The organism is Pseudomonas pudica (genome assembly GCF_015680405.1).
GTDB classification, from domain to species: domain Bacteria; phylum Pseudomonadota; class Gammaproteobacteria; order Pseudomonadales; family Pseudomonadaceae; genus Aquipseudomonas; species Aquipseudomonas pudica.
This window is the reverse complement of sequence record NZ_JADLJS010000002.1, coordinates 227,264-283,193: the sequence shown is the minus strand read 5'-3', so window position 1 is coordinate 283,193 and position 55,930 is coordinate 227,264. Positions and strand designations below refer to the sequence as shown.

The following is a 55,930-nucleotide window of genomic DNA, read 5'->3' as shown; positions in this document are numbered from 1 at the left end:
GGGAGCGGCCTTGTGTCGCGAAAGGGCCGCAAAGCGGCCCCGGCAATTTTCCGTGCGAAGCTGAAATCCTGGGGCCGCGCTGCGGCCCTTTCGCGACGCAAGGCCGCTCCCACAAAAAGCAGCGCGCGAGCCTGCAGAATCAGTGAGTCTGCCAGATGCCGTTGTTACGCTCGCAATCGGTGCGGGCCTGGCCCAGGCTGGGGGTGTCGTAGTAGTAGGTGATCACTCGCGCATCCTTGGGCAACGCCGGTTTGTCACCGCCAGCCGCCTTGGGGTTGGCCAATGCCTCCTGGGTCAACGGTGCGATGCAGCTGCCAACGCTGCCATCCGCACAACGCGCGACCTTGTGCTTTTCACTGTTTAGCATGTCCTTGCTCTCGTTGCTGCATGACCAGTTGATCGCTTCGGCGGGCAGGTTGCTGTAGCTGTAGCAGCTGTGCCGCTCCACCGGCGTGACTGCCTCGCTGGAGGAGCGGGTGAGCACGTTGCAGGCTTCGGCCAGGGCCTGGCCGCTGACCAGGCTGGTCATCATCAGTATCAACATCGGCTTCAAGACAGCACCAGGCATTTGTCACCTCCGGGGCCAGTGGCCCTTGCCAGCTCTAGGCCGGCTTGTCACGCCGGCGCATGGCCTTGGCGCGTTTCTCCAGGATCAGGTAGGTAAGCACCGCCAGCAATAGCGGCACCAGGTAGTACAGCGTGCGGTAGCCCAGCAGGGCCGCCACCAGCGTGCCTTGCGCAAGCTGCCCGTGCAGCAGGGCCAGGAACACCGTTTCCAGCACACCCAGCCCGGCCGGGATATGCGCGACCACACCGGCAACGCAACTGATCAGCAGGATGCCAAGTATCGACGGGTAGAAGGCTTCGCCAGGCAGCAGCCAGAAGATCAGCAGTGCCATCAGCGCCCAGTTGCTGGCACCCAGTACCACCTGGCACAGCGCAAGGCGCAGCGACGGCAGCGTTACCTCATGCTCGCGCCAGCGCCAGGTTCGCTTTTTGGCGAAACCACAGGCCAACAGGTAGCCTGCGGCAATCGCCAGCAATACCAGGCCGATCAGTTGCAGGCCGGTGGCGCCCACCGCCCAGTTGGCGGGCAGCTCGACCAGGCGCAAGGCGAACACCGTGCCAGCCAGCAGCATGTAGCCCATCCAGTTGGTCAGCAGGCCCAGGGTGAGGATGCGCGTGATGGTTGCGGTGTCCAGGCCCAGGCGGCTATACAGCCGGTAGCGCAAGGCGACGCCGCCCACCCAAGTGGTGAAATTGAGGTTGAACGCATAGCACACGAAGGCCACTGGCAGCACCTGGCGAGCCGGTAGTTGGTGGCCGGTGTAGGCCCGGGCCAGCAAGTCGTAACTGGCAAATGTCAGGTAGCTGCACGCTGCCAGCACCAGGCCGATGGCCAGGGTACCGGGCTTGTAGGCCAGCAACGACTGGCGCACTTCGTTCCAGTCCAGGTTGCGCGCCAGCAGGTACAGCAGCGCAGGGATCAGGATCAGGAATGCCAGGGTGAACAGCCGTTTGCCCCAGGTTTGCCAGTGTTTTCGCGCCATCAGGTCTTGCCCTCGTGATAGTCACCCTGTGCCTCGGCCTCCGGCTGCACCGAGCGCAAGTGCTGGCGGTGCGCCGGAAACCAACCGGCAATCCGCGGGAAATGGCGAATAACGTGGAAGCACAGGAAAATCAGCGGCGCCCGCCACCAGTAACCGCGCACCATGCGTTCCAAGGTGACCGGCTTGCATTGTTCGCTGGCCAGCATCTGCAGGTGCTGGTTGAGCTGCTGGTTGAAGTCGCGGTCGCGGATGAACAGGTTGGCCTCCAGGTTGAACGACAGGCTCAACGGGTCCAGGTTGCTGGAGCCGACCGTGGCCCACTCATCGTCCACCAGCGCCACCTTGCCGTGCAGTGGCCGCTGGCAGTACTCGTGAATGGCCACACCGTCGCGCAGCAGGTAGTTGTACAGCAGCCGCGACAACGCCCGTACCCAGCGCATGTCTGGCTGGCCCTGCAGGATCAGCCGTACCTCCACGCCGCGCCGGGACGCATTGCGCAATTCACGCATCAGCCGGTAGCCCGGGAAGAAATAAGCATTGGCCACCACGATGCGCCGTCGGGCACTGCGAAACGCCTGCAGGTAGTGGGCCTCGATATCGGTGCTGCGCACCTTGTTGTCGCGCTCGACCAGCACGGCGGTGCAGGTACCGGCAGGCTCGGTCAATGGCCTTACCGCGCTGGGCGGCTGCAGCACCGGTGACATCAGGCGCTTGCTGGAGGCATGAACCTGTGCCACCACCGGGCCGACGACCTCCACGGCATAGTCCTGCTTGGCCATGGGGCCAAAGTCGCCCAGATGGTCGGCGCTGTAGTTGATGCCGCCAATGAAGGCCCGCTCGCCATCGATCACCACGATCTTGCGGTGCAGGCGCCGGAACAGGTTGGTGCGCATGCCCACCAGCCGCGGCTGCGGGTCGAAGGCATGGAAACTGACGCCGGCATCGGTCATGGCCGCAATGAATGCTTCAGGCAGGTCGGCCGTGCCGTAGCCATCCACGGCCACTTCGACGCGTACGCCGCGGCGGGCGGCATCAATCAGTACCTGCTGCAATTGCTGGCCAACCTTGTCGTCGAAGATGATGAAGGTCTCCAGCAGGATTTCTTCCCGCGCCTGGGCCATGGCCTCGAACACGCGGGGGTAGTATTGCTCGCCATTGATCAGCAACTGCACGCTGTTGCCGTCTACCCAGGGTCGGTTCACAGTTTGATCTCCGAAGCCAGAGGGGCGTGGTCGGAAAGATGCGACCACGGGTATTTCGACAGCACCTGAGCCGTACCGGGCATGGCGTTGCGCAGGTAGATGCGGTCCAGGCGCAACAGCGGCAGACGCGCCGGGAAACTACGCGCCGGGGTGCCGAAATGCTCGCCGAACGCTTCCACCAGGTGTTCGCACAGCACCGCATCGGCCTTCAGCCGCCAATCGTTGAAATCGCCGGCAACGATCACCGGTGCCTTGGGCGGCAGGCTGTCGAGCAGGTCCAGCAGCAGCTTCACCTGGCGTTGCCGGTGAGCCTCGCGCAAACCCAGGTGCACGCACACCGCATGCACCTGGTCATGGCCAGGCACTTCCAGCTGGCAGTGCAACAGGCCGCGCTGCTCGTTGCCCTGCACCGAGACGTCCAGGTTGTCGAAGCGGCTGATGGGGAATTTCGACAGCAGCGCGTTACCGTGGTCACCATGGGGGTATACGGCATTGCGACCGTAGGCGAACTGCGGCCACATGCTGTCGGCCAGGAACTCGTACTGTGGCGTATCCGGCCAGGCCGGATGGCGCAGGGCATGTTGCTGGTGGCTGCCGTGCACTTCCTGCAGGAATACCAGGTCGGCGCCGGTGGCCCGCACGGCTTCGCGCAACTCGGGCAGGATGAAGCGCCGGTTGAAGAAGGTGAAGCCCTTGTGCACGTTCAGCGTCAATACATTCAGCCGACGCACGGCAGTGACCTTGTCGATGATGCAGTGCGGGGCAGGCAGGGTCCTGTTCACAGGGTCACCTCCGGCACCACGCCAGGCTCGGTCATCAGCTCATGGTCCAGCGAGAGCTTCTGCAACAGGCGTCGGGCATCATAAGGCGCGTGGACCTTCTGGTCGTTGTCGAAGTAGCAGTAGACGTCACGGGCGGCGCGCCGCGGTGGCGGCCCTGGCACTACCAGCTGGGCATCGTCGGCCTGGCGGCCCTGGCTCCAGTGCTGGATACGCTGCTTCCAGCGCCGCAGCGCCTGGGCGGTATAGCCACTGCTGTACAGTTCGACATCGCCATGCAGGCGCATGTACACGAAGTCGGCGGTAACGTCCTCGACATAGGGCCATTTCCCGGCGCTGTCGGCCACTACCAGCGCCACACGGTGCTTGCGCAGCAGCTTGATGAAGGCTTCGCACAGAAAGCTTTCATTGCGGATTTCCACGGCGTGACGCAGCCGTGCATTGCCCTTGATGTCAGTACCACCGTTGCCCCTCAGGCGCTGCGCACACCCTAGTGCGCATTCGCGCGCTGCCTTGCGGTTGTGCGGTAGCAATTCGAGAAAACTTGTGAAGCGGGCCTCGTCGAACTTCATGTTCGGTGGAAACTGCCACAGGAATGGCCCCAGCTTCTTGCCGAGCAGCAGCGGCCCGGATGCGAAAAAATTGGCCATGGCTTCTTCGATGTCCTTCAGCCGACGTACATGGGTGATGTAGCGCGGGGCTTTCACCGCGAACACGAACCCGGGCGGCGTTTCGTCATGCCAGCCCTGGTAACGTTCGGGTGTTTGCAGGCTATAGAACGAGCCGTTGATTTCAATGCTGTTGACCGCTCGCGAAGCGAACGCCAGTTCTTCGTCCTGCGGCAGGCCCTTCGGGTAGAAATCCTTGCGCCACGGGCCGTAGCGCCAGCCGGAGATGCCGATGCGGATATCGCTCACGCTGCCTTCCTCATTGCCGGGTCCTTGTTCGGTCACTCTGAAAGTGCGACCGGTCAACAGCGGCCAGGGTTCAGCACGGTTGACCAACGGAAAAGGCTGATGCCGCGCGGAACTTTGCGGCCTGCGACGTTTCCACCGAATACCCGCTACGAGGAAGGGAGCCAGGATGAAATTCGACCGTTTCGCCCAATGGCTGGCCAATTGGGCTGGCCGCCCGCTGACCTTCGGCATCGCCTGCCTGCTTATCCTGATCTGGGCAGTGACCGGGCCGTTGTTCGGCTTCAACGACACTTGGCAACTGGTGATCAACACATCGACCACCATCATCACCTTCCTCATGGTGTTCCTGATCCAGAACACCCAGAACCGCGACAACGACGAACTGCACATCAAGATCGATGAGCTGTTGCGCACCACCCAACAGGCGCACAAGGCGCTGCTGGACCTTGAAGACATGGATCCGGCCGAGCTGCATGCCCTGCGCAAGCAGTACCGGCAGATGGCCGGGCAGGGTGACGATGCGCAGAAAACCAAGGAATGACCTGCCAACCCTGGAGGCAAGCATGGCCAGACATATCGTCCACTTTACCGGGCCCATCAATTCATCCACCTGCGGCAACCTGATCAACACCTGTTCGCGAGCCTTGCAGCAAGGCGCCGATGTACTGCAACTGAACATCGCCACCATGGGCGGCGAGTGCAGCTACGGGTTTACCTTGTACAACTATCTGCGGGCGTTACCGATCGAGGTGCACACCCACAACCTGGGCACGGTGGAATCCATGGGCAACATCCTGTTCCTGGCCGGGGAACGGCGTACGGCATGCAGTTACAGCAAGTTCCTGTTCCACCCGTTCCACTGGACCTTGCATGGCTCGGTCGACCACTCACGCATGGCCGAATATGCGATGAGCCTGGACTATGACCTGCGGCTGTACGCACAGATCGTCGCCGAGCGAACCGAAGGGGCGGACGAGGTGCTGGATGTGCCGCGGTATCTGATGGCCTACCCGCGGATACTGGGGCCACGGGAGGCATTGGCGAACGGGATGATCCATGCCGTAGACGAAATGCCGATCGAGGTGGAGGCATGTCAGTGGAGCGTGCATGCCTAGCGATTCCTGTGCCGGCCTCTTCGCGGGTGAACCCGCTCCCACAGAACCACACATGACTCATCGGTTTAGTGAGGTTCAGTAGGAGCAGCCTTGTGCTGCGAAGAGGCCGGTACTGACAAGCCTGCACGACAGCCCAGACCAAAAGTGCTGGGCAATCTCCTCAGCCACTCAACCGAACCTGTGGGAGCGGGTTCACCCGCGAAAGGGCCGGTACAGGTGGAGAAGGTCTACCTCACTGACGCTGCCGTAGCCCGGTCACAGGCCAGCAACGAACGGATCAGCAGCTTGATCTCGTCCTTGAGCGTGGGCACCTGATCCGGGTGGGCGAACCGGCAATCGGCAATTTCATGCAACGCCTTGGGATGCGGAGCATCGGCGAATTCCGCCTCGAACACATAATGCATGCGCTCTGCCGCTTCATGGCGCATCAACAGGGTCAGCGATTCTGCCTGCAACCCGGTTTCTTCAAGCAATTCACGCTCCGCTGCCTGTACCGGCGTCTCGCCGGGCTCTATCTTGCCGCCGGGCAGGGTCCAGGCGGCATTGGGCTTTCTCACCCACAACCATTTATGGGGTTGTTTGCCATGCCGGCAGATGATGGTTGCGCGATGCTTGACTGGTTTCATTCAGGCTCCTGGGCGAATCCTTGATTCCATGTAGATTCGGCCCCCGGCCGCAATGAACGTTGCGTTCAAAGCGACCAACGGTCAGTAAGGCACCGAGCCGCTCAGGGCCTCGATGGCCTCCACTAGTTCGTCATAACCCACCGGCTTGTTCAGGTGCCGGTCGAAGCCTGACTGGCGCGACTTGTGCTGGTCGGCGCTGGCACCATAGCCGGTCAGGGCGATGGCCGGGGTATGGCGCAGGTGCGGGTAGCCGCGCAGGGCCTTGATCAACGCATGGCCGTCCATTATCGGCATGCCGATATCCGAGAGGATGATGTCGTATTCCGCACCCGCAGCGGCATCCAGGGCCTCACGTGGCTTGCTGAAGGCATTGACGCTGGCACTCTCCATTTCCAGCAGCTCCTGCATTACCGCCAACACCTCTACAGAGTCATCCACCAGCAACACGCGAATTCCATCCAGGCGGCCCACGCTCAGCGGCTCCGAGCCCTGTGCACGCTGCGGGCACTGCGTATCGCAAAGGGGCAGGGTGACCGTAAAGGTGCAGCCCAGGCCAAGCCCCGGTGACGCCGCGCGGACTTTACCACCATGGGCCTCGACCAGTTGCCGTACCAGCGACAGGCCGATGCCCAGGCCTTCTCGGCTGTGGCTGGCCTGCTGCGGCGCAGCCTGCCTGAACAGGTCGAAGATATGCTCGAGGCTGTCGTGGCTCAGGCCCACGCCATGGTCGATCACTTGCAGGCGTGCGCTATCCTCGTCGTGGCTCAGCACCAGGCGTATCTCGTTGCCCGCCGGGCTGAACTTCAGCGCGTTGTTCAGCAGGTTCCAGATGATCTGCTCCAGACGGGTAACATCACCCTCGATCATCATCGGCAGGTTGTCGGCGGGCAGCTCCAGGCGAACCGGGCAGGGGTGTTGCTCGCTTGATACCACGTCATGGATGCCCTGCAGGAGGGCCAGCAGGTCCACCGGTTCGGTCTTGAGTTTGAGCTTGCCAGTGCGAATGCGCGCCACATCCAGCAGGTCGTCGATGATCCGCGCCTGACTGGTTACCGCATCACAGATGGTACCAACGGCCTTGCTCGCTGCACTGATGTTCCTCAGCGACGGCAGGCGGCGCAGGATCTCGGCATTGAGCTGGATCAGGTTGAGCGGGTGCTTGAGTTCATGGGACATGACGGCGAAGAACTCGTCCTTCATGTGGCTGGTGCTCTGCGTCTCGGCCAATTGCTTGCTCAGGCGCTCTTCGCCCAGGCGCACGCGCTCTTCGGCGGCATGGCTGCTGCTGATGTCGATGAAGGTAAGCACCGTGCCGTCGATTTTCTGCTCGCTGGAGCGGTAGGGCAGCAGGCGCGCCAGGTACCAGTGATCACCCTGGCCACCGATTTCACGCTCGATGATGGCCTCGCCCTGGGCCACCGCGCGGGCATCGTCGGCCAGTGCCGGGTAATCCAGGCGGTGGGTGATGTCGAGCAGGGAGCGGCCGGTATCGACTGGCAGGATATTGAACAGGTCGGCGGCGCGCGGCGTGAACCAGCGAATATGCAGGTTGCGGTCGACGAACACCGTGGCGATCTCGGTGCAGGCGATCAGGTTGCTGAGGTAGTCGTTGACCTTGTCGGTTTCCTCGACCTTGTTCTTCAGCTCGTAGTTGACCGTGAGCAGTTCCTCGTTGATCGACTGCAGCTCTTCCTTGCTGGTTTCCAGTTCTTCGCTGGCCGAACGCAACTCTTCGTTGATGGCCTGCATCTCTTCGTTGGAAGCCGTCAGCTCCTCGCTGGAGACCTCGGACTGCTCGATGGTTTCCTGCAGCTGCAGGCGAGTGCGCTGCAGTTCACGTTCGAGGTTGTGCAGGACCATGCTGTCAGTCTGCCGGATGACGCCGGGCAACGGCAGGGACGGGTCGGGCGCGCGCTCCTCGAACACCACCAGCAGGCAATCGCTGGCACCGAGTTCGTCCTTGTACGGCTGCACGGTGATCTCCACCTGCAGTTTGCCCATGGTTTCCGCCAGGTCGACAGGGCGCGAGGTCACCGCCTCGGTCCCCTGACGCGCCTGGAACAAGGTGCTGCGCAGGGCCAGGCGCAGGGGCGGCAGCACCAGGTTCAGCAGGCTGCGGCTCGGTTCGCCACCGGCCAGTTGCAGGAAACGCCCCACGCCTTCGCTCATGTGCAGGATATTGCCGTCGATATCGACGATCAGGCTGGGCGGCATGCGGCGCGCCAGGGCGCGGTAGTGCAGGTCGGCGAAGGATGGCTTGCGCCCCGGCTTGGCCTTGGCCAGCACATCCTGCGGCATGCTGGCGGCCGAAGTACCGGGCAGCTGGCGGCCGGAACGGTGGCCGGTATTGCTGGCATCGAGTGCGCGGAAAATGCGGTTGCGCTTGTCCACCGGGGCGAACAGTTCATTGGCCACGTCGGCCGACTCGGACGAACCGAGGAACAGGTAGCCACCCGGGCGCAGGGCGAAGTGGAACATCTGCAGGATGTCACGCTGCACCTCGCGGTCCAGGTAGATCAGCAGGTTGCGGCAGACAATCAGGTCGATCTGCGAGAACGGTGGGTCCGACAGCAGGTTATGCCGGGCGAACAGCACCTTTTCGCGAACCTCCTTGCGCACCCGGTAATGCTGGTCTTCCTTGATGAAGAACTGGCGCAGCCGGCTGGGCGGCACGTCGGTGACGATCGCTTCGGGGTAGGAGCCGCTGCGGGCGATGCCGATGGCGCGTTCGTCCAGATCGGTGGCGAACACCTGAACCTTGCACGAGCGCTGCTCAAGTGCCAGCTGCTCGCAAACCAAAATGGCCAGGCTGTAAGCCTCTTCGCCGGTGGAGCAGCCGGCCGACCACACGCGGATCTCGTCCGCGCCCTCGGCCGGGTCGCGTTCGCAGGCCAGCTGCGGCAGCACATGGCGCTCCAGGGCTTCGAAGGCTTCGCGATCGCGGAAGAAATTGGTCACGCCAATCAGCATGTCAGCCAGCAGCGCCCTGGATTCTGCAGGGTGCTGTTCCAGGTAATGCAGGTAGGCCGCCAGGTCTGCCTGGCCGGTCACATGCAGGCGGCGCTCGATGCGCCGTAGCACCGTGGCGCGCTTGTAGTGCTGGAAGTCGTGGCCGGTATTGCTGCGCAATTGCAGCAGGATCTCCTCGAGCATCGGCTCGCAGGCCTGGGCATCGCCTGCGCGGGTGCCCAAGGCTGGTGGCAGGGTGTCGTCCTCTATTTCCGGGAGCCGCACCTGGCGGGCATTGCGCCACAGCTCCAGCAGCTTCTGCGGCATTTCTGCCGCCGGCAGCACCAGGTCGACCATGCCGGTCTCGATGGCAGCGCGGGGCATGCTGTCGTATTGAGCGTCGTCCGGGGTTTGCGCCAGGGTCACACCGCCTTGCTCCTTGATCCGCGAAAGGCCCACGGCGCCGTCGGCACCGGTGCCGGACAACACCACGCAGAAGGCGTGGTCCTTGTGCACGTCAGCCAGGTCACGGAAGAACAGGTCGATGGCCACGTGGTCGCCACGGCGGCGGTTGGCGGGGGTCACGCGCAGGTAGCCGTCGTTGGTTGACAAGCGATTGGCTGGTGAAATCACGTAGATGTGGTTGCGCTCGATCGGCACCGGCTCGGTCACCTGGCGCACCGGCATCTGCGTGGTCTCCTGGATGATGCGGTCGGCGACGCTCTGGTGGTCGGGGGACAGGTGCAGGACCACGACAAAGGCCATGCCGCAATCGTTGGGCATTTGCCGGAACAACGTACAGATCGCTTCCAGGCCGCCTGCCGATGCACCGATGCCCACCACCGGAAAATCCAGGTGGCTGGGGCTGAGCGCCGGGTTCTGGGGCGAGGCAGGTTGCTTGAGGGACGACTTCATGGACGGAGCCTTGTACAGACCGGGACGTTCCGCCCTCAGCAGCATCATCGGGCGTGTGTGTGGCGGGATTATAGGCCGTCGCCATGTCATTGAGACCTCTGCTTGCGAAGGAAAGTGCGACCCAGCTGCTTATGTCACGCAAACATTTTGCCGGCCCATGTTTGGTGCCACTGGTCAGTTGCCGGCAAAACCATTGAGCAGACTCCGTGATCGGCGGCTCGGAACCAAAGCATGGCGAACATCCATGCGACCCATCCATCGCAAGGAGAAACCACATGGCGCAGGATCAAGAGCGAACCAGCCAGCGCGGCGGCACCAAGGAAACCAACCCTGGCAATTTTGCCAATGACCGGGAACGGGCCTCCCGTGCGGGGCACAAAGGCGGGCAGGCATCTGGCGGCAACTTCGCCAATGACCGCCAGCGGGCATCGGAGGCCGGGCGCAAGGGCGGCCAGAACAGCCACGGCGGGGGGCGTCAACAGTGAGTCGAGGTTGCAGGCCACCCGGTACCGCAGGTGCCGGGTGGCGGCCAAGTCCTGCGTACCGAGGCATCCAAGGCCGTTGGTCCCTCTTGTTCGACAATTTTTTGAATCTTCCGGCCGAGCCCCGATCAATCAGGGTGTCATCCATGGAGAAGAGGAGGCCCCTGCGATGCCTAGCCCACAGCTGTACATCATCGATTATCAACTGCATGGCCAGCCACGCAGTTTCATAATCCGTCTGGAAACACTGGACAATGCCGAGGCCTGGCACTGGGCGAGTTGCGATGCGGGCATCGGCATCATCCCCAAGTTCGGGCGCGAAAAAATAAGGAAAGTCAGCAGGCCGATGGCCGAGCGCTACGGGATTACCGCAGTGAGCTGGCGGGTATCCGGCGGCAAGCCGAGCCAGTCGGTCAGGGGGCCGGCGACAACAATGTGACCCCCGACTGCACAACCCGTGCGGGAGCAACTGTCTTGCCCAAATTCAGAAAGTCGACGCTATCCCTGTAGCAACGGCACAGCCGCCCCAGCATTTCCTGAGCAGTCCACGTATCATTACCCGGCTGCCTTCGCCTGGGAATCTCGCGTCACATGTTTATCCGATTGAAACTGCTGCGAAAGAAACTGGGGATGACCCTGGAGCTGCTGGCCGACAAGACCGGCATGACCAAGAGTTATCTGTCCAAGGTCGAACGTGGCCTGAATACCCCCTCGATCGCCGCTGCGCTGAAGCTGGCGCGGGCTCTGAATGTCAATGTCGAAGAACTGTTCGCCGAGGAGCAGGCCGGCCAGAGCCGCTACAGCCTGGTGCGCCATGGCGAGCGCCAGGCCTTGGTGGGTGACGGGGCCGGGCCGGGGTACGCTGCCCTCACCAGCCAGGTCGGGCAGCGCAGCCTGCTGCCGTTCCTGATCCAGCCGCCGATCGAGTTCAGCGACCCCACGTTCAAGGAACACCTGGGCGAAGAATTCCTGTTCGTCCACGCCGGCCAAGTGGAAGTGGACTTCATGAGCGAGCGCGTACTGCTGGAGCAAGGCGATGCCTTGCATTTCAATGCCCAGACACCACACCGGCTAAGGTCGGTAGGGCCACTGCCGGCGCAGTTGCTGGTCGTGGTGCACCACGCAGACGAATAAGACGCCGGGGCGCCAGAGCGCCCCGCCTTGCCTTTCTCAGGGATGAAACGTTGGCGCCACCATGGCAGCGCCTTATGCTCAACTTGTACGTCGATATTTTGACGATACCATCCGTTGCCCATTGAATTTTATTATAGTGTCGAATCGTTGACGCAATGTCATTGTGTTCATAAGCTCAATTCAACAGTCATGCAACTCGCGAACACCACGCCAACAAATACTTGATTTTCCTCTTACAGGAGGGGCGTATGCGCACGGCTCTGATTATCAAATCGATGTCTTTGCTGGCGCTGTTGAGTGGCGCGGCGCGTGCGGCGGATATGTATATCAATCAGAACAGTATCATCCCTGTTTCAACCGCAGGTTGGTTCTTTGCATTTGCTGTCGTTGGCTTCGTGGCAGTCGCCAACAGGAACAAGATCTGAGTCCGCCAGCCTGGGGTTAACCCTTGACGCCAGCGGCCCGGGGCCTGGCTTGTGAATTCCCGAGCCGTTGCTATATTGCCAGTAGCCCGTGCAGGTCCACGGTTGCAGGCAGCACAGCCCAGGCTGCACAGCGTCAAGGCAGGCCTCTGGAAGATCGAGGCCATCGCGGTTGGCGTATGCCGCGAAGCGGAGCGAGAGTTGGTGTGTTGTTCTCATTCAGTGCTCTTTTTCGGGCCGTTTCGGCCGGAGGGACCCTCATGGTGCGTTCAATGTTTGCCGCGTTCTGCATGCTGATGGCGTGGTCTGGTGCCGGTAAGGCCGACCCGAACAATGCTACTTACCTGCTCAGCCCCGGCGATGTGGTGATGGTTTCGGTATGGCAGGAAGATAGCCTGCGCCAGGAAGCCACTGTACTTCCCGATGGCAGTATCACGTTCCCCCTGGCCGGGCGCATCGATGTTGCCGGGCTGGATGTGACGACCGTTGAAAAACAAGTGGCTGCCAAACTCGAGAAGTTTCTCCCCGACCCGAACGTCAGCGTTGTCGTCAAGAGCATTGCCGGTAACCTGGTCTATGTACAAGGCAAGGTGATCAAACCCGGGCCGGTACAAATGGCAGGCCCTACGGCAGTGCTGCAGGCCCTGAGCATGTCTGGCGGCCTGGACAAGTTTGCCGATGAAAGCGAAATCAAGGTGGTGCGTGGCACCGGAGCTTCCCAAAAAATCCTGCCCGTGCGATATAGAGACCTGGTGTCTGGCCGGGATATGTCCACCAACATCCAACTGCAGGCTGGCGATACGCTGGTCGTTCCTTGATCTTGCCTTCAATAAGAACACTTAATGCCTCTTCTAAGAACAACTAGCATTGCAACGGCAATCTTGGTGTTGCCATTTACGGACACAGTCCTGGCAGCAAATTGGCAGTCTACGGTGGTAGTACCGACATCCGTCGAACATGACAGCAACCCCTTGCTGCTGTCGTCGGGTGAAAAGGGCATAACGCGCACGATCATCGCGCCCGATTACACCCTGATCGGTACCTTCGACCGTGACGAACTGAGGTTGGGGCTGGGCATGAACGTATTACGCTCATCTGACACGGCGGTGGTCGACGACCGTGAGGACCCCGACGTCAGCCTGGGCTGGCAGCGCCAGACCGAGCGCGGGCGGTTCGGCCTGCTGGCGCGTTACAACGAAAGTTCGACGCTTTCGGGAACGGTGCTGGATACCGGCGTGGTCACCACCGATGGCACGCAAAAGCTGTATACGCTGGCCGGCAACTGGAGCCAGGCGGTTACCGAACGCAGCACCCTGAGCAACGAAACCACGTACAACCGTGCACGTTATGACATCAGTACGCTGACGGGTTACGAAGAACTGGGCAACGTGTTCACCTGGACCTACGCCTGGAGCGAGCGGGCCGATCTGTACAGCCGCTTTGGCGCCCGGCGCTATGAGCCCGAGCAGGACCAGACGGCGACGGCGTCCAACAGCTACAGCCCGGCGGTCGGGGTCAAGTACCAGCTCTCCGAACGCCTCAGCGCCGACGCGCATGTGGGTGTCACCGAGGTTTCCGGTGACGAAGGTGGCCGACGTGGGGAGGGTGGGGTAGCGCTGCTGTATACCGGTGCGCGCGCCGTCGCCAGCTTCACAGCAGAACGCAGCACGGTGGCCAGTGCCGAAGGCGGCTTCGCCGAGCTGGACCAGGTGCGCGGTGTGTGGAGTTATGCCGTCAGCGAATTGACTCGGGTGGGCGCGGACGCTGCCTGGCAAGACAGCAAAGGGCAGACCCCCAACACCCTGCAGACTTACAGCGTGTGGGCCAGCCGCGAGTTTTCGCCGTACTGGGACCTGCGCCTGTCGCTGATGTACAAGGAACGGCAGCAGGATCACGAAGCCGATGCGAACGCTACTATCGTGGGTTTGACGTTGACGTACAGGTACCCCGACATCTGAACTTCAGGCAGGTGGCCCCATGAAGTCCGACTACGAGCTCTCCCTCAGAGATTACATCGCCATAATCAAGGACCGGGCCCTGTTATTGGGGTTGAGCATCGCAGTCATCCTGGCCGCGACCGTCGCAGTCGCGGTGATGGTGCCGCCGATCTACCAATCGACCGGCACCATCCTGGTGGAGTCGCAGCAAATTTCCCCCGAGCTGGTGTCGACCAACAACACCAGCTTTGCCGATGAACGCATCGAAGTGATCCGCCAACGGGTGATGACCCGCGAAAACCTGCTACGCATCATCGACAAGTACAACCTCTTCCCCGACAAGCGCTTCAGCGACGGCGACAAGATCGACCACATGCGCAGTGCCGTCGTGGTCGAGACCCTCACCACCTATGTACGCGGGCGCGGTGAAGCGACCGTGGCCTTCAATGTGTCCTTCGAGCACAAGCAGCCAGAGGTGGCCAAGGAAGTCGCCGACGAGCTGGTGACGCTGTTCCTCAACGAGAACCTCAAGCAGCGTACCGAGCGAGCCAACGAAACCACCGAGTTCCTCACCCAGGAGGCGAACAAGCTGGGTGCCGAGCTGGCCAGCCTGGAAAACCAGCTGGCGGATTTCAAGCAGGCCCACGCCAACGCCTTGCCCGAACACCAGACCTTGCGCATGAACATGCTGTCACGGTCGGAGCTGGAGTTCCGCGAGGTCGACCGTGATTACAAGGCCGCCCAGGAAGAGCTGCGTTACCTTGAACTGGAACTGTCTGCGGCCAGTGCCGGGCTGGCCACCAAAACCGGGGAAGGCCCCAGGGCGGCCAGTGCCGAACAGCCCCAGGACCTGCCCAGCCTGAAGGCCGAGTATGCCCGGCTGCTCAGCCGCTACAAGGAAGCCCACCCCGATGTGGTGGCGGTCAAGCGCAGGATCCAGGCGCTCGAAGCCAGTGGCAATCGCACGCTTGCGGCCTCCACGGTCGGCCTTGATGTCGCCCGCGTGCGCGCCAAGATGAGTGCGGCACAGGAGCGCATTGCTTCGCTGGCCGAGCAGAAGCGCGAATTGACCCGCAAGATGGAAGGCTACGAGGCCGAGATCCTCGAGGCACCGCAGGTCGAGCGTGGCCTGGTGACCTTGATGCGCGACCACGACAATGCGCGCAAGAAGTACGAGGAAATCCGCGCCAAGGAAATGGGTGCGAAGATTACCGAAAGCCTGGAGCAGGAGAACAAGGCCGAGCGCTTCGTGCTGCTGGAACCACCGCTGATGCCCGAGAAACCGATCAAGCCCAACCGCAAGAAAATCGCTGCTCTGGGCCTGGTGCTGGCACCAGCAGGTGGCGGTGCGCTGGTGATGTTGATGGAAATGTTCAATCAGCGTGTTCGCGGCGTCGGTGCCCTGGAAAACCTGCTGGGCAGGCGGGTGCTGGTGGCGTTGCCATACATCGATACCAAGGCCGATGTGGCCAGGCGCAAGCGGTGGCGCAACTGGCTTATCCTGGCGGCACTGGTACTGGCGGCTATCATGGTGGTGCTGGTGCACGTGTTCTACATGCCACTGGATGTGCTGTTGCTCAAAGTCATGTCTCGGTTTGCATAGGAAAGCAGTGATGGACAGGACCAAGCCGGCTGTTGGCAATAATCTTCACCAGGTTACCCCGGGCACTCCGCAGGCCTTGTCACCCGCCCCTGGGACGGCGCTGGCAGAAGTGCCTGGCCAGTTCGATTACGTGAACACCAAGGTGGTGCCGCTGCGCGCGGAGCACCTGGAGCGGCACCGTATCGTCGCCTACAACAAGAACTCCCACATGAACGGGCCGATCGACCTGCTGCGCACGCAAGTGCTCAGGACCATGGACGAGAATGGCTGGCGAACCTTGGCAATCACCTCGCCAACCCCTGAAGCGGGCAAGACGGTGCTGTCGATCAACCTGGCCATGAGCATTGCCCACCACACCACCAAGACCGCTTTGCTGGTGGACTTCGACCTGCGTCGGCCCAAGGTCGGCAGCAGCCTGGGCCTACCCATGGATCAGGCGTTGAACGAGTTTCTGACCGACAAGGCCCTGCTGCAGGACTGCCTGGTCAACCCGACCTTGCCTCGGTTCGTGGTACTACCCACACGGGTACCGGTGCCACTGTCTACCGAAATGCTGTCATCGCCCAAGGTGAACAACCTGATCAGCGAACTGCGCAACCGCTACGAGTCGCGCATCTGCATTTTCGATTTGCCACCGCTGCTCAGCTCTGACGATGCGATCACCGTGATACCCAAGTTCGATTGTGTGCTGCTGGTAGTGGCCAACGGTATGAACAACAGGAAGGAAATCGAAGATTGCCTGCATCACCTGGCCAGGGTGAACCTGGTGGGGACGGTATTGAACAAGGCTGACGAGCAGCCTCGTACCTATTATTGAGGTTCGGGGTTCCGGGGCTGCTTCGCAGCCCATCGCGCCCAGGCAATATGCGGTAGCGTGATTGCCTGAGCAAGAAAGCGGATGCAGGCAGGGCTGTGGATGCGTACAGTAGGTTGATCGCAACCTGGCAGGAGCCTGCTTATGTCCAGCGCATTCACCTTCATGCAGTCGCCTGTCGGCACCCTGACCCTGGTAGCCCGTGGCGAGTGCCTGGCAGCCGTACTCTGGGAAGAGGAGCGGGAAAACCGCGTGCGCCTTGGCGCCCTGCACCGTGATGACCAGTGCCCGGTACTGCTTGAAACCGCCCGCCAACTCGGCGAGTACTTTGCCGGCAAACGCCAGCGCTTCGACCTGGCACTGGACTTTGCCGGCACCGAATTCCAGCGTCAGGTGTGGACCGCGCTGTTGGCGATACCGTTCGGTGAAACCCGCAGCTACAGCGACATCGCCCGGCAGGTCGGCAACCCCACTGCGGTGCGTGCGGTAGGCGCTGCCAATGGCCGCAACCCGATCTCGATCATCGCCCCGTGCCATCGGGTGATCGGTGCTTCGGGCAGCCTCACCGGCTTTGCCGGCGGCCTGGCGGCCAAGCAGTACCTGTTGGCGCTGGAGGGCCGGCAAAGCCTGGCACTGGACCTGTAAGTCGTCAGCAGAACCAGCTGGCGACCAGGCAGACCAGCACGGCCAACGCTGAGCCAGCCACCAGGGTGTACTGCCGATGAGCCCGGCGCGCATGTGGCTTGACTGCACGCAGGTACTCGCCGGGTGTCGGCGCATCGGGCCGGTGGCGCAAGCCCTCGGCCACATCGGCCAGTTGCCCCTGAATCAGCAGCCCCGTCAGGTAGTAGGTACAGGCATAACTCAGCAACGCCAGGAACAAGTAGATCATGCTGGGTGGGGGGCCAAAGGCACCGCCATGGCACTGGCGTTGGCGGTATCCAGCACGATCAACCCTTCGCTGCGGTCGTCCAGGCGGGCCAGCAGGTGCCCCTGGCTGTCCCATGCCGCCGAGCCACCGGCGCCAATGAAGGTATCGGCCGGCCCCACGCAGTTGGCCAGCAACACCGTCATGCCCAGCTCACGAGCCACCTCGGGGTAGTGCAGATAACCCTCTTGGATGCCCTTGGCCGTCTTCGCCACGCTGACCAGATACAGGTCGGCACCGTGTTCCCGTGCGGCCGCCGCATGGGCCATGAACATCGATTCGTAGCAGATCGCAGGCGCTACCCGGTGGGCGCCGACCTGCAGCAGCAAGGCTTGATCGCCTGGGGTGAACCAGGGCAGTTCATCGTCATGCAGGCGCCGCTTGGCATAGGCCTGGCGCGGTACACCGGGGCTGAGAATTGGCATGCCGATACGAATGCCATCAGGTGTCGGTAGTGGCAGGCCCACGGCCACGGTGATACCAAGCCGGTCGCAGGCTGCCTGCAGCGGGTCCAGCCGCGCCGAACTGACAGGGAGGGCGACCTGCCGCGCGAGAGTTGGCTCATAGCCGGTCAGTGACAGTTCGGGAAATACCACCAGTTCCGCGCCAAGGGCTGCAGCCTGTTCGATGCAGGCCAGGTGGCGTTCGAGGTTGGCTTGCACATCGCCCTTGAGCGACGCCAGTTGCACGGCGCACAACTTCATGAAAAACCCTTCCCTGGTACAGGTTGAAAGGCCGAGCATACTACCGGCACCTGCGCCTGTACCAGTGAAGGGCCTTTCAGGATGCCGGGTGGACGGCGAAGCGCTGGCGGAACCAGTCGTCGAGCATGGCCTTTTCGGCATACAGGCGGTCGCTGCTGCTCGTGACCCGGCCCGGGCGGCTGAGGTACATCTTGTCGCTGACCCGCTCCTGCGCCTGCTGGTCGGGTTTGCCCGGTTGGGTGAGGGTGTAGCTGAGGTCGATGGTCGGCCAGGTGATTTCGCGCATGTAACGTACATCGTAGGCCTGGCTGTGCCAGGGCTCGAAACGCCCGGCCAGGTCGATGTCGCGAATATCGATGACCAATTGCTGGCCAGGTTGCAGGTAGCGTTGGCCAAGCTTCTGCAGGTACTGGGTCAGGGTGTTCATCACATAGGCGTCGGCGCCACGCTCGTACCCGTGGCTGTCGAGGCTGGCATCGCGGAATTTTTCCGGATGCTCGAAACGTACCTCGACCTGCGCGGCCGGGGCACCTTGTGCCATGCTGTCCAGTGACAGCGCCATGAGCACGGCACACACGAGGGCGGTACGCATGATGCACCTCCGGGGCAGATTGCGTGTGCCTTCATTTTACCCCTGGCATGGCGCTACCAGCAGAGGAAGATTGTAATGGCACGGTTTCGGCGTCTTATTGCCAACCTGCGGGGGCGTGACCTGGCGGTGGGCGATATCCATGGTCACTTCCAGCGCTTGCAGCAATGCCTGGATGGGGTAGGTTTCGATCCGGCCGTGGACCGCCTGTTCAGCGTGGGAGACCTGGTCGACCGTGGGCCGGACAGCGAGGCGGCGCTGGAATGGCTGGCGCAGCCCTGGTTCCATGCCGTGCAGGGTAACCACGAGGCCTTGGCAATCACACGCGTGCGCGGCGGGCGGCTCGATCTGGATATGTACCGCGCCGCCGGTGGTGGCTGGTTTCTGGACCTGCCGAGGGCCCGGCAATTGCGTTTCGTGGAGCGCTTCGAGCAGCTGCCGATTGCGATAGAGGTTGAAAGTGCGGCGGGCCTGGTTGGCCTGCTGCATGCCGACAGCCCATATGCCGATTGGACGGTGTTGAGGACCTGGCTGGAACTGGATGACGACCCCAAGATACGGGAAGTGTGCCAATGGTCGCGGCGGCGCCTGAAGGTAGGAGATACCCAGCCAGTGCAGGGCCTGCGTGCCTTGTTGGTGGGCCACACGCCGGTACTGGAAGCCAAGCTGCTGGGCAACGTCTGGCACCTGGATACCGGTGGCTGGGCCAGTGGCCATTTCACCTTGATGGACATGCGGACCCTGCAACTGGTCAGCCCCAGGCCAGGTGAAACAACAGTACCGCAGCCAATAGCACCAGCATGACCCCGGAGGCCCGCTCCAGCCACGGCAGGCAGCGGGCAAAGCGCCGCAGTACCAGCGGGTTGCCGATGGTCACGGCAACCAGCAGATCCCACAGCAGCACGATGCTGAACATCCACAGGGCATAGATTGTTTTCCAGGCAATGCTGGCGCTGGCGACCATGCTCACCAGGCTGGCATAGAACAGCGCATTTTTCGGGTTGAGGATGCCGGACAGGAACCCCATGCCCAATCCCCGCCACCAACCGTGCACTGTTTGCTTGCCAGCGACTGCGCCCAGGCTGGTTTGCCCGGCATGGCGCAGGAACAGGGTGCCGACGTACAGCAGGTAGCCGGCGCCGGCCAGTTGCAGGATGGTGAACAGCAGGCTGCCTTCCTGCAGCACCGACAGGCCGGTGAAAGCCATGGCGATGAACACGCCGTTTGCCAGGGCGATACCCAGGCATGCGCCGCTCGCGACGCGCCAGCCGGCGTTGACCGAGGTACGTGCGACCAGGAAGAAGTCCGGGCCGGGAGAAAGCAGGGCGAGAAAGTGGGCGAGGGCGATGATCAGGAACTGTTGCATCGGGGTGAGGCTGCTCTGGCGGAAAAGCCTGACTCTGCCCCTCGGCGCTCATGCCGTATTGAACAATATTGCAGGCCCCTGTAGGAGCGGCCTTGTGTCGCGATGGGGCGCGAAGCGGCCCCAGGTTTTCAGCTCCGCAGCACAGATTGCCGGGGCTGCTGCGCAGCCCTTTCGCGACACAAGGCCGCTCCTACAGAGACCGCACAGGCCTTCAGTCTCCCCGATACTGCCCCGGCGTCACCCCCACATGGGCCTTGAACACTCGCTGGAAATGGCTTTGGTCGGCGAATCCGAGCTGATAGGCCACCTCCGCCAGTGGCTGCCCTTCACTCAACAATTGGCGCCCACGGTTGACCCGGGCATTGAGCAGGTAGGCATGCGGCGTAAAACCGGTAGCGGCGCGAAAGGCGCGAATCAACTGGTAGCGCCCAAGCCCGGCCTGCTGCGCCATTACCGCCAGGCTCAGCTGCGCCGGGTCCTGACCTTCGATGTGCGCGATCAGCCCACTCAACGCGGTCGCCGCCAGTGCCGGTGCCGGCGCCAGCGGCGCGTGTCTGGCAAAGTCCATGTCACCCAGAAAGGCGATCAGCGCCGCATCCTTCTCGCCATTGCTGGCGCTGGAGAACAGCAGGCTGTTCAGTTCGCAGAACTGCCGATACACCTCCGGCACCTGGCAGATACGTGCCGGCTCGCCAGGCCCGGCCCCCTCCAGCCCAGACTCCATGTGTAGCTGCGCCAGCCAGTCGGCATCCACATGCAGCATCTGGTAGCTCCACGCTTGCCCAGGCTCTGGGTTGCAGGCATGCACGCGGCGGGCCGGGACCAGCACCAGCGTGCCGGGTGTCAGGCGTTGCTGGCCGTTGCCGGCACCGGTGAAGTGACTATGGCCGGCGTCCACCACACCGATGGAAAACGTCGGGTGGCTGTGGGCCTTGTAGCAGGCACGGCTATGGCAGGCGCGGCGGCTTTCGACATGGGGCAGGGCCGGATCGCGCCACAGCGCGGCATGGGAACGGGGCATCGCAGGGTCCTCGGTATACGCGGCAGCTTATCAGGCGCCACGCACCCATACAGTTTTTTCCGCTGGCTGTAACTTGACCACAAGGCCCGCTGACCGCCGAAATAGACGCCTGTTGCCAAAGGAAAACAATAATGGACCTTTCAAGCCTGCTGCTTTTCATTCCTGCGTGCTTCGCCCTGAACATGGCGCCAGGGCCGAACAACCTGCTGTCGCTGCACAATGCCAGCCGTTACGGCCTGCGTACGGCATGCGTGGCCGGTGGCGGGCGCATCGTCGCCTTCAGCGGCATGATCGCCCTGGCGGCCATGGGCCTGGCAGTGGTGCTGCACACCAGCGAATACCTGTTCCTGGCCATCAAGGTGGTGGGGGCAGCGTACCTGTTCTATATCGCCTGGCAACTGTGGCGGGCGCCGGTGGGCGAGGCGATGGTGGCAAGCGATCACCCGCGCGGCACCTGGCGCCTGGCGCGACAGGAGTTCTGGGTAGCTGCTGGCAACCCGAAGGCAATCCTGATTTTCACCGCCTTCCTGCCGCAGTTCGTCTCGGTGGGCAGCGCCACCCCGGTGAGCGAGCAGTTCCTCTGGCTGGGTGTGCTGTTCCTGTTGCTGGAATGGGCCGCCATCGCCATCTACGCCGGCCTGGGGGCGTACCTGCAGCGCTGGTTCAGCCAGCCCGGCCCACGCCGGCTGTTCAACCGGGTCAGCGCCTCATTGCTGGGCTGCGCCGGCCTCGGGCTGCTGGCTGCGCGGCGCTAGAACTGCCAGCGCAGGCCCAGGTTCACGCCGCTGGCTTCCTGCTGGCGGGCGTCCAGGTTGGCGGTGTACTGCACACCGCCATGCAGGCTCAGTGCTTCGTTCACCTGCGCTACCACGCCGCTTTCAAGTTGCACCGAGGTATAGCGGTAATCGGTCTTGATCTTGTCGACGCCATCGAAGGTCAAGGTATCGCGGCCACCGTCGCCGTGCCACAGGTTGACTTGCGCATAGGGTTGCAACAGGCGGCCGCTGCTGCCTTTGAAGGCCCCCTCGAGCCGAACCCCCAACCGGCCGGTCAGCTCGACCTGGGCGTCGTGGCTGATATGCGAGGCGCTATCGCTGGCGCTGTCGAGCGAGACTTTTTGCGCGATCAACTGAGCCTGCGGCTCCAGTACCCAGCGGTCGGACAGGGCGATGGGATAGCCGGACTCCAGCGAGGCGGTCCAGGCGTGGCCGTCGATGTTCAATTTGTCACCCCGGTCCGAACGCGCCCGGCCATCCAGGTTGGTGTATTGCAGCACGGCGTCGAGGTAGCCGCCTTGCGGTCCGACCAGCGTCCAGTAGGCGCCGACGCTGTCGCCATCAAGCTCCAGGTCACCGACGCTGCGGTTCTGCACGGCGAGGGCGAAGCCTTTGACGTCGGCGTCCAGGCGGCTATGGCTGACGTAGATACCGACATGCTGGCGATAACCACTGTCGCCAACCTTGGCGTACAGGTCCTGGCCCACCTTGAAGCCGTACAGGTCGCCATCCAGGCTCGGGTTGACCGTGCCGCTCCATTGCTGGCGCAACGCGCCGCCATAGGCCTGGCCCCAACTGGCGGGCAGGGCGCCGTCACCCTGCAGCAGCTGCTGGTCGCCCTGACGCTGGTGGAACGTGCCCAGTGCCTGGCGAGCGATGATCGCGGCACCGCGTGGCGCTGCGGCGTACACCGCAACTTCCGGGCGATACAGCGGCAGGCTTTCGCCTTGCACCGGTGCTGGCAGGTCGACCTGGCCGGGGGCCGGGGCGGCGACAGGCGGAGTAGCGGCGGGTGCGATCACCACTGGCTCGCCCGGTTGGGTTGGCTGTGTGGGCTCGCCCGGTTCCGGCGCTGGGGCCGGAGCGGGTGGCGCAACCAGGGTGGAGCGCAGGTACCAGCTGTTTTCACTGCCAGCAGTCACGCCGCCTTTGAACAACCGGTAGTCGTAGGCGCCGGCTGAAAGAGTCTGGGTCTGGACAAATGCGGTGGCCGTGCTGACCGCGCCGTCACGCGCTTCAACGACTTGAATGCCGTTCTGCGCGGTGGTTGCACCGGCGCCATCGAGGTTGTTGATGAGCAACTGGGTAGAGCCGTCAATCGCACCACGGCTGACCACCAGGCGGTCGGAGGCGGCACCGTCGCCGGCCAGCACGCTGTTAAGGCGCAGGGTGCCGTTAATGCCGGTGTAGTTGCCCTGGATGGTCAGGCGACCCTGAGCGTCGTTGCCACCGCTCAGGTCTATGGTGCCGGCGTTTACCACGGATGCCTTGCTGCCATTCTGGATGCTGACGATGCTGCCGCGGTGACTGATCAGTGTGCTGGTCGCGTCAATTTGCAGGGTACCGGTCCCCGTGGCTGCGGCTATCGGTGGCTGATCGGAGCCCAGGTCACCCAGGACCAAGCTGTCGTTCAGGGTCAGCCGGCTGCCCTGGTTCAGGTTGATGGACTCCCAATTGACATACAAGGCCCCCTGACCGACCTTGGCTTGCTGAAACGTCAGGGTATCCGTGCCCGTACCGCCGTCCAACAGCACTGTTGAACTGCTCAAGTCGAGTGTGCTGACAGTGGCCGTGTCATTGTCGGCGCCCATGTCTGCTTTCTTGCCGATCTTGCCGCTCGTCCAGTTGAGTTTATCGTCGCCCTGGCCGGCACGTATCTCGCCTTTCAGATTGACGCCTTTGACATTGATCACGTCGTCGCCGCTACTGCTACTGAGATCCCCACCGATGGTGCCGCCAAACAGGTCGTACCAGTCTTTGCCAAGGCCACTGACCACGTTGGCGACAACGATGGTTTCCACACCAAGGTTTTGCGACATTTCAAAGAAGTTATCAGCCATCTTGAGGTCAATCCGGCGAATGCTGCCGCCTTTGAACCAGGCATTGTCGCCATCTTCGAAAGCATCGGTGATGGCTCCACGGGTCATCACGAACTCGTCCATGGCACCGCCTTGATTGAGCGTCCCTAGCGTGCCACCAGACATATTGAACTTGTCCTGCCCCTCGCCTTGTTGCAACGACCCAACATTGCCGCCGGTGATGGTGGCCTGATCAGCATCTGGCGTCTGGACGATGGCGCCCAGGTTCTCACCCTCTGCAACAGTCAAGGATTGGGCATGAGACAGCAAAGGCAAGGTGAGCAGAGGGAGTACGGCAGGCACAAGCAGGCGAGGGCAGCGCATAGGCAGGTCTCCATGAGGGGCCACTGCCTGAGTTGTATGTTTTGTACGGTAGGGGGACAACTGGCAAAAATGTCAGGTGGCCCGGGGCTATCAGTCGCGGTAGAACGTCTGCACCAGGTGATAGCCGAACTTGCTCTTGATCGGCCCGTGCACCACGCGCAGGGGCTTCTTGAAGATCACCTGGTCGATGGCACCGACCATCTGCCCGGGGCGGATTTCACCCAGGTCGCCGCCACGCTTGCCCGAAGGGCAGGTGGAGAACTTTTTTGCGAGCACGTCGAAAGCCTCGCCATTGGCGATGCGCTGCTTGAGCTTTTCGGCTTCGTCAGCGGTCTTGACCAGGATGTGACGGGCTTGGGCTTTCATGGGGTACCTGTGCTTCGGGGGCGAAAAAGGTGGGCATTATGCCTTAACGGGTCGGGTTGAGGCCATTGTGGGGGCGGCCTTGCGTCGCGAAAGGGCTGCAAAGTAGCCCCGGAATTTCAGCAGTGAAGCATAGATTTCTGGGGCCGCTTTGCGGCCCTTTCGCGACGCAAGGCCGCTCCCACAATGACGGTGAATACCTTCATTACGGGGTGCGCAACTCCTCGCGATCCCGGAACTGCTCCAGCGCCTCGGGGTTGGCCAGGGCATCGGTGTTCTTCACCGGCAGACCATGCACCACATTGCGAATCGCCAACTCCACCAGCTTGCCGCTGATGGTACGCGGGATGTCATCGACCTGGGCGATCACCGCCGGTACATGGCGGGGCGTGGTGTACTGGCGGATCACCTGGCGGATGTGCTGGCGCAGGGCGTCATCCAGCTGCAGGCCGTCACGCAGGCGAACGAACAGCACCACCCGTACATCGCCTTGCCAGTCCTGGCCGATTGCCACGCTTTCCAGCACCTGCTCGACCTTTTCTACCTGGCGGTAGATCTCCGCCGTGCCAATGCGCACGCCACCGGGGTTGAGCACCGCATCGGAGCGGCCATGAATCACCAGCCCGCCATCGGCACGCTGTTCGGCATAGTCGCCCTGGGCCCACACCCCCGGAAACTGGCTGAAGTAGGCGTCGTGGTAACGACTGCCGTCCGTATCCTGCCAGAACCCCAGCGGCATGGACGGGAAGTTGCGCGTGCACACCAGTTCGCCTTTTTCGCCTTGAACCGGTTGGCCATGCTCGTTCCACACTTCCACCGCCATGCCCAGGCCCTTGCACTGGATCTCGCCACGGCGCACTGGCAGGGTCGGGTTGCCCAACACGAAACAGGAGACGATATCGGTGCCGCCGGACATCGACGCCAGGCACAGGTCGGCCTTGATCTTGCGGTACACGTAGTCGTAGCTGTGTGGCGACAGTGGCGAGCCGGTGGACAACAGCAGGCGCAAGCGCGTCAGGCGGTGGCTTGCCGCGGGCTCCAGGCCCGCCTGCTCCAGCGCCGCAAGGTACTTGGCACTGGTGCCGAAGGCCTGGATGCCCTCGGCATCGATCAGGTCCAGCAGGCGCTCGGGGCCGGGGTGGAAGGGTGAGCCGTCGTACAGTACCAGCGTGGCGCCCACCGCCAGGCCGCTGGCCAGCCAGTTCCACATCATCCAGCCGCAGGTGGTGTAGTAGAACAGTACGTCATCGGCCTTCAGGTCGTTGTGCAGGCCATGTTCCTTAAGGTGCTGCAACAACACACCGCCGGCGCGGTGGACGATGCACTTGGGCACACCGGTGGTGCCGCTGGAATACAGGATGTACAGCGGGTGGTCGAAGGGCAGCGGGGTAAAGCGCGGCTCGCCGCCGGGCTGATAGAACTCGTCCCACAAGCTGACGTTGGCGGCCTTGAATTGGTCGACACGCGTCCCGCTGCGGGTATGGGGTACCACTATCAGCCGTTCCAGCCCGGGCAGTTGCGCGCACACCTGGTTGACCTTGTCCACTTGGTCGACAGCTTTGCCGGCGTACTGGTAACCGGCGCAGGCGATCAGCAGCTTGGGTTCGATCTGGCCGAAGCGGTCGATGATGCCGTGGACGCCAAACTCCGGCGAAGAGCTGGACCACACCGCACCGAGGCTGGTGCAGGCAAGCATGGCGACCAGCGTCTGCCAGGTATTGGGCATGATGGCGGCGACCCGGTCGCCGGGGACGATACCGGCGGCCTTGAAGGCTGTTTGCAGGCCCGCCACCTGGGCCGCCAGCTGGGCATGGGTGAACAGTTGGCGTTGGCCGTCCTCGCGCACGGCGACCAGGGCCGGGCGGTCGTCGCGACGGCGCAGCAGGTGTTCGGCGAAGTTGAGGGTGGCGTTACTGAACCACTGGGCATCGGGCATCTGCGGCCCTTCGCTGAGCACCTGGCTCGGTGGGGTATGCCAGTGAACGTGGAAATAGTCGGCAAGGGTTTGCCAGAAGGCAGGGCGCTGCTCGATGCTCCAGCGGTGCAGCGCCTGGTAGTCGTCGAGTTGCAGGTTGTAGCGCAGGTTGACCCGGCGGCGGAAGGCATCCATCCGGCTGGCCTCGATCTGCGCCGTGGAGGGGCGCCAGAGCACATCGTTCATGCCGAACCTCCAGATGATCATTTGGATTCGAGGGCGCCTTCGCGGGCTCGCCCGCTCCCACAGGTACAGCGTAGATGTCCAGCCTGGTGATAGCCTGTGGGAGCGGGCGTGCCCGCGAAGAAGCCCCTGGCAGCAGGGGCTTGCGCGTTACTCTACTTTAGCCTTTTGCACGTCCTGCGACGCGGTCCAGACGCGGTAGCGCACTTCGACGTCCTTGGGCACATACACCACCACCGGCAGCTTGCTGTTGTAGCGCAGCATGAAGCCTTCACCGACCACGGGCACAAAGGCCTCGGTCTTCTTGCCATCGGGGCAGGCCATCAGCGTGCTGGCCGGGCCGCTGACCTTGTCCAGGCGGTAGTAGCTGTAGCCCCAGCCTTCCAGGGTACGTTCCTCCAGGCTGCCGCCCAGGCGCTGGCGATTGCAGTCCACCTTCAGGGTCTTGCCGGCGAGGATTTCCAGTTGGTAGGCCGACTCATCAGCCTGGGCAGGCAGGTGGATGACCTGCCGGGTGAAGCCTTTTTCCGCCTCGGGGTAGGGCGCGACGTCCTTCAGGCTGGCTGCCATCGCAGGTGCGGCGGCAGCCAGGGTCAGGGCCAGGATCGCGGTCATCGGGGTTGGGCGCATAGGGCCTCCTTGCAGATAAACGAATGCAAGACCGTCGCCAGGCCCAGGCCGCCCGTCACTGGGCCAACCAGCCACCATCGACGTTCCAGGCGGCACCGCGAACCTGGCTACCGGCCTCGCTGCACAGGAATAGTACCAGCTCACCCAGGTGTTCGGGGGTGACGAAGGCCAGCGAGGGCTGTTTTTCTGCCAGCAGTTCGTGCTGCGCTTGCAGCGGATCGCCACCGTTGGCAGCACGATCGTCGATCTGCTTCTGCACCAGCGGGGTCAACACCCAGCCAGGGCAGATGGCATTGCAGGTGACGTTGCTGGTGGCGGTTTCCAGACCTACCACCTTGGTAAGGCCGACCACGCCGTGTTTGGCCGCCACATAGGCCGCCTTGCCGATGGAGCCGACCAGGCCATGCACCGAGGCGATATTGATGATGCGCCCCCAGTTGCGCGCTCGCATGCCAGGCAGGGCCAGGCGCGTACCGTGGAACACGGCCGACAGGTTGAGGGCGATGATCTTGTCCCAGCTTTCCAGCGGGAACTGCTCCACCGGCGCCACGTGCTGGATGCCGGCGTTGTTGACCAGTATGTCCACGCCGCCGAACTCGCGCTCGGCCAGGGCGAACAGCGCTTCGATCTGGGCCACGTCCGACAGGTCGGCCGGGTGATGGACTGCCTTCACCCCGTGCCGGGCGAGCTCGGCCAGCGCCGGGGCAGGGTCGCCGAAGCCGTTGAGCACGAGGTTGGCGCCTGCTCGGGCCAGCACCTGGGCAATGCCCAGGCCGATGCCGCTGGTGGAACCGGTGACGAGTGCGGTCTTGCCTTTGAGGGTCATGCAAAGCTCCTTAGACGATGCCGGTGGCGTAGAACGTGGCGATGACCACGAACACCGCCAGGGTCTTGATCAGGGTAATACCGAAAATGTCCTTGTAGGCCTCACGGTGGGTCAGCCCGGTCACGGCCAGCAGGGTGATGACCGCACCGTTGTGCGGCAGGGTGTCCATGCCACCGCTGGCCATGGCGGCCACCCGGTGCAGCACTTCGAGGGGGATGTTGGCGGCATTGGCGGCGGCGATGAAACTGTCGCCCATGGCCGCCAGCGCGATGCTCATGCCGCCCGAGGCAGAGCCGGTGATGCCGGCCAGCAAGGTTACGGTGATGGCCTCGTTGACCAGTGGGTTGGGAATGCCGCGCAGGGCGTCGGCCAATACCAGAAAGCCCGGCAGCGAGGCGATCACCGCGCCGAAACCGTATTCCGAGGCGGTGTTCATTGCCGCCAGCAAGGCGCCGCCCACGGCGCTTTTGGTGCCTTCGGCGAGGCGGGTGCGGATGGCGCCGAAGGCACACACCAGCACCATCAGGATGCCCACCAGCAACGCCGCCTGCACCGCCCAGATGGCAGTGAGCTTGGCCACGTCGCTTTGTACCGGCGCGCTCATGCCGGGCAGTTGCAGGCTGTGGCTAGTGCCGTACCACTGCGGGATCCAATGAGTGAACAACAGGTTCATCACCCCCACTAGCAGCAACGGCGACAGGGCCAGCCAAGGGTTGGGCAGCGCCAGGTCGGCAGCGGTTTCCGGTTCGTTGCGCAAGTCGCTGCCATAGCCTTCACCGGCGCGCTGGGCCTTGTTGCGCTGACGCTGCAGGTAGGCCATGCCGGTGCAGAACACGAACAGCGTGCCGATCAGGCCCAGCCAGGGCGCGGCCCAGGCGGTGGTGTTGAAGAAGGTGCTGGGGATGATGTTCTGGATCTGCGGGGTGCCGGGCAGGGCATCCATGGTGAACGAGAACGCACCCAGGGCAATGGTTGCCGGGATCAGTCGCTTGGGGATATTGCTCTGGCGGAACATCTCGGCGGCGAACGGATACACCGCGAACACCACCACGAACAACGACACGCCGCCGTAGGTGAGCAGGGCGCAGACCAGCACGATCACCAGCATCGCCTGGCGGGTGCCGAGCACGCGGATGGCGGCGGCGACGATCGAACGCGAGAAGCCGGACAGTTCGATCAGCTTGCCGAACACGGCGCCCAGCAGGAACACCGGGAAGTAAAGCTTGATGAAGCCGACCATTTTCTCCATGAACACCCCGGTGAATGCGGGAGCCACGGCGGACGGGTCGGTGAGCAGTACCGCACCGAGGGCGGCGATTGGGGCGAAGAGGATTACGCTGTAGCCGCGATAGGCAGCCAGCATCAGCAGGGCCAGCGCAGCGAGGGCGATGAGCACGGTCATCTGGGTGGGTCTCCTGGGTGAGTCTTGTTTTTATCGGTGAGCAGGAGATAGCTGGAATCGTGCCAGTTTTTAACCCATTGATTTATATCGGTATTTTGTTTTTTTCTGGATATTTGTCTCTGTCTTGAGATTTTGGGGCTGCTTTGCGGCCCATCGCGACACAAGGCCGCTCCCACAAGGGCACCGCGATCTCCTGTAAGAGCGGCCTTGTATCGCGATCGAGGGCAAAGCCGTCGCCGCAATCTCAAAATGGAAACATAAGTCTCCAATCAGAGACCAAGCGCTACCATCTTCTTGTATAGCGTCGAGCGCCCGAGTCTTAACGCCGACGCAGCTTCCGGCACATTGCCCCCATGTTTGGCCAGTGCCCCGGCAATCAGCTCGCGCTCAAATGCCTCACAGGCCTCACGGTAAGTCTGCCGCATAGGTTCACCCGCCACCGGGCTCAACGGCCCCAATGCCGCCCGCAGATCCTCCACCCCCAGCCGCGGCTGATCTGCCAGCAGCGTGGCCCGCTCCAGCACATTGCGCAGCTCGCGAATGTTCCCCGGCCATGCATGCCTCGCCAATAGCTGCTGCGCTTCGGCCTCCAGCTCATACTGGCTGCCCAGTTCCCCCAGGATGGCCTCGCACAGCGCCGGCAGGTCCACCAGCCGTTGCCGCAGTGGCGGCACCTCGATCGGCAGCACATTCAGCCGGTAATACAGGTCGGCGCGGAATGCCCCGCGGGCGATGGCGGCCTGCAGGTCGATGGAGGTGGCGGCAATGATGCGCACATCACTGCGCAGCATCTGGTTCGAGCCTACCGGCTCGTACTCCTTCTCCTGCAACACCCGCAGCAGCTTGCTCTGCAGGGCCAGCGGCATGTCGCCGATCTCGTCGAGGAACAACGTGCCGCCTTCGGCCAATTGCAGCTTGCCGCTGCGGCCCTTGCGATCGGCGCCGGTAAAGGCGCCGGGGGCGGTACCGAAGAATTCGGCTTCCAGCAGTGTCTCGGGGATTGCCGCACTGTTGATGCTGACAAACGCCTTGTGCGCCCGCGCCGACGCTGCATGAATGGCATGGGCCAGCAGTTCCTTGCCGGTGCCTGTTTCGCCCAGCAGCAACACCGGCGAATCACTGCTCGCGCCACGCCGGGCTCGGCGCTTGGCCTCAAGGCTGGCGGCGCTGCTGCCGACGAACTGGGCAAAGCTGTACTTGGCCTGGCGGGCGCGCAACTGCGAGCGGGTCGAGGCCAGCTCCTGCTGCATGCTGGAGTAGCGTTTGAGCAGCGGCGACAGGCTGCGCAACTCATCGAACAGGGCAAAGCCGATGGCGCCGATCAGCGCGCCCTGATCATCGTGGATGGGCAGGCGCATGACCACCAGCGGCTCGTTCGGGGTGTCGAGCATGTCCAGCAGGATTGGCCGGCCATTGCTCACTACCTCGCGCATCAGGCTTCCCGGGATTACTGCCTCGCATGGTTGGCCGATGGCACTGGCCGCGTCGGCCAGGCCGAAGCGCCGGGCGTAGCGCTCGTTCATCCAGACGATGCGCGCCTGGCGGTCGACGATTACCGTGCCCTCGCTGGACTGCTCGATGATCTCGAACAACGAGCGGATCGCCAGTTGCCGTACCTGAGGGTAGTCCTTGAGGCTGTCGCTGTCGTGCATGGGTAGAAATCCTGAAATCTGTAAAAGCAGGGCCGGCCTCTTCGCGGGTACCCCACAGTCCTCAAGGTTTGTGGTGACCCTGCGGGAGCGGGTTTACCCGCGAAGAGGCCAGACCTGAAAACTTATCCCCTGGGGTCGAACGCCTCACGCAAGGCATCCCCGATAAACACCAGCAGCGACAGGATCACCGCCAGGGCAAAGAACGCGGTAAAGCCCAGCCACGGCGCCTCCAGGTGCTGTTTGCCCTGGGTCACCAGCTCTCCCAGCGAAGCACTCCCGGCCGGCATGCCGAACCCGAGAAAATCCAGCGCAGTCAGGGTGGTGATCGCCCCGGTCAGCATGAACGGCACATAGGTCAGCGTTGCGTTCATGGCATTGGGCAGGATGTGCCGCAGCATCACCTGGCTGTCTGGCAACCCCAGCGCCCTTGCGGCCTTCACGTACTCCAGGTTGCGACCGCGCAGGAACTCGGCACGCACCACATCGACCAGGGTAAGCCAGGAGAACAACGCCATGATCCCCAGCAGCCACCAGAAGTCCGGCTCCACGAACCCACTGAGGATGATCAGCAGGTACAGCACCGGCAACCCCGACCACACCTCCAGCAGGCGCTGGCCGACCAGGTCGACCCAGCCGCCGTGGTAGCCCTGCAGGGCACCGGCCGCCACCCCGATCAGCACGCTGACCACGGTCAGGGCGAAGGCGAACAGCAAGGATACCCGGGTGCCATACAGCACTCGGGCCAGCACGTCGCGACCCTGGTCGTCGGTACCCAGCCAGTTGCTCGCGCTTGGTGGGCTGGGCGTGGGCACCTGCAGGTCGTAGTTGGGGGTATCGGCGCTGAACGGGATCGGGGCGAACAGCATCCAGCCACCTTGCTGCTCGATCAGCTGGCGTACATAGGCGCTGCGGTAGTCTGGCTGGAAGGGCAACTGGCCACCGAACTGCTGCTCGGTGTAGCGCTTGAGCGCTGGCACGTACAGGTCGCCCTTGTAGCCCAGCAGCAGCGGTTTGTCGTTAGCCACCAGCTCGGCACACAGGCTCAGTAGCAGAAGGGCGGCGAACAGCCACAGCGAAACCCAGCCCAGGCGGTTGCGGCGAAAGCGTTGCAGGCGACGACGCGAAAGCGGTGAAAGCATCAGCGGGCCCTCGTGTCGAAGTCGATACGCGGGTCGAGCAGGGTGTACGACAGGTCACCGATCAGGCGGATCAGCAGGCCCGCCAGGGTGAAGATGAACAGCGTGCCGAACACCACCGGGTAATCGCGCGACACGGCCGCCTCGTAACTCATGCGGCCCAGGCCATCGAGCGAGAAGATCACCTCGATCAGCAACGAGCCGGCGAAGAATACCGTGATCAACGCCTGCGGCAAGCCGGCCACCACCAGCAGCATGGCATTGCGCAGCACGTGGCCATACAGCACCCGACGCTCGCTCAGGCCCTTGGCGCGGGCAGTAACCACGTATTGCCGGGAAATCTCGTCGAGAAAGGCGTTCTTGGTCAGCAGCGTCAGGGTGGCGAAGCCGCCGATCACCAGGGCGCCGACCGGCAGCACCAGGTGCCAGAAGTAGTCCGCGACCTTGCCCAACAGGCTCAGCTCGTCGAAGTTGTCCGAGACCAGGCCGCGCACCGGGAACCAGCTGAGCGAGGTGCCGCCGGCGAACAGCACGATCAGCAACAGGGCAAACAGGAACGAGGGCAGGGCATAGCCGACCACGATCAGTGCACTGCTCCAGGCATCGAAGCGGCTGCCGTGGCGCACTGCCTTGCGGATGCCCAGCGGGATGGATACCAGGTAGGTGATCAGCGTGGCCCAGAAGCCCAGCGACAGGGTGACCGGCAACTTATCGAGGATCAGGTCGGTGACCTTGGCGCCGCGGAAGAAGCTGTTGCCGAAGTCCAGCCGGGCGTACTGGCCCAGCATCAACCACAGGCGCTCGGGGGCGGACTTGTCGAAGCCGTACTGGCGCTTGATCTCCTCGATCAGTTTCGGGTCCAGGCCACGGGTGGCACGTGACTCGCCGTGCACCACCTCGGCCCGGGCACCGGGGGCGCCGCCGCCGATGCCTTGCAGGCGCGCCACCGCCTGCTCCACCGGGCCACCCGGCGCGGCCTGGACAATGGCAAAGTTGACCAACAGGATCGCCAGCAGGGTCGGGATGATCAGCAACAGGCGGGGCAGTATGTAGGTGGTCATGGCGAGGATTTCCGGCGTTCGGCCATTTGCGCGTTGGTCAGCGCGGTAGGGCTGACTTCCCACCAGGTGTCCAGGCCTTCGTCATAGGCAGCCTGAACCTTGGGCAGGCCGAAGCGGTTCCACCAGGCAGTGGAACTGCCGGGCGGGTAGTAATTGGGGATCCAGTAATAGTTCCATTGCAGAACCCGGTCCAGGGCACGGGCGTGATGCAGCATGTCGGCCTGGGTGTCGGCGCGCACCAGGCCGTCGATCAGCCGGTCCACGGCAGGGTCCTGCAGCACCATCAGGTTATTCGACCCAGGGTCGTGGGCCGCTGCCGAGCCAAAGTAGTTGTACAGTTCGGCACCAGGCGACAGGGTGACCGGGTAGCCAGTGACGATCATGTCGTAGTCACGTGCCATCAATCGGTTGACGTACTGGGCCGAATCGACGTTACGGATTTCCAGGGTCACGCCAATCTGAGCCAGGTTGCGCTTCCACGGCAGCAGCAGGCGCTCCATGCCTGCCTGGCCGTTGAGGAAGGTGAACGCCAGCGGCGTGCCCTGGCTGTTCACCAGGCGGTCGCCTTCGGGCCGCCAGCCGGCTTGCTCGAGCAGCGCCAATGCCTGCAGCTGCTGCTTGCGGATTATCCCCGAACCATCGGTGACCGGGGCGGTGAACACGGTACTGAAGACTTCGTCCGGTACCTTGCCGCGCAACGGCTCGAGCAGTTTCAACTCGTCGGCATCCGGCAGTTGACGTGCAGCCAGCGGGGTATTGGAAAACACGCTCTGCTGGCGGATGTACATGTTGCGCATCATCTGCCGGTTGCTCCACTCGTAGTCCCACAGCATGCCCAGCGCCTGGCGCACGCGACGGTCCTTGAACTGCGGCCGGTCGAGGTTGAACACGAAGCCCTGGGCCACCTGCGGTTTGGCCGGGCCCAGGTGGGCGCGCTGCAGGCGGCCGTCGTCCAGTTGCGCGCCGTTGTAGCCCAGCGTGTAGGCGGTGGCGGAGAATTCGCGGTTGTAGTCATAGCCGCCGCCTTTGAGCACCTGCCGCGCCACTTCGGTATCGCCGAAGTACTCGATGCGCAGCTTGTCGAAATTGTAGCGACCACGGCTGACCGGCAGATCGCGCGCCCACCAGTTGGCGTCCCGCTCGAAGGTGATGCTGCGGCCGTTGTCGATGCGCCCGATACGGTACGGCCCGCTGCCGACCGGCTTGTCGAAGCCAGCACCGTTGGCAAAATCGCGCTGCTGCCAGTCGTGTTCGGGCAGTACCGGCAGGCTGGCGAGGTCCAGCGGCAGGGTGCGCCCGTGGTCGGGCTTGAAGTCGAAGCGCACGCTGTGCGGGCTTTCCACGATGACGGCGGCGACATCGGCGAACTGGGTGCGGTACTTGAGGCTGCCCTTGCTCATCAGCAGCTCGAAGGTGAAGCGTACGTCCTCGGCGCGCACCGGCTTGCCATCGGCGAATGTGGCGCGCGGGTCGATCTCGAAACGCATCCAGGCATCCTCCGGGCCGCGCTCCATGCGCCGGGCGATCAGGCCGTAGACGGTGTAGGGTTCATCGAACGAGCGCACGGCCAGTGGCGCGTACAACAGGCCATCGACCTCGCTGACACCGATGCCTTTGTCGATGTACGGCAGGATATGGTCGAACTGGCCGATCTCGATGGCCGAGCGGCGCAGGATGCCGCCTTTGGGGGCGTCGGGGTTGACGTAGTCGAAATGCTGGAAGCTGGCGTTGTAGCGGGGGGCTTCGCCGTAGACGGTGAGGGCGTGGGTGGGTGCAGCCTGGCTATTGAAGGAAAAACAAAGCAGAAAAAGGTAACACAAGGCCTGTGGGAGCGGGTTCACCCGCGAAAGCGCCAGATCAGGCAACGACGTTGCGTGAACGGACGCATTCGCGGGTAAAGCGCAGCGGCGCACCGCCGCTCCCACAGGGGACATGAGCAGCTACTGGCTACTTAGTCCTGGCGGCTGGTCACTTCCAGCAGGTGGTAGCCGAACTGGGTCTTCACCGGGCCTTGCACGGTATTGACCGGGGCGCTGAACACCACGGTGTCGAACTCCTTGACCATCTGGCCCGGGCCGAACGAGCCCAGGTCACCGCCCTGGCGGCTGGACGGGCAGGTGGAATTGGCTTTGGCGATTTCAGCGAAGTCGGCGCCTGCTTCGATCTGGGCTTTCAGTTCGTTGCATTTATCGATGCTGCTGACCAGGATGTGGCGGGCGGTTGCACGGGCCATGGGTACTGCTCCTTGGGGTAAAAAAGGCAAGCCTAGCGCACTTGTCCGGGGTATGTCTCGCCAGGCTTGCGTCCCGCTACCTAGAGTTTTTGTGCCGCCTCGCGCAACAGGGTTTCGGTCGAGGCCCAGCCCAGGCAACCGTCGGTGATCGACACGCCGTATTTCAGCGCGCCCTTGCCCAGCGCCTGGCAGCCGTCGAACAAGTGCCCTTCGATCATCACGCCGACGATCGAACGGTCGCCGGCCAGGCGCTGCTCCAGCACATCGTTGAAAACCGCCGGCTGGCGCGCCGGGTCCTTGCCGCTGTTGGCATGGCTGCAATCGACCATGATCCGCGCCTGCAACCCGGCCTTGGCCAGCGCCTGGCGGGCCATGGCAATGCTGTTGGCATCAAAGTTCGGGCCCTTGTGGCCGCCGCGCAGCACCAGGTGGGTGTCCGGGTTGCCCAAGGTCTCGATGATGGCCGGGTAGCCCTGCGCATCCATGCCGAAGTGGCGGTGCGGGTGGGCGGCGCTGCGCATGGCGTCGCTGGCGATGGCGATGCCACCGTCGGTGCCGTTCTTGAAACCGACCGGCAACTCCAGGCCACTGACCATTTCGCGGTGGATCTGCGACTCGGTGGTGCGTGCGCCGATCGCGGCCCAGGCCAGAAGGTCATCGAAGTAGCCGGCGGCCATTGGCTGCAGCAGCTCGGTGGCAACCGGCAGGCCGCGTTCGATCATGTTCAGCATCAGCCCGCGGGACAGGGCGATGCCGGCGTGCATGTCGTCGCTGCCATCGAGGTGCGGGTCGTAGGCCAGGCCTTTCCAGCCTATCGTGGTGCGGGGTTTTTCGACGTAGGCGCGCATCACCAGCAGCAGCTTGTCGTCGACTTCGCGGCTGAGCGCGGCCAGGCGGTCGGCGTATTCCAGGGCCGAGCGCGGGTCGTGGATCGAGCACGGGCCAACGATCACCAGCAGGCGCTGGTCGCGGCCTTCGAGAATGTCGCGGATGGCCTGGCGGTGGGCCTGGACTTGCAGGGTAAGTTCGCTGGACAGCGGCATTTGCTGTTTGAGCAGGTGCGGGCTGGGCAGGCGCTGGCTGACGGTGGTGTTGGCCGCTTGCGACTGGGTCAGGGCGAGGCTGGAAGCTTGCATGGCGTTTTTTTCCCTGGGCGGACGGCGGGTTCTGGCCCGCGTGGTCGGCCCTATCGAGGTGTTCGACAGATCGTTGAATTCGTGTTGGCTGCTGCATTGCCACCTGTGGACGACCGAACGGAGGCGGCAGGCTGGCCCGAACGGGATTGGCTAAATCGCCAGGCGAAGGTGTTTGCGTAGTAATAAGTGGCGTAGTTCATGAATCTGTCCTCAATGTGAATCGGTGTTGTTCAAAGGCCTGAAAAGCAAAACCCCCGGTCGGGGAGCCGACCGGGGGTTTGAGTATTCTCATGTTCGGCGGCCCCTCGAAGGTGGGCGCCGTGTGGGTATCGGCGCCTAGTGGCTAAACCAATACCCGAAGTAATAGCTGGCAGGTGCCACGCAGCCGGCAACAGCCAGCACAGGGCGCAGGGTGCGACCGGTGTGGTTGGCGTGATTGCGGGTGTGTTTCGGCATGTTGCTCTCCAGTGAATGAGCCCGAGCTTACTTCAGTTCGGCCGGGCCATTCAATGGATAAATGCTGGGGGGATGATCAATTGTTTTTGTACTGCCTGGTTCAATGACCATAGCGCCCGACAAGGCTCTGCGCGCCGAGTGCGTGACCTTGCAGCAGTTGCAGCAGGCCGCTGCGGTCCAGGCCTTCAGGCAGGGTGCCCAATGGCAGGTCGGTGGCGATCAGCGTCAGTGCGTAGTGGTGCGGGTTGTCGCCGGCGGGTGGGCAAGGGCCTCGGTAGCTGAGTGTGCCCCGGGAGTTGCGCCCCACGGTCACACCTTGCCCGGTCACCCCTGCGGCGCCTTCCTTCAGCCCATCCTGGGCCGGGTCGATGTTGTAGGCGAGCCAATGGACCACGCCAATGCCCTTGCCGCCATCCGGGTCGAACATGATCAGTGCCAGCGACTGGGTCCCTGCGGGGAGGTTGTCCCAGCTCAGTTGCGGGGTGCGCTCTTCGCCGGCACCGCAGGCCGGGTCCGGGCCAACCTGTTGCAAGGCGATCACGCCGCCGTCGGTGAACGATGATGAACTGATCGACAGCGCGCCCTGGCCGCCAGCAACGGCCAAGGCGCTGCACGGCAGCAGGGCGGCGAGCAGCCAGGGTTTGAGGTTCATGGCGGGTCCTTGGCAGGGCGTTCCGGCGCAGTGTAGCCCAGGCCGGCCTCAATGGCTGTCCTGGTCCTCGGCGGTGCCACCGGTGTGCCCGGCTCCGGAGCCAGTGGCTTCGCCGGTGCTGTTGGAACCGCCAGCGGCGCCGTCGGCGGCATCGCTGTTGCTGCCGGTGTCGCTGCTGTCGTTGGCTTTGCTGCTGCCAGGGCTGTTGACGCTGCTGTCTTCACCGGCGGTCTTGCCACCGTACTGGTCGGTTTGCGGACGGCTGTCGGTGTCTGTGTCAGTGGCAGCGAAGCTGGTGCCAGTGACGCTGGCCAGGGCAAGGGCAAGGCACAGTGAGAGTGGGCGAATGCGGATCATGGAACGTCTCCTTTGCGGATGATCTGTCATTCGTTGGGCTGGGGGCGGGGAGTGGGGTGCCGTCTGGGCGACGGATGGTCATTGTTGCGGGCTGCTGTGCAGCCCGCTCGATTGCAAAGGTGCCGCGCGGGCCCCGAGGAAGGCGCTCAGCGGCAGTTGCCCGCCTTGCGATAACCCGCTGCCTGCGCCTCACCCTCTGTGGCGAAGGTGACCTGGTTCTTCGCGGTAACCTGGGTATAGCCCGGGCAGCCGACGGAAAGGTGATAGACATGGCTGTTGCGGTTGCCAAGCACAGCCCCCACCGACCCGGCACTGGCCAGGCTCGGCTTGGCCTCAGGCTTGGCGGCCTTCGCCGGCACCGCTTGTACCACGCCACTGCCGACCGGCTTGTAGTTGGCGGTCCATTTGCGTTCCCCGGTGACGAAGGGGTTGGCATGCCCCATGATCGCGGCAATGCGCCGGTCACGCTCTTTCTCCCAGGCCGACACTGGGTGCTGTTTGTCCCAGGCCATCAGCAACTGTTGCTGTTGGCGCGACATGCTCAGCTTGTAACGGTCGTACATGTAGAAGGTGGTGCGGGCGACCAGCCCTTTCACTTCGTCACGTGGTTCGGCAGCACGCTGCACGAAGTCCACCTTGGTGGTGCACTGCCCATATTGCCCTGCATTGCCAGCAACCATGCCGTAGTTGAAATTGCTGCGGTCGCCGTTTACCTCACCCACTGCCGGGTACAGGTTGAACAGGTCGGCCTCCATGGCGCGGAACACCGGGTCGTCATCCACGCAATGCTCGCGGCCACCGTTCTTCCAGCACTGGCGCTGGTTGCCGAAGGTGTAGGCCGGCACGATGTGCTCCCATTCGGTGCGTTCGGCGCGGTTCTGCTGCTTGCGGGTCTGGTAGCCGCACGAGGAGGCATCAATACGCCCGCCAGACTTGCCCACCCAGGCCCATTTGCAACCGCAGTACAGGTCGCCCATGGCACTGCTGGCCTGGTCCATGTACACCTTCTGCTTGGCCACCACCTTGGCTTCGGTGAAGGTCGCCGGTGGGCTGGCCAGGGCAGGGAGGGTGAAGGAAAACAGTAAGGATACGGCGTAAAGCAGTGATTTCATGGGAAAAACATATTTCAGGTTGGGGCATGCATTGTAATCATTTCCTTCGGGCAGGCCAGCTCGCTGATCCACACCAGTGGGCGGCGCGGGTCGTCGCTGCCCATGTTGCTGAACGTGGCCGAGTCGAGCATGGCCTTGAGTTGGGTGGCCATGCGCAGCAGGCGCTCGATAAAGCCGGTGCCGACGGCGCCGGTGTCCTCCAGGGAAACACCGCTCTGGTTGTGCTGGATTGCCAGGTGGTAGTGGCTGACCCCGGCACCGTTGCCACTGCCGCCCAGCACCACGCTGAAGCGCGGGCCGAGCAGCCCGGCCAAGCGCTGCTGGACCAGGTCGAGTAGCGCGACCGGGACTTCGTCGGGGCGCAGTGAAGTGGGGAAGCATGGTGTGAAGGGGGGCATGGGCATGTCCTGCTGGGCGGGTACGAGTCCTGGCCAGCTTAAGCAAGGTCACTGTCAACTTGGGTTAAGCAGAGGTAAAAGCGGGTAATGCTCAACGCCAGCTCGGTGCGGTCGCTGCAGGAGCAGCCTTGCGCTGAGTCAGGCATCAGAAGGTCTGCCCCAGCGAGAACTGGAACATCTGGGGTTCTGCCCCATCCGGCTTCTTCAGCGGTGCCGCCAGGCTGAAACTCAGCGGCCCCATTGGGCTGTACCAGGTCAAGCCAATGCCCAGCGACACGGCCATCTGAGCCAGGTCCACGCTGCCGCAGCCCTGGGTGGTCGACAGGTAGCAGGTATCGGCGTACACGTTGCCGGCATCGACGAACACCGAGCTGCGCAGCTGGCTCTGGTCCTTCACGAACGGCAACGGGAAGATGTACTCGGCACCGCCGGCAATCAGGATGTTGCCGCCCAGCACGTCGGTGTCACGGTCGGAGTAATAGGCCTGTCCGGCGCTGGCATAGGTGCCGGTGGCCGGAGTATTGCGCGGGCCGAGGCTGCCGTCCTTGAACCCGCGCACCGAACCCAGCCCACCTGCGGTGTAGCTTTCGTAGAACGGCAGCCCGTCGGTGGAGCCGTAGCCGTTGCCGTAGCCCAGGCTTGTATGCAGGCGCAGCGAGGTGTTGCTGGTTAGTGGCAGGTAGGTCTGGCCGCTGTAGTCCAGCTTGTAGAACGACAGGTCGCTGCCAGGGGTAGTGGCCATCACCGTCAGGCTCTGCGAGTGGCCGCGGGTAGCCAGCACGCCTTTGTTCAGGGTCGACTCCGACCAGCCGATCGAGGCCTTGAGGTTGTTGAAGCTCTTGCCCTCGCGTGCGATGAAGTCGTAGATCTCGTCGGCGCTATAGGTGCCGGGCGAGATATTGTCGTGCTGCAGGGTCAGGCCATAGGTCAGGCGCGAGGTTTCGTTGATCGGGTAGCCAAAGCTGACCCCGGCACCGTAGCTGTCGATCGCGTAATAGGAAACGCCATCGTCGTAGTAATCGCTGTAGTCGGTGCTGTTGTAGAACAGGTTGTAGCCCAGACTGACGCCATCGGCGGTGAAGTAGGGGTCGGTAAAGCCGAAGTTGTACTTGGTCTGGTACTCGCTACGGGTCAGGCCGATCGACACCTTGTTACCGGTACCGAGGAAGTTGCTCTGGCTGATCGAACCACCGAGGATCAGGCCGGCGCTCTGGGCAAAACCGACGCTGGCGGTGATCGAGCCGGAAGCCTGCTCCTCAACGCTGTAGTTGACGTCGACCTGGTCGTCGGTGCCCGGCACCGGTGGGGTCTCGACGTTCACTTCCTTGAAGAAACCCAGGCGCTCCAGGCGGGTCTTGGACTGGTCGATCAGGTAGGTCGAGGCCCAGCCGCCTTCCATCTGGCGCATTTCGCGGCGCAGCACTTCGTCTTCGGTCTTGGTGTTGCCGCGGTAGTTGATGCGGTTGACGTAGGCACGCTTGCCCGGGTCGACCACGAACATGATGTCGACGGTGTGGTCTTCATCGTTCGGCTGCGGCACGCCGTTGACGTTGGCGAAGGTGTAGCCTTCGTTGCCCAGGCGGCGGGTGATCAGCTCGGAGGTGCTGGTCATCACCTTGCGCGAGAACACCTGGCCAGGCTGCACCAGCAGCAGCGACTTGACCTGGTCTTCCGGCACCTTCAGGTCACCGGACAGCTTCACGTCGCGGACGGTGTACTTCTCGCCTTCGTTGATGTTGACGGTGATGTAGACGTGTTTCTTGTCCGGCGTGATGGACACCTGGGTGGAAGCGATGTCCATGTTGATGTAGCCGCGGTCCAGGTAGTAGGAACGCAGGCGCTCCAGGTCACCGGAGAGCTTTTCGCGGGCGTACTTGTCGTCGTTCTTGAAGAACGACAGCCAGTTGGTGGTCTTCAGCTCGAACAGCTGCGCCAGGGTCTCGTCGTCGAACACGTTGTTGCCAACGATGTTGATGTGCTGGATGGCGGCGACGGTGCCTTCGTTGATCTTGATCTTCAGCGCCACACGGTTGCGCGGCTGCGGCACCACCTCGGCGTCGACCTCGGCCGAGTAGCGGCCCTGGGCCACGTACTGGCGCTGCAGCTCGTTACGCACACCTTCGAGGGTGGCACGCTGGAAGATCTCGCCTTCGGCCAGGCCCGATTGCTTCAGGCCCTTCATCAGGTCTTCGGTGCTGATGGCCTTGTTGCCTTCGATCTCGATGCTCGACACCGACGGGCGCTCGACCACGTTGATGATCAGGACATTGCCATCGCGGTTCAGCTGAATGTCCTGGAAGAAGCCGGTCTTGAACAGGGAACGGGTCGACTCCACCAGTCGGCGGTCATCGGCCTGGTCGCCGACGTTCAGCGGCAAGGCACCGAAGACACTGCCGGCGGAAACCCGCTGCAGGCCGTTGACGCGGATATCGGCGATCCTGAATGGGGAGGCCTGGGCCAGCGTGGCGTTCAGCAGCAGGACGGAGAGCAACAGGCGCGGGTAGTTCATCGAGGGTTCCAGACAAGCGGATTCGGAGGGAGCAAGCGCGGGCAACCCGCATGCAGCGGGCGATGAGGATACGGGCGGGCTGTGTTCGGCGCGGTTAGCCGAGGGTAAAGATGTGTAAAGTCCGACCGCCCGGCGGTGACAGTGCCGGCCGCCGGGGCGATCATTGCAACCCCTACAATCATGATTCCTGGCCCTGATGATCCCCGTGCTGCTGGTCGACGATGACCGCGAACTCACCGAAATGCTCTCTTTGTACCTGGCCCGCGAAGGGTTCCAGGCCACCGCCGTCGATACTGGCGAGGAGGGCGAAGCCCAGGCATTGACCGGCAACTATCAGGTGGTGGTGCTGGACGTGATGCTGCCGGGCATTTCGGGCATCGAAGTGCTTCGGCGCGTGCGTGCGCGCAGCCAGGTACCGGTGCTGTTGCTGACAGCCCGGGGCGACAACATCGACCGCATCGCCGGCCTGGAACTGGGCGCCGATGACTATGTGCCCAAGCCCAGCTCCCCCGGCGAACTGGTGGCGCGCCTGCGGGCGATCCTGCGCCGTGTTCAGCCACAGCCGATGGGTGACGGCATGGTGCCCGAGGCGCCCGAACAGGTGCGCAGCGGTGCCTTGAACATGTGGCCCGGTCGCCGCGAAGCGCGTTGGGGCGCTGCCACCCTCGAGCTGACCGGCTCCGAGTTCAGCCTGCTCGAAGCGTTGGCCCGCCAGGCCGGCCAGCTGGTCAGCAAGCAGGACCTGTCGCTCAATGCCCTGGGCCGGCCGCTGACCCGTTACGACCGGCGCATCGACGTGCACATCAGCAGCATCCGGCAAAAGCTCGGGCCGCGCGCCGATGGCAGCAGCTGGATCCAGAGCGTGCGCGGCATGGGCTACATGCTGATTGTCGAATGATGCGCCGGCGGCTGTTCTGGAAGCTGTTCCTGGCCTTCTGGCTGGCCAACACCCTGACCTTCCTGGTGGGCGCGGGCGCCTTCATGCTCAATGACCTGCGTGGTGATACCCCGGCGCTGCGTTCGCTGCTGGCCACCGAACTGCAGCTGTTGCAACGTTACGGCGAGCAGGCTGGCCGACAGTTGCTCGAGGTATTGCCGCAGCCGCCGGATGTGCAGGTGGGCCTTTACGATAGCCAGGGCAGGTTGCTGGCCGGCAGGGCGGTATCAGTGGCGCGGTTCGAGCAGGCGCTGAGCGACCGTGACGGCCGCCCGCTGGTGCTGCGCGCTTCGGTGGCCACGACCATTGGCGAGCCACCACGCCCGCGCGGCATGGGCCCGCTGTTTACCGGCACGCTGATGAGCGCGCTGTTCGCCTTGCTGTGCAGCCTGTACCTGACCCGCCCGCTGGCCTGGCTGCGCGAAGCCATGGGCCAGGTCGCCCAGGGCCGTTTCGAGGTGCGGGTCAAGCCCAGGCTGGGCAAGCGCCGCGACGAAATCGTCGAACTGGCCGAAGACTGCGACCGCATGGCCGGTCAGCTCAAGGCGTTGGTGCAGGCGCAGCAGAATCTGCTGCACGATATTTCCCACGAACTGCGCTCGCCGCTGACCCGCATGCATGCCGCCATCGGCCTGATGCGCCAGCAACCGGACCGGCTGGACATGCTTGAACGGGTGGAGCGCGAGTCGCGCCGCATGGACGACCTGATCGAGCAGTTGCTGACCCTGGCCCGCGCCCAGTCCCGGCAGGGGGACGACTTCGCCAGCCTCGATGTGGTCGAACTGCTGGCGCAAATCGTCGAAGACGCCCGCTTCGAGGCTGGCATGAAACAGTGCCAGGTTTGCTTGCAGGCCCAGGGCACGTTCATCACTCATGGGCATGAAGAACTGCTGTACCGGGCGTTCGAGAACATCATCCGTAATGCCGTGCGCTACACCGCAGCGGGTACCGAGGTGTTGGTCGAGGCCGCGCTGGCACCGGGCGGGCAATGGTTGCAGGTCAGCGTCAGCGACCATGGCCCGGGCGTCGAGCCGGCGCGCCTGCAGCGCATCTTCGAGCCATTCGACCGCGGCACCGACAATGACGGTGACGGCTTTGGCCTGGGCCTGGCGATTGCCCAGCGGGCCGTTGCCTTGCACGGCGGCAGCATCACCGCATTGGCTGCCGCGAGTGGCGGGTTGCGGGTGCGCATCGAGCTGCCGCAGGCAAACCCTGGCTGAGCAAGGCCGCTCCCCCAGGTACAGCGACAACCTCGAGAGCAACGCTGTACCTGTGAGAGCTGGCTTGCCGGCGATGGGCTGCATGGCAGCCCCGTTCAAGCTATCTGTCAGGCCTCAACCTTAGTGCCCACCCTTCATCCGCCGTGCCACCAGGTAGATCCCCAGCCCGACCAGCGCCGTAGTCGCGCCGATGTAACCGGTGCTGGTCCAGCCCATGCCTGCGGTAATCGCCATGCCACCCAGCCACGGCCCCAGCGCATTGGCCAGGTTGAACGCCGCATGGTTCGACGCCGCCGCCAGGCTTGGCGCTTCATGGGCAATGTCCATCAGGCGAATCTGCAACGGCGCCGCAAGGGCGATCATGGTGCCGACCAGGCCAATGCCCAGCAGCAGGCTCCACAGCGCCTGCGCGGCAAAGCTGAAGAACAGCAGCACGGCAATCGACCACACCAGTACCAGCCCGACGGCGCGGAACTGCAGGCGGTCGAACAGCTTGCCACCGGCGATGTTGCCGACGATGCCACCGAAGCCGAACGCCGCCAGGCCGAACGGAATCCACTGCGGTGACACCTGGGTTACCTGCAACATGGTCGGCGCAAGGTAGCTGAACACACAGAACATGCCGGAAAAGCCGATCGAGGCGATGCCCAGTGCCATCCACACTTGCGGCAATGTGAATGCTTGCAGTTCCTTGCGCGGGTCGCTGCGTACTTCATCGTGACGCTGGGGCACGATGTGCCAGACCAGAGCGATGGTGCTCACGGCGATCGCGCCGACCAGCACGAACGCCGAGCGCCAGCCGAAGTACTGGCCCAGCAGGGTGGCAACCGGGTTGCCGAGCAACATGGCCAGGGTCAGCCCCATCATCACCCGGGCCACGGCTCCCGCCCGCTGGTCCTTGGCCACCATGCTCGAGGCCACCACCGCCGCGATGCCGAAGTAGGCGCCATGGGGCAGGCCGCTGATGAAACGGAAGGCGACCAGGCCGCCGAACGAGGGGGCGAAGGCGGTAGCCAGGTTGCCAAGGGCGTACAGCGCCATCAACAACAGCAGCATGTGCTTGCGCAACAGCCGAGCGCCGAGGATCGCCAGCGTGGGGGCGCCAACCATCACCCCCAGCGCATAGGCGCTGATGGCATGGCCCACCTGGGGCTCGCTCAATTGCAAGTTGCTGGCGATATCGGGCATCAGGCCCATGATGGCGAACTCGCCGGTGCCAATGGCAAAGCTGCCCAGCGCCATGGCGGCTTCCATTTTCGCGACGGTACTTTTACCAGGGAGAGGGGGTAGTTCCTGAACTGACATCTGGGTCCTTGTTGAAACATGCTGAAACGTTCAAGGCGGGATCATAGTCAATCCGTGCCGGTGACGTCGAGGAAGGTGGCCGGCTTCCTCGTACTCTTACGTCTGGCGGGGGCACATGTGGGAGCGGGCATGCCCGCGAAGAGTCCCGCACGGATGGCACCGGCTGCGCCGGTGTTCGCGGGCACGCCCGCTCCCACAAGGCCTTGGAAAAGCCTGGGAGGGGGTTACAACGTCAGCTTCTTGCTGAACTTGGTCTCCATGACAATGTGCGACGCCGTATGCGTCACGCCCTTGATCATGTTGATACGGGTCAGCTCGGCATTCAGTTCGCCCAAGGTATGGGTGGTCAGGTGGATGATGAAGTCCATTTCGCCCGACACCGCGTACACCGCCTGCACCGACTCCATCTTGCGCAAGGTGGTCATCACGTCGGTGTAGCTCTTGTTGCTGCAGGAGGTCATGGTGAAGCAGTTGATCACCTGCTGCAGCTTGTCCTGGTCGATGCGCACGCTGTAGCCGGTGATCACACCGGCGTTCTCCAGGCGGTTGATGCGCTCCTGCACCGCCGAGCGCGACACACCCAGCTTGCGTGCCAGCGAGGCGGTGGGCTCACGGGCGTTGGCCTGCAGCAGCGCCAGCAACTGGCGGTCCTTTTCGGTAAGTTTGAACAGCGCGCCGGGGGGGAGGGCGTCCATGGCGACTCCTGGTAGTCGTTCTAGTTGTTGTATTGCGAGCGTGCTTCCTGAAACCGGTCCATCAGCTTCAGCCCGGTATACACCGCTTGTGCCGCAGCAGGCCCGAACGGCCCGCCGTTCCATTCCAGGCCATAGGCATCGAACAGGCGATAACGGTCGGTTTCGCCGCACACCGCCTCGGCGACCACCCTGGCGCCCACGGGTGCGGTGTTCATACCATGCCCCCCAAACGAAGTACAGGCCCACAACCCGGGGCCCAGAGGGCCGATGTGCGGCATCTTGTGGCGGGCGTAGCCCATCAGCCCGGACCAGGCCTTGGCGATTTTCAAGCCCTGCAACTGCGGATATACGCTGAGAATGTCACGGGTCAGCAACTGCCCGAGCCGTTGTTCGTCCTGCAGATTGCGGGTGGTGATATGGCCACCCCAAAGCAGGCGATCACCCTCGACGATACGATAGTAGTCCGAGGCGCGGCGGTTGTCGCCGACGGCATCCGTGGTACGTACCACGTCATTCAGGCGTTCACCCAGGTGTTCGGTGAGTACCACGTAAGTGGCGATAGGCAGGAAAGCTCGGCGCAGTCGGCCGAACTCGGCGCCGCCGTAACCGCCGCAGCAGTACACCACGTCGGCACAGGTGACCGCGCCGTGGGCAGTGGTCACGCGGTGATGCCCGGCCTCGCGTGCTACCCGCAGCATGGGCGATTGCTCGTGGACGCGGCCGCCGGCAAGCTCGACCAGCTCGGCAAGGCCCAGGCAGTAGTTCAGCGGGTGAAAATGAAAACCATGGCTGTCGCGCAGCCCCTGGTAGTAGCGGTCGGTGTTCAGGTGGCTGCGTAGCGTAGGAGTATCCAGGTATTCCATCTCGAAACCGAAATCACGGGCCATGCGGTCGCGGGTGCGCTGCAGGTTGTCGGCGTCGTCGTAGCGCACCACGCTGAGTTTGCCGGTGGTCGCGGCACAGCCTGGCAACTGGTGGCGGGCGATGGTGTCGCGGACGATATCGACGCCCTCCAGTGACAGCCGGAACAATGCAGCCGCTGTCTGCTTGCCGCAGCGCCGTTCGATGGCCGACAGCCCCTCGGACCAGCCCTGCAGCACGAAGCCGCCATTGCGCCCTGAGGCACCCCAGGCAACTCGAGCGGCTTCCAGCAATACCACCGAGCGCCCGCGCGCCAGCAGTTCCAGGGCTACGCTCAGGCCCGCCAGGCCACCGCCGATGATGCACACATCGGCTCGGGTTTCGCCGGCCAAAGCCGGGCGTTGTGGGGCTGGACGCATGGTTCCGGTGTAGTAGTTGTTGCTGTAGCTGAACATCGGCTGGGTCATCCTTTTACTGGGCGTTGCATGTTCCACGGGCACGCGGGGGCCGCACGCCCTTCAGCTGAAGGGCGTTGGTCTGTGGGTGATGGGGTTACTGCACTTGCGTGAGGTCGGCGCCGTACCACTTCTCGGACAGCTGCTTCAACGTACCGTCGGCCTTCATGCTGTCGACGGCCTTGGCCAGTTCGGCATTGAAGGCGTCGTCGCCCTTGTCGGTGGCGATGGCCAGCGGTTCGTAGTAGGCGGGCTTGCCCTGCACCGGCGCAATCGGGTAACCGGCCTTGATCGCACCCATGATGGTCGGCAGCGGCGACAGTGCGGCATCCAGGCGCGTGCCGTTGCCCATGCGCAGGTCATCCAGCGGGCCCATGCTGTCGCCGTAGGTCTGCACATCGCCAGGCTCCACGGTGTAGCTGAACGCAGGTACGTCCGCCGCGTCGATCTTCAGCCGGCGGTTGATGTAGTCCTCGGAGGTAGTGCCGGCCTCGACGCCGATGGTCTTGCCGTTGAGGTCGGCAGCGCTGGCGCCGGCGGCATCCTTGTGCACGGCGAACATGTAGGGGGTGTAATAGTAGATGGCCGGGAAGTCGAGTACGCGGCCACGCTCGGTGGTAGGCGTCATCGACCCGACCGACAGGTCCCAGCGGCTGGCCCAGCGCCCGGCAGTGATGATGCCGTACTCGGGGGTGACAAAGGCTACGGTGGTGCCCATGCGCTTGCCGATTTCGTTGGCAACATCGATATCGAAGCCCTTGAGGGTGTTGTCCTCGCCAAGGAACGACTGCGGTGGCCAGTTGGCGGCGGTGGCCACTTTCATGACCTTGCTCTGGTGGATGCGATCCAGGGTGGCGCCCGCCCAGGCGGCACCGGTCATCAGGGCCAGGCTACCGGCGACGGCGGTGAGTGCGAACAAGCGTGCAAGTGGGTTCATTCGATAAGTCTCCGGGTATGCAATTGTTGTTGTGGTGTTGGCACAGCGGTAGACACAGGCCTCAGTGGCTGAGAATCTGCGAAAGGAACTCCCTGGCGCGGGCATGGCGCGGGTTGTCGAAGAAGTCGTTGGGCCGGGCCTGCTCGATGACCTGGCCCTGGTCCATGAAGATGATGCGGTCGGCAACCCGTCGGGCGAAGCCCATTTCGTGGGTGACACAGAGCATGGTGATGCCATCCTGGGCCAGCTCACCCATCACATCGAGCACTTCCTTGACCATCTCCGGGTCCAGTGCCGAAGTGGGTTCGTCGAACAGCATGATCCGCGGCTTCATGCACAACGCGCGAGCAATGGCTACCCGCTGTTGCTGGCCACCGGAAAGCTGACCGGGGAACTTGTCGGCCTGGCTGGCGATGCGAACCCGCTCCAGGTACTCCAGGGCCAGGGCGCGGGCCTGGGCCTCGCTGAGCTTGCTGACCAGGCGCGGCCCGAGCATCAGGTTTTCCAGCACGGTCAGGTGCGGGAACAGGTTGAACTGCTGGAACACCATGCCGACCTGGCGGCGAATGGCGGCCACGCTGGCGGCATCACGACCCAGCGGGTTGCCGGCGATCAGCACCTGGCCTTTCTGAAAGTCCTCCAGCAGGTTCAGGCAGCGAATCAGCGTGGACTTGCCCGAGCCTGACGGGCCGCAGACCACCACGATCTCGCCGCTGGCTATTTCCAGATCGATACCCTTGAGTACGTGAAACTCGCCGTACCATTTCTGCAGACCGCGGATCGACACGGCGGCCTGGGCGGCAGCGGGGGTGACTACTTGATTCATCGTGATGCTCCTCGATCAGCGGTGGGCGCGGTCGAAACGTTTTTCCAGGCGCGACTGCACGGTTTCGAGCAGGATCGACAGCACCCAGTACAGGACGGCGGCGGTAATCAGCATTTCCAGGTGGCGGAACTCCGCGCGGCCCTGGGTGCGGGCCAGGAACATCAATTCCCACACGCCGATCACCGACACCAGCGAGCTGTCCTTGAGCATGGAGATGAACTGGTTGCCGGTGGGCGGGATGATCAGGCGCATCGACTGCGGCAGGATCACCCGGGTCATCGCCTGGAAGGGTGTCAGGCCAATCGCTCGCGAGGCTTCCCACTGCCCGCGCGGGATGCTGCTGATGCCGGCGCGGAAAATTTCCGTCATGTAGGCGCCATAGCACAGCGACAGGGCCAGGATGCCCGCCGGCACTGCACCGACCACATAGCCGAGTTGGGGGATGCCGAGATAGATCAGGTAGATCTGGATCAGCAGCGGTACACCGCGGAAGAACGAGGTATAGAAACTGGCGATGGCGATGGCGAAGCCGTTGGACGACAAGCGTGCAGTGGCACCCATCAGGGCCAGGACGAAGGCGATGGCGATCGAGATCGTGGACACGTAGACGGTGGTGAACACCCCTTGGGTGATCATGAAGCCGACCTTGCTGGCAATGAAGCTGTAGGACAGGTCGAAGGTGTCGAAGAACAGCAGGAACAGCAGCAACAGTTCGAACCAGACGGTGATCACCTGGGCCCGTAGCGCAAAGCGGCCGAGGATGAACAGATTCAGTACCAGGGTGATGGCCAAGGTCCCGGCCACGGCCATGTTGCGCAGTAGCGGTGCCTGCAGGTCGAGCACGATCGGGCCCATCAGCCGGGCCAGGCTACCGTCGCCCACGCCGTAGAGCAGGGCGAGTGCAAAGATTACGGTGGTGGCCAGGGCCATGAACGCAGGGTTGTCGGTCGCACGCGGTTTGACGATGTGGTCTCTGTACATGGGGTCGTGCCTCACGGAGCTGGGCTCGTTTGTTGTTGTGAGGCCATTGTAGGGAGGCGAAGCGCATGCAAGAACCTGACGAATTGCAACGATTTACAGGTTTGTATTGGCATTTGGTGGGAGCATTACCTGACATTTGCTGCCTGCCCCCGTTAAATCGTCTGCCACCGGTTGCGCGGGTATTCGCGGCTAAAGCCGCTCCCACAGGGATCACTGCAGGCTTGCGGTATGCACTCCCCCTGTGGGAGTGGCTTTAGCCGCGAAGAAGGCCGGCACAGGCTGGCTTCAACGCTCCAGGTAATGGGTCTGCGCGGCAAAATCGATGAAGCGCTTGCTGGCCAGCGACAGGTATTCCCCCGAGCGCCAACACAAGCGGAAGCTCATCTGCTGCGCTGGCTGGAACGGTACGCCGACGATGCCCGGCGTGCGCTGTTGCACCGAGCGCAGCAGGGTCGCCACGCCCATGTTGTCCAGCGCGGCCTGCACCACCAGCGACACGAAGTTGCTCTGCAGCGCTACCTGGTAAGTGATGCCATGTTCGGCGAAGAACGCGTCCAGCAGGTGGCGCTGCACGAAGGTGCGGTCGAATACCACCATGTCGGTATTGCGCAGGTCCTCGGCCGTGAGAAAGGCCTTGCGGGCATAGGGATGGTCAGGGTGCATGCACGCCAGCATCTCGTCGCTGCCCAGCAGGATCGATTCCTTGTCGGGCGGCACGCGCCTGGACTCCAGCAACGCCAGGTCGATTTCCCGTTGTTCCAGGCGATGGCCGATGTCCTCGGCACTGCCTTCGAACACGGTCATGGCAATACCCGGGTACAGCTTGCGGAAGGCGTTCATCAACCCGGGTACATAGTGCAGGCCGAACATTGGCGGGATACCCAGGCGCACTTCGCCGCGCTTCAGGTCGGCCATGTCGCGCAGTTCTTGCCGGGCAACATCCATTTCGCGCAGTGCCGATTCGATACGTGGCAGAAACCGTTCGCCCTCGGCCGTCAGGAGGACTTTGCGCGTGGTGCGGTTGAACAGGGTCACGCCCAGTTCTTCTTCAAGACGGGTAACGGCCATGCTCAGTGCCGGCTGGGCGATATGCAGGTGCTGCGCGGCTTTGGTGAAGCTGCCTTGGCGGACGATTTCGACGCAGCAGCGCAATGCCTTGAGGTTCATGGAGGGGGTTTACCGTTCATAACAAACTGTGATGCCAAGCATCATAACAATATATTTATTATTATTAACCAGAGGGCCTACGATGCGCGCCACTGAGACATCCTGCAACATCTCAGTCACGCAGCTTAATAAATCTGCAATCCCACAAAGATTTTGAGGTAGTACCCCAAATGGCCAAGGCCGCCGATGTCGTTGTGCAATGCCTGGAAAACGAAGGTGTCGAGTATGTGTTCGGCATTCCCGGTGAGGAAAACCTCGACCTGCTCGAATCCCTGCGCAAGTCGAAGATCAAGCTGGTACTGACCCGTCACGAGCAGTCCGCAGGTTTCATGGCTGCCACCTATGGCCGCCTGACCGGCAAGACCGGCGTCAGCCTGTCGACCCTCGGCCCTGGCGCCACCAACCTGGTCACCGCCAGCGCCTACGCCTACCTGGGCGGCATGCCGATGATGATGATCACCGGCCAGAAGCCGATCAAGAAGTCCAAGCAGGGTCGCTTCCAGATCATCGACGTGTGCGGCATGATGGACCCCATCACCAAGTACACCCACCAGTTCGCTTCCGCCGACAACATCCCGTCGCGCATGCGCGAAGCCTTCCGCCTGGCCGAAGAAGAAAAGCCGGGTGCCGTGCACCTGGAGCTGCCAGAAGACATCGCCGCCGAGCAGACCGACGCACTGCCTATCCCGCCAAGCCTGCACCGCCGCCCGCTGGCCGAGCACGTGGCGATCGACGCTGCCGTGCAAAAGTTGCTGAACGCCCGCAACCCGATCCTGGTGATCGGCGCCGGCGCCAACCGCAAGATGACCGCCAAGGTCCTCAAGCAACTGATCGACAAGACCGGCATCCCGTTCATCACCACCCAGATGGGCAAAGGTGTGGTCGACGAGCGTCACCCACGCTTCCTTGGCAACGCCGCACTGTCGTCGGGTGACTTCGTGCACCGCGCCGTCGAAGCCGCCGACCTGATCGTCAACATCGGCCACGACGTGATCGAAAAGCCGCCGTTCTTCATGGTCCGTGGCGGCACCGAAGTCATCCACATCAACTTCCGCTCTGCCGAAGTCGATGCCGTGTACTTCCCGCAGGTGGAAGTGATCGGCGACATCGCCAACGCCGTGTGGCAGATCAGCGAAGCGCTGAACGACACTTCGCACTGGGACTTCACCCGCCTGATGGCGATCCGTGAAGCCAACGAAGCACAGATCGCCGAAGGTGCCGACGATAACCGCTTCCCGGTCTACCCGCAGCGCATGGTCGCCGACATCCGTCGCGTGCTGCCGTCCGAAGGCATCGTTGCCCTGGACAACGGCATCTACAAGATCTGGTTCGCCCGCAACTACAAGGCGCACAAGCCGAACACCGTGCTGCTGGACAACGCCCTGGCGACCATGGGCGCCGGCCTGCCATCGGCCATGGCCGCGCACCTGGTGCACCCGGACCGCCCGGTTATTTCGGTTTGCGGCGACGGTGGCTTCATGATGAACAGCCAGGAGCTGGAAACCGCGGTACGCCTGGGCATGCACATCACCGTGGTGATCCTGCGTGACGACGGCTACGGCATGATCCGCTGGAAGCAGGCGAACATGGGCTTCACCGATTTCGGCCTGGACTACGGCAACCCGGACTTCGTCAAATACGCCGAAGCCTATGGTGCCAACGGCCACCGCGTGGAAAGCGCCGAAGGCCTGCTGCCGCTGCTCGAGCACTGCATCAAGACCCCGGGCGTGCACGTGATCGACTGCCCGGTCGATTACAGCGAAAACGACCGCATCCTCAACAGCGAACTGCGTGAGCGCGCGCTGGCGGTGTAAGGCCTGAAAGGATCGGCGCCACCGTAGGGCAGGCGCCGATTCCCTGTTTTCTGATGCAAGCCAGTCAAGCCGATTGGGGCCGCAAAGCGGCCTTACCCCGGCCCTTGCACCGATGGCGGAGTCTTCTACGCTCTGAAGGGGGCAGGGGGAGCCGCTATTCATGGAGAGAACGAGCAGAACGAGCGCGCGATACATAGGCATTCGCGGTCTGATGCTGTGGCTGCTGTCGACCAGCGTCCTGGTCACGCTGGCCACCTGCCTGGTCGTTGCCTACGGGGTGATGCGTGACTCGTTGATCCACTCGGCACTGGAATCGCACAAGGCCTATGCCTACAAGGTGGCGTCCAGTATCGACCAGTTCATCCATTCGGTGCATGAGCGCCTGCAATACAGCAGCCAACTGATCGGGCAGGACTTCACCAACCGCGCCCTGGTGACAAGCGAAGCGAAACGCCTGCAGGCGCAGGATTCCGAGCTTCAGATCGTGATCATTGCCGATGCCTCGGGGAACATACTCGATGGTTACCCGCACCTGGACTTCGCGAAAACCTTGAAACTCGGTGAAGCCGCCAGGCGAGCGGCAAGCGCCGGACGCCCGTTGGTCAGCCAGGCGTTCACCTCACCTGACGGCCATTTCAGCGTTTTCATCTCCAACCCCATTCGCGATGGCCAAGGCAACGTGCTCGGCTTGATCGGGGGCGTGGTGAACCTGCGAGAAGGTGGGGTAATGAGCATCCTTATCGGTGGGCATCAGCTCGCCGACGCATTTGCGTTCGTCGTCGACGAGAACCTGCAGGTCCTGTATCACCCGGATCCCACCAGGCTGGGGGTGGTGCTGGACTCCAGCGCAACTGCCCATGCGGCCTTGCGAGGGGGCGAGGGGGAACTGGAAGCGACTGACTATCGAGGCATACCGATGTTGGCCGGGTATGCCGAGGTCAAGGCCGCGCACTGGGCGGTGGTGACCCAGCAACCGCGGGAGGACGCGCTGCACCCGTTGCGTAACCTGATGCATGACACATTGTTGAAACTGCTGCCCGTGAGCCTGTTCGGGCTGTTGCTGATACTGGCGGTGTCCACCTGGGTTACCCGCCCACTGCGGCAATTGGCCAACAGTGCGCAACACGTGCCTGAACTCGGTGCCAGCCGGGAATTGCACGCGCTGAATGCCTGGTACGCCGAGGCTGCGGCCATTCGCAGTGCGCTGGTGGCCGGGGTGCAGTTACTGGACTTGAAGATCAGCAACCTGAACCACGCTGCGGAAAGTGACCCGCTGACCGGGCTGGTCAACCGCCGGGGCATGAACGCGGCGTTGGCGATCCTCGACCAGCGCGAGCAGCAGTATTGTGCGCTGGCGCTGGATATAGACCACTTCAAGCGGGTTAACGATACATGGGGGCACGATGTCGGGGATGTCGCCCTGCAGCATATCGCGGGCATCATCCAGTCCTGTTCACGCGCAGGCGACCTGGCTTGCCGGGCCGGCGGGGAAGAGTTCTGCCTGCTGTTGCCGGATACCAGCCTGCAGGTGGCAACCGACATTGCCGAACGCATCCGCACCACAATCGCTGCCAGCCCGCTGGACCAGGTCGGTGCGATGACGATTTCCATCGGGGTAGCCGGCCGTACGTCCGCCGAGCAAACGTCCGCCGCCATTCTCAAGTGCGCGGATGAGCGTTTGTACAGGGCGAAGGACGCCGGGCGCAATCGGGTGGTAAGCGCGGGATGATCGCCGGCCCGCGAAGAGGATTACAAATGTAACCTCCGCGCGGGCCTTCGACAGGGCCTTACGGTTGCTCTCGCAGGTTGTGTAGCGCTATTGGGCCTTTGCCAAGGCACTGCGCACCAGGCACCCCAAGGTCGAGGTCGACAATGACCGGATCTTCCTCATCGATGGGCCGCTCAGGCTTCCTCGAAGTGCATCTCCGGGGGCTTGCGCCTGAAACCACGGGTGATCACGGTCAGGTAGAGCACCCCGAGGCAGAGCCAGCCTGCCCCCAGGTAGATCGCCAGGTGATCAAGACTCGCCATCAGCCACAAGGTGGAGGCAAAGCCCACCAGGGGGAACGCCAGGTACATCAGCAGCGCGTTGGCACCACGCTGTTGCATGGCACCCCAGTAGTGGAAGATCACCGCCAGGTTGACCAGGCTGAAGGCGAGAAACGCCCCGAAGTTGATGAACGAGGTGGAGGTCGTCACGTCCATGCGCAAGGCGAGCAGGGCGACCACCCCGCACAGGATGATGCTGGGCACTGGCGTGCTGAAGCGTTCGCTCAGCTTGCCGAAGAGTGCCCTGGGCAGCACACCATCACGTCCCATCGCATACAGCAGCCGGGAGGCGCTGGCTTGCGCCGACAGGCCCGAAGTGAACTGGCCGACAATCAGCCCCAGCAGGAAGATGCTGACGAAGATGTCGCCAC

54 protein-coding genes (1 of these 54 only partly in view) are annotated in these 55,930 nt (G+C 63.4%); 17 read left to right on the top strand and 37 right to left on the bottom strand.

Features of this window, described 5'->3' with window-relative positions; translation table 11 throughout:
• Window positions 1-139 precede the first annotated feature (139 nt).
• Genes IRZ77_RS02915 through IRZ77_RS02895 form a run of 5 tightly spaced genes read right to left on the bottom strand, consistent with a single transcriptional unit; the run spans window position 140 to window position 4,448 of the window.
• Window positions 140-568, bottom strand: a complete 429-nt coding sequence (locus IRZ77_RS02915; protein ID WP_108480984.1) for a hypothetical protein — start codon at window positions 566-568, stop codon at window positions 140-142.
• A 34-nt stretch (window positions 569-602) separates the two neighbouring features.
• Window positions 603-1,550 carry a lysylphosphatidylglycerol synthase domain-containing protein gene (locus tag IRZ77_RS02910; RefSeq protein WP_085598963.1) on the bottom strand — a complete coding sequence of 316 codons (948 nt, stop codon included), beginning with the start codon at window positions 1,548-1,550 and terminating at the stop codon, window positions 603-605.
• The gene (gene clsB, locus IRZ77_RS02905; protein ID WP_108480983.1) at window positions 1,550-2,752 is read right to left on the bottom strand and encodes a cardiolipin synthase ClsB; all 1,203 of its coding nucleotides are present in this window, start codon (window positions 2,750-2,752) and stop codon (window positions 1,550-1,552) included. The genes IRZ77_RS02910 and clsB overlap by 1 nt, the downstream gene beginning before the upstream one ends.
• A complete protein-coding gene (locus IRZ77_RS02900) occupies window positions 2,749-3,534 on the bottom strand; it encodes an endonuclease/exonuclease/phosphatase family protein (RefSeq protein ID WP_046614165.1) in 786 nt (261 codons plus the stop codon). Before IRZ77_RS02900 ends, clsB begins: the two co-directional genes overlap by 4 nt.
• A complete protein-coding gene (locus IRZ77_RS02895) occupies window positions 3,531-4,448 on the bottom strand; it encodes a DUF72 domain-containing protein (RefSeq protein ID WP_046614384.1) in 918 nt (305 codons plus the stop codon). The genes IRZ77_RS02900 and IRZ77_RS02895 overlap by 4 nt, the downstream gene beginning before the upstream one ends.
• A 166-nt stretch (window positions 4,449-4,614) precedes the next feature.
• Here IRZ77_RS02895 and IRZ77_RS02890 point away from each other — a divergent pair, with 166 nt between their 5' ends.
• Both IRZ77_RS02890 and IRZ77_RS02885 read left to right on the top strand, forming a co-directional pair.
• Entirely contained in the window at window positions 4,615-4,989 is a 375-nt protein-coding gene (locus tag IRZ77_RS02890; RefSeq protein ID WP_046614164.1) for a low affinity iron permease family protein, read from the top strand.
• 22 nt (window positions 4,990-5,011) lie between these two features.
• Complete coding sequence (locus tag IRZ77_RS02885) at window positions 5,012-5,563, top strand: ATP-dependent Clp protease proteolytic subunit (protein WP_196172809.1); 552 nt, start codon at window positions 5,012-5,014, stop codon at window positions 5,561-5,563.
• A 227-nt stretch (window positions 5,564-5,790) separates the two neighbouring features.
• On the opposite strand, the gene IRZ77_RS02880 is transcribed toward IRZ77_RS02885, so the two are convergent.
• Window positions 5,791-6,189: an NUDIX hydrolase gene (locus tag IRZ77_RS02880; protein WP_196172808.1), complete on the bottom strand. Its 399-nt coding sequence runs from the start codon at window positions 6,187-6,189 to the stop codon at window positions 5,791-5,793.
• Window positions 6,190-6,270: 81 nt separating this feature from the next.
• Window positions 6,271-10,053: a CheR family methyltransferase gene (locus tag IRZ77_RS02875; RefSeq protein WP_108480981.1), complete on the bottom strand. Its 3,783-nt coding sequence runs from the start codon at window positions 10,051-10,053 to the stop codon at window positions 6,271-6,273.
• A gap of 275 nt (window positions 10,054-10,328) precedes the next feature.
• Between IRZ77_RS02875 and IRZ77_RS02870 the strand changes: the two genes are divergently transcribed.
• The 9 genes from IRZ77_RS02870 (at window position 10,329) to IRZ77_RS02830 (ending at window position 17,090) form a co-directional block, all read left to right on the top strand.
• Entirely contained in the window at window positions 10,329-10,538 is a 210-nt protein-coding gene (locus IRZ77_RS02870; protein WP_003259459.1) for a con-10 family general stress protein, read from the top strand.
• Window positions 10,539-10,704: 166 nt separating this feature from the next.
• Window positions 10,705-10,974 carry a DUF6555 family protein gene (locus IRZ77_RS02865; protein ID WP_108480980.1) on the top strand — a complete coding sequence of 90 codons (270 nt, stop codon included), beginning with the start codon at window positions 10,705-10,707 and terminating at the stop codon, window positions 10,972-10,974.
• A gap of 152 nt (window positions 10,975-11,126) precedes the next feature.
• Window positions 11,127-11,669 carry a helix-turn-helix domain-containing protein gene (locus tag IRZ77_RS02860; RefSeq protein WP_108480979.1) on the top strand — a complete coding sequence of 181 codons (543 nt, stop codon included), beginning with the start codon at window positions 11,127-11,129 and terminating at the stop codon, window positions 11,667-11,669.
• A 248-nt stretch (window positions 11,670-11,917) separates the two neighbouring features.
• Window positions 11,918-12,094: an EPS-associated small membrane protein EppA gene (eppA, locus tag IRZ77_RS02855; RefSeq protein WP_170978847.1), complete on the top strand. Its 177-nt coding sequence runs from the start codon at window positions 11,918-11,920 to the stop codon at window positions 12,092-12,094.
• Window positions 12,095-12,351: 257 nt separating this feature from the next.
• Window positions 12,352-12,909, top strand: a complete 558-nt coding sequence (locus IRZ77_RS02850) for a polysaccharide biosynthesis/export family protein (RefSeq protein ID WP_046614251.1) — start codon at window positions 12,352-12,354, stop codon at window positions 12,907-12,909.
• A gap of 24 nt (window positions 12,910-12,933) precedes the next feature.
• The gene (locus IRZ77_RS02845) at window positions 12,934-14,049 is read left to right on the top strand and encodes a hypothetical protein (protein ID WP_085598978.1); all 1,116 of its coding nucleotides are present in this window, start codon (window positions 12,934-12,936) and stop codon (window positions 14,047-14,049) included.
• Window positions 14,050-14,068: 19 nt separating this feature from the next.
• On the top strand, window positions 14,069-15,631 hold the full coding sequence (locus tag IRZ77_RS02840; protein WP_108480978.1) for a GumC family protein: 1,563 nt from the start codon (window positions 14,069-14,071) through the stop codon (window positions 15,629-15,631).
• 10 nt (window positions 15,632-15,641) lie between these two features.
• On the top strand, window positions 15,642-16,448 hold the full coding sequence (locus tag IRZ77_RS02835; RefSeq protein WP_108480977.1) for a CpsD/CapB family tyrosine-protein kinase: 807 nt from the start codon (window positions 15,642-15,644) through the stop codon (window positions 16,446-16,448).
• 141 nt (window positions 16,449-16,589) lie between these two features.
• Window positions 16,590-17,090 carry a methylated-DNA--[protein]-cysteine S-methyltransferase gene (locus IRZ77_RS02830; protein WP_046616689.1) on the top strand — a complete coding sequence of 167 codons (501 nt, stop codon included), beginning with the start codon at window positions 16,590-16,592 and terminating at the stop codon, window positions 17,088-17,090.
• Between the two features lie 4 nt (window positions 17,091-17,094).
• Here the strand turns inward: IRZ77_RS02830 and IRZ77_RS02825 are convergent, their stop codons facing one another.
• The 3 genes from IRZ77_RS02825 to IRZ77_RS02815 form a co-directional block, all read right to left on the bottom strand.
• The gene (locus IRZ77_RS02825) at window positions 17,095-17,337 is read right to left on the bottom strand and encodes a hypothetical protein (RefSeq protein WP_046616688.1); all 243 of its coding nucleotides are present in this window, start codon (window positions 17,335-17,337) and stop codon (window positions 17,095-17,097) included.
• On the bottom strand, window positions 17,334-18,077 hold the full coding sequence (locus tag IRZ77_RS02820) for a carbon-nitrogen hydrolase family protein (RefSeq protein WP_108480976.1): 744 nt from the start codon (window positions 18,075-18,077) through the stop codon (window positions 17,334-17,336). Before IRZ77_RS02820 ends, IRZ77_RS02825 begins: the two co-directional genes overlap by 4 nt.
• A 76-nt stretch (window positions 18,078-18,153) precedes the next feature.
• Window positions 18,154-18,669: a DUF3016 domain-containing protein gene (locus IRZ77_RS02815; RefSeq protein ID WP_085598986.1), complete on the bottom strand. Its 516-nt coding sequence runs from the start codon at window positions 18,667-18,669 to the stop codon at window positions 18,154-18,156.
• Window positions 18,670-18,744: 75 nt separating this feature from the next.
• Here IRZ77_RS02815 and IRZ77_RS02810 point away from each other — a divergent pair, with 75 nt between their 5' ends.
• Window positions 18,745-19,470: a metallophosphoesterase gene (locus IRZ77_RS02810; protein WP_108480975.1), complete on the top strand. Its 726-nt coding sequence runs from the start codon at window positions 18,745-18,747 to the stop codon at window positions 19,468-19,470.
• Here IRZ77_RS02810 and IRZ77_RS02805 read toward each other — a convergent pair.
• Window positions 19,418-20,032, bottom strand: coding sequence for a LysE family translocator (locus IRZ77_RS02805; RefSeq protein WP_108480974.1), 615 nt, complete (start codon window positions 20,030-20,032; stop codon window positions 19,418-19,420). The genes IRZ77_RS02810 and IRZ77_RS02805 overlap by 53 nt on opposite strands.
• A 211-nt stretch (window positions 20,033-20,243) precedes the next feature.
• Window positions 20,244-21,053 carry a helix-turn-helix transcriptional regulator gene (locus IRZ77_RS02800; protein WP_085598992.1) on the bottom strand — a complete coding sequence of 270 codons (810 nt, stop codon included), beginning with the start codon at window positions 21,051-21,053 and terminating at the stop codon, window positions 20,244-20,246.
• 131 nt (window positions 21,054-21,184) lie between these two features.
• Here IRZ77_RS02800 and IRZ77_RS02795 point away from each other — a divergent pair, with 131 nt between their 5' ends.
• Complete coding sequence (locus IRZ77_RS02795) at window positions 21,185-21,808, top strand: LysE family translocator (protein ID WP_108480973.1); 624 nt, start codon at window positions 21,185-21,187, stop codon at window positions 21,806-21,808.
• On the opposite strand, the gene IRZ77_RS02790 is transcribed toward IRZ77_RS02795, so the two are convergent.
• The 17 genes from IRZ77_RS02790 to bamA form a co-directional block, all read right to left on the bottom strand.
• On the bottom strand, window positions 21,805-24,231 hold the full coding sequence (locus IRZ77_RS02790; RefSeq protein ID WP_108480972.1) for an autotransporter family protein: 2,427 nt from the start codon (window positions 24,229-24,231) through the stop codon (window positions 21,805-21,807). The two genes, IRZ77_RS02795 and IRZ77_RS02790, sit on opposite strands and share 4 nt — an antisense overlap.
• Window positions 24,232-24,321: 90 nt before the next feature.
• Window positions 24,322-24,597, bottom strand: a complete 276-nt coding sequence (locus IRZ77_RS02785; protein WP_013972552.1) for a peptidylprolyl isomerase — start codon at window positions 24,595-24,597, stop codon at window positions 24,322-24,324.
• Between the two features lie 202 nt (window positions 24,598-24,799).
• Complete coding sequence (locus IRZ77_RS02780; RefSeq protein ID WP_085598997.1) at window positions 24,800-26,755, bottom strand: acetoacetate--CoA ligase; 1,956 nt, start codon at window positions 26,753-26,755, stop codon at window positions 24,800-24,802.
• A gap of 147 nt (window positions 26,756-26,902) precedes the next feature.
• Window positions 26,903-27,382, bottom strand: a complete 480-nt coding sequence (eco, locus tag IRZ77_RS02775; protein ID WP_015270251.1) for a serine protease inhibitor ecotin — start codon at window positions 27,380-27,382, stop codon at window positions 26,903-26,905.
• 55 nt (window positions 27,383-27,437) lie between these two features.
• The gene (gene hbdH / locus IRZ77_RS02770; protein WP_135001906.1) at window positions 27,438-28,208 is read right to left on the bottom strand and encodes a 3-hydroxybutyrate dehydrogenase; all 771 of its coding nucleotides are present in this window, start codon (window positions 28,206-28,208) and stop codon (window positions 27,438-27,440) included.
• Between the two features lie 10 nt (window positions 28,209-28,218).
• Window positions 28,219-29,610, bottom strand: coding sequence for a GntP family permease (locus tag IRZ77_RS02765; RefSeq protein WP_046616676.1), 1,392 nt, complete (start codon window positions 29,608-29,610; stop codon window positions 28,219-28,221).
• A gap of 269 nt (window positions 29,611-29,879) precedes the next feature.
• A complete protein-coding gene (locus IRZ77_RS02760; RefSeq protein ID WP_108480970.1) occupies window positions 29,880-31,262 on the bottom strand; it encodes a sigma-54 interaction domain-containing protein in 1,383 nt (460 codons plus the stop codon).
• 122 nt (window positions 31,263-31,384) lie between these two features.
• On the bottom strand, window positions 31,385-32,401 hold the full coding sequence (locus IRZ77_RS02755) for an ABC transporter permease (protein ID WP_108480969.1): 1,017 nt from the start codon (window positions 32,399-32,401) through the stop codon (window positions 31,385-31,387).
• Entirely contained in the window at window positions 32,401-33,459 is a 1,059-nt protein-coding gene (locus IRZ77_RS02750) for a microcin C ABC transporter permease YejB (RefSeq protein WP_196172806.1), read from the bottom strand. The genes IRZ77_RS02755 and IRZ77_RS02750 overlap by 1 nt, the downstream gene beginning before the upstream one ends.
• A complete protein-coding gene (locus tag IRZ77_RS02745; protein ID WP_375136302.1) occupies window positions 33,456-35,399 on the bottom strand; it encodes an extracellular solute-binding protein in 1,944 nt (647 codons plus the stop codon). The genes IRZ77_RS02750 and IRZ77_RS02745 overlap by 4 nt, the downstream gene beginning before the upstream one ends.
• An 11-nt stretch (window positions 35,400-35,410) precedes the next feature.
• Window positions 35,411-35,692: a peptidylprolyl isomerase gene (locus IRZ77_RS02740; protein ID WP_016715592.1), complete on the bottom strand. Its 282-nt coding sequence runs from the start codon at window positions 35,690-35,692 to the stop codon at window positions 35,411-35,413.
• A gap of 80 nt (window positions 35,693-35,772) precedes the next feature.
• Window positions 35,773-36,828, bottom strand: coding sequence for a 3-deoxy-7-phosphoheptulonate synthase (locus IRZ77_RS02735; protein WP_108480968.1), 1,056 nt, complete (start codon window positions 36,826-36,828; stop codon window positions 35,773-35,775).
• A gap of 556 nt (window positions 36,829-37,384) precedes the next feature.
• Window positions 37,385-37,936 (bottom strand): YbhB/YbcL family Raf kinase inhibitor-like protein, encoded by a 552-nt coding sequence (locus tag IRZ77_RS02730; protein WP_108480967.1) that lies wholly within the window; start codon window positions 37,934-37,936, stop codon window positions 37,385-37,387.
• A gap of 48 nt (window positions 37,937-37,984) precedes the next feature.
• Entirely contained in the window at window positions 37,985-38,293 is a 309-nt protein-coding gene (locus IRZ77_RS02725) for a hypothetical protein (protein WP_137164031.1), read from the bottom strand.
• A 146-nt stretch (window positions 38,294-38,439) separates the two neighbouring features.
• The gene (locus IRZ77_RS02720; protein ID WP_108480964.1) at window positions 38,440-39,405 is read right to left on the bottom strand and encodes an endonuclease; all 966 of its coding nucleotides are present in this window, start codon (window positions 39,403-39,405) and stop codon (window positions 38,440-38,442) included.
• 14 nt (window positions 39,406-39,419) lie between these two features.
• Window positions 39,420-39,803, bottom strand: coding sequence for a hypothetical protein (locus IRZ77_RS02715; RefSeq protein ID WP_108480965.1), 384 nt, complete (start codon window positions 39,801-39,803; stop codon window positions 39,420-39,422).
• Window positions 39,804-39,948: 145 nt separating this feature from the next.
• Entirely contained in the window at window positions 39,949-42,312 is a 2,364-nt protein-coding gene (gene bamA / locus IRZ77_RS02710) for an outer membrane protein assembly factor BamA (protein ID WP_196172804.1), read from the bottom strand.
• Between the two features lie 196 nt (window positions 42,313-42,508).
• Between bamA and IRZ77_RS02705 the strand changes: the two genes are divergently transcribed.
• Window positions 42,509-43,210: a response regulator transcription factor gene (locus IRZ77_RS02705; protein ID WP_046614105.1), complete on the top strand. Its 702-nt coding sequence runs from the start codon at window positions 42,509-42,511 to the stop codon at window positions 43,208-43,210.
• Complete coding sequence (locus tag IRZ77_RS02700) at window positions 43,207-44,469, top strand: HAMP domain-containing sensor histidine kinase (RefSeq protein ID WP_085600947.1); 1,263 nt, start codon at window positions 43,207-43,209, stop codon at window positions 44,467-44,469. The genes IRZ77_RS02705 and IRZ77_RS02700 overlap by 4 nt, the downstream gene beginning before the upstream one ends.
• A gap of 120 nt (window positions 44,470-44,589) precedes the next feature.
• Here IRZ77_RS02700 and IRZ77_RS02695 read toward each other — a convergent pair whose 3' ends face one another.
• The 7 genes from IRZ77_RS02695 to IRZ77_RS02665 form a co-directional block, all read right to left on the bottom strand.
• Entirely contained in the window at window positions 44,590-45,774 is a 1,185-nt protein-coding gene (locus IRZ77_RS02695; protein WP_108481169.1) for an MFS transporter, read from the bottom strand.
• A 224-nt stretch (window positions 45,775-45,998) separates the two neighbouring features.
• Window positions 45,999-46,469, bottom strand: coding sequence for an Lrp/AsnC family transcriptional regulator (locus tag IRZ77_RS02690; protein ID WP_046614108.1), 471 nt, complete (start codon window positions 46,467-46,469; stop codon window positions 45,999-46,001).
• Window positions 46,470-46,489: 20 nt separating this feature from the next.
• Window positions 46,490-47,785 (bottom strand): NAD(P)/FAD-dependent oxidoreductase, encoded by a 1,296-nt coding sequence (locus IRZ77_RS02685; protein WP_108481171.1) that lies wholly within the window; start codon window positions 47,783-47,785, stop codon window positions 46,490-46,492.
• A 97-nt stretch (window positions 47,786-47,882) separates the two neighbouring features.
• Window positions 47,883-48,722: an ABC transporter substrate-binding protein gene (locus IRZ77_RS02680; protein WP_046614110.1), complete on the bottom strand. Its 840-nt coding sequence runs from the start codon at window positions 48,720-48,722 to the stop codon at window positions 47,883-47,885.
• Window positions 48,723-48,783: 61 nt separating this feature from the next.
• Window positions 48,784-49,548 carry an amino acid ABC transporter ATP-binding protein gene (locus tag IRZ77_RS02675; RefSeq protein WP_108481172.1) on the bottom strand — a complete coding sequence of 255 codons (765 nt, stop codon included), beginning with the start codon at window positions 49,546-49,548 and terminating at the stop codon, window positions 48,784-48,786.
• A gap of 15 nt (window positions 49,549-49,563) precedes the next feature.
• Complete coding sequence (locus IRZ77_RS02670; RefSeq protein ID WP_085600943.1) at window positions 49,564-50,529, bottom strand: amino acid ABC transporter permease; 966 nt, start codon at window positions 50,527-50,529, stop codon at window positions 49,564-49,566.
• Window positions 50,530-50,814: 285 nt separating this feature from the next.
• Window positions 50,815-51,696 carry a LysR family transcriptional regulator gene (locus IRZ77_RS02665; protein WP_046614113.1) on the bottom strand — a complete coding sequence of 294 codons (882 nt, stop codon included), beginning with the start codon at window positions 51,694-51,696 and terminating at the stop codon, window positions 50,815-50,817.
• A gap of 170 nt (window positions 51,697-51,866) precedes the next feature.
• Between IRZ77_RS02665 and IRZ77_RS02660 the strand changes: the two genes are divergently transcribed.
• Window positions 51,867-53,510 carry an acetolactate synthase large subunit gene (locus IRZ77_RS02660; RefSeq protein WP_013972567.1) on the top strand — a complete coding sequence of 548 codons (1,644 nt, stop codon included), beginning with the start codon at window positions 51,867-51,869 and terminating at the stop codon, window positions 53,508-53,510.
• 211 nt (window positions 53,511-53,721) lie between these two features.
• Window positions 53,722-55,239: a sensor domain-containing diguanylate cyclase gene (locus tag IRZ77_RS02655; RefSeq protein WP_230385742.1), complete on the top strand. Its 1,518-nt coding sequence runs from the start codon at window positions 53,722-53,724 to the stop codon at window positions 55,237-55,239.
• A 173-nt stretch (window positions 55,240-55,412) separates the two neighbouring features.
• On the opposite strand, the gene IRZ77_RS02650 is transcribed toward IRZ77_RS02655, so the two are convergent.
• On the bottom strand, window positions 55,413-55,930 hold the final stretch of the coding sequence (locus tag IRZ77_RS02650; RefSeq protein ID WP_108479810.1) for an APC family permease. It continues 805 nt past the right edge of the window; only the last 518 of its 1,323 coding nucleotides appear in the window; its start codon lies beyond the right edge, outside the window — the gene reads right to left on this strand; its stop codon occupies window positions 55,413-55,415.

Bases quoted from the DNA above. Each gene is read 5' to 3' on its own strand.
- IRZ77_RS02725 (WP_137164031.1), bottom strand. From the start codon at position 38,293: ATGATCCGCATTCGCCCACTCTCACTGTGCCTTGCCCTTGCCCTGGCC.
- IRZ77_RS02825 (WP_046616688.1), bottom strand. From the start codon at position 17,337: ATGATCTACTTGTTCCTGGCGTTGCTGAGTTATGCCTGTACCTACTAC.
- IRZ77_RS02820 (WP_108480976.1), bottom strand. From the start codon at position 18,077: ATGAAGTTGTGCGCCGTGCAACTGGCGTCGCTCAAGGGCGATGTGCAA.
- IRZ77_RS02805 (WP_108480974.1), bottom strand. From the start codon at position 20,032: ATGCAACAGTTCCTGATCATCGCCCTCGCCCACTTTCTCGCCCTGCTT.
- IRZ77_RS02760 (WP_108480970.1), bottom strand. From the start codon at position 31,262: ATGCACGACAGCGACAGCCTCAAGGACTACCCTCAGGTACGGCAACTG.
- IRZ77_RS02800 (WP_085598992.1), bottom strand. From the start codon at position 21,053: ATGCCCCGTTCCCATGCCGCGCTGTGGCGCGATCCGGCCCTGCCCCAT.
- IRZ77_RS02675 (WP_108481172.1), bottom strand. From the start codon at position 49,548: ATGAATCAAGTAGTCACCCCCGCTGCCGCCCAGGCCGCCGTGTCGATC.
- IRZ77_RS02750 (WP_196172806.1), bottom strand. From the start codon at position 33,459: ATGACCACCTACATACTGCCCCGCCTGTTGCTGATCATCCCGACCCTG.
- IRZ77_RS02870 (WP_003259459.1), top strand. From the start codon at position 10,329: ATGGCGCAGGATCAAGAGCGAACCAGCCAGCGCGGCGGCACCAAGGAA.
- eppA (WP_170978847.1), top strand. From the start codon at position 11,918: ATGCGCACGGCTCTGATTATCAAATCGATGTCTTTGCTGGCGCTGTTG.
- IRZ77_RS02660 (WP_013972567.1), top strand. From the start codon at position 51,867: ATGGCCAAGGCCGCCGATGTCGTTGTGCAATGCCTGGAAAACGAAGGT.
- hbdH (WP_135001906.1), bottom strand. From the start codon at position 28,208: ATGACCCTCAAAGGCAAGACCGCACTCGTCACCGGTTCCACCAGCGGC.
- IRZ77_RS02705 (WP_046614105.1), top strand. From the start codon at position 42,509: ATGATCCCCGTGCTGCTGGTCGACGATGACCGCGAACTCACCGAAATG.
- IRZ77_RS02765 (WP_046616676.1), bottom strand. From the start codon at position 29,610: ATGACCGTGCTCATCGCCCTCGCTGCGCTGGCCCTGCTGATGCTGGCT.
- IRZ77_RS02860 (WP_108480979.1), top strand. From the start codon at position 11,127: ATGTTTATCCGATTGAAACTGCTGCGAAAGAAACTGGGGATGACCCTG.
- bamA (WP_196172804.1), bottom strand. From the start codon at position 42,312: ATGAACTACCCGCGCCTGTTGCTCTCCGTCCTGCTGCTGAACGCCACG.
- IRZ77_RS02795 (WP_108480973.1), top strand. From the start codon at position 21,185: ATGGACCTTTCAAGCCTGCTGCTTTTCATTCCTGCGTGCTTCGCCCTG.
- IRZ77_RS02845 (WP_085598978.1), top strand. From the start codon at position 12,934: ATGCCTCTTCTAAGAACAACTAGCATTGCAACGGCAATCTTGGTGTTG.
- IRZ77_RS02715 (WP_108480965.1), bottom strand. From the start codon at position 39,803: ATGCCCCCCTTCACACCATGCTTCCCCACTTCACTGCGCCCCGACGAA.
- IRZ77_RS02915 (WP_108480984.1), bottom strand. From the start codon at position 568: ATGCCTGGTGCTGTCTTGAAGCCGATGTTGATACTGATGATGACCAGC.
- IRZ77_RS02910 (WP_085598963.1), bottom strand. From the start codon at position 1,550: ATGGCGCGAAAACACTGGCAAACCTGGGGCAAACGGCTGTTCACCCTG.
- IRZ77_RS02815 (WP_085598986.1), bottom strand. From the start codon at position 18,669: ATGCGTACCGCCCTCGTGTGTGCCGTGCTCATGGCGCTGTCACTGGAC.
- IRZ77_RS02790 (WP_108480972.1), bottom strand. From the start codon at position 24,231: ATGCGCTGCCCTCGCCTGCTTGTGCCTGCCGTACTCCCTCTGCTCACC.
- IRZ77_RS02835 (WP_108480977.1), top strand. From the start codon at position 15,642: ATGGACAGGACCAAGCCGGCTGTTGGCAATAATCTTCACCAGGTTACC.
- IRZ77_RS02720 (WP_108480964.1), bottom strand. From the start codon at position 39,405: ATGAAATCACTGCTTTACGCCGTATCCTTACTGTTTTCCTTCACCCTC.
- IRZ77_RS02730 (WP_108480967.1), bottom strand. From the start codon at position 37,936: ATGAACCTCAAACCCTGGCTGCTCGCCGCCCTGCTGCCGTGCAGCGCC.
- IRZ77_RS02685 (WP_108481171.1), bottom strand. From the start codon at position 47,785: ATGTTCAGCTACAGCAACAACTACTACACCGGAACCATGCGTCCAGCC.
- IRZ77_RS02865 (WP_108480980.1), top strand. From the start codon at position 10,705: ATGCCTAGCCCACAGCTGTACATCATCGATTATCAACTGCATGGCCAG.
- IRZ77_RS02690 (WP_046614108.1), bottom strand. From the start codon at position 46,469: ATGGACGCCCTCCCCCCCGGCGCGCTGTTCAAACTTACCGAAAAGGAC.
- IRZ77_RS02890 (WP_046614164.1), top strand. From the start codon at position 4,615: ATGAAATTCGACCGTTTCGCCCAATGGCTGGCCAATTGGGCTGGCCGC.
- IRZ77_RS02735 (WP_108480968.1), bottom strand. From the start codon at position 36,828: ATGCAAGCTTCCAGCCTCGCCCTGACCCAGTCGCAAGCGGCCAACACC.
- IRZ77_RS02740 (WP_016715592.1), bottom strand. From the start codon at position 35,692: ATGGCCCGTGCAACCGCCCGCCACATCCTGGTCAGCAGCATCGATAAA.
- IRZ77_RS02780 (WP_085598997.1), bottom strand. From the start codon at position 26,755: ATGAACGATGTGCTCTGGCGCCCCTCCACGGCGCAGATCGAGGCCAGC.
- IRZ77_RS02655 (WP_230385742.1), top strand. From the start codon at position 53,722: ATGCTGTGGCTGCTGTCGACCAGCGTCCTGGTCACGCTGGCCACCTGC.
- IRZ77_RS02665 (WP_046614113.1), bottom strand. From the start codon at position 51,696: ATGAACCTCAAGGCATTGCGCTGCTGCGTCGAAATCGTCCGCCAAGGC.
- IRZ77_RS02680 (WP_046614110.1), bottom strand. From the start codon at position 48,722: ATGAACCCACTTGCACGCTTGTTCGCACTCACCGCCGTCGCCGGTAGC.
- IRZ77_RS02850 (WP_046614251.1), top strand. From the start codon at position 12,352: ATGGTGCGTTCAATGTTTGCCGCGTTCTGCATGCTGATGGCGTGGTCT.
- IRZ77_RS02670 (WP_085600943.1), bottom strand. From the start codon at position 50,529: ATGTACAGAGACCACATCGTCAAACCGCGTGCGACCGACAACCCTGCG.
- IRZ77_RS02885 (WP_196172809.1), top strand. From the start codon at position 5,012: ATGGCCAGACATATCGTCCACTTTACCGGGCCCATCAATTCATCCACC.
- IRZ77_RS02695 (WP_108481169.1), bottom strand. From the start codon at position 45,774: ATGTCAGTTCAGGAACTACCCCCTCTCCCTGGTAAAAGTACCGTCGCG.
- IRZ77_RS02700 (WP_085600947.1), top strand. From the start codon at position 43,207: ATGATGCGCCGGCGGCTGTTCTGGAAGCTGTTCCTGGCCTTCTGGCTG.
- IRZ77_RS02875 (WP_108480981.1), bottom strand. From the start codon at position 10,053: ATGAAGTCGTCCCTCAAGCAACCTGCCTCGCCCCAGAACCCGGCGCTC.
- IRZ77_RS02880 (WP_196172808.1), bottom strand. From the start codon at position 6,189: ATGAAACCAGTCAAGCATCGCGCAACCATCATCTGCCGGCATGGCAAA.
- IRZ77_RS02830 (WP_046616689.1), top strand. From the start codon at position 16,590: ATGTCCAGCGCATTCACCTTCATGCAGTCGCCTGTCGGCACCCTGACC.
- IRZ77_RS02840 (WP_108480978.1), top strand. From the start codon at position 14,069: ATGAAGTCCGACTACGAGCTCTCCCTCAGAGATTACATCGCCATAATC.
- IRZ77_RS02755 (WP_108480969.1), bottom strand. From the start codon at position 32,401: ATGCTTTCACCGCTTTCGCGTCGTCGCCTGCAACGCTTTCGCCGCAAC.
- IRZ77_RS02785 (WP_013972552.1), bottom strand. From the start codon at position 24,597: ATGAAAGCCCAAGCCCGTCACATCCTGGTCAAGACCGCTGACGAAGCC.
- eco (WP_015270251.1), bottom strand. From the start codon at position 27,382: ATGCGCCCAACCCCGATGACCGCGATCCTGGCCCTGACCCTGGCTGCC.
- IRZ77_RS02810 (WP_108480975.1), top strand. From the start codon at position 18,745: ATGGCACGGTTTCGGCGTCTTATTGCCAACCTGCGGGGGCGTGACCTG.